Origin of the sequence: Flavobacterium calami (assembly GCF_038290035.1) — a bacterium.
In the GTDB taxonomy this organism is placed as follows: Bacteria; Bacteroidota; Bacteroidia; order Flavobacteriales; family Flavobacteriaceae; genus Flavobacterium; species Flavobacterium calami.
Window position 1 is genome coordinate 115,344 of sequence record NZ_JBBYHS010000015.1, and the last position, 54,800, is coordinate 170,143.

Genomic DNA, 54,800 nt, shown 5'->3' on the forward strand with positions numbered 1-54,800 from the left:
AAAAAGGTTCTGAATGTAAAGAAATAATTTTCTAATTTTTTTATAATGAAAACAGAAACTGTTGTAAATGCCGAAATCGAACTTCTGACTGCTGTAAAAAGGGCTGATGTTTCCGTTTTAGAAAAGATGCTCCATGACGATTTGCTTTTTAATTTGCCGGACGGAAATACAATCACAAAAGAATTTGATTTGAATTCGTATCGTTCTGGTAAAATGAAAATTGATTTACTGGAAGCTTCGGATCAGATTATAAATATAATTGGAGATACTGCTGTGGTTGCTGTGACTATTTCTTTAAAAGGAGCATTTGATAATAGTTCGATTAGTGGTGCTTTTCGTTACATCAGAGTCTGGAAACAATTTGATGAAAGTTTAAAAGTAATAGCAGGAAGCTGTATTGCTCTGCAATAAAATAATAAAGCAAAACATGAAAAATCTAATAAGAATAAGTTTTCTATTCGTTTTGATGACTTTTGTGATTTCTTGCGCATGTATGAAAGATAAAAATACAGTTTCGGGAAAAGTGGAATCTATTGAGAATGGTAAAGACGGTTATACCGCTAAAATTAATACCGCTAAAAATGAAGTTTATTTTGCAACAGTGAGTATTGTGAATGTTGGAGGGCCGGAAAACTTCAAAAGATTTAAAGAAGGAGATGAGGTTTCGATACAAGGGGATATCTGGAAAGCCGAAAATGAAAATCATATCAAGGTGACGAAAATTGTTTCGGTTAAATAAATTTTAGAAACCTGTACAAAAAAACAAACCATTAAGAAATTAGGTTTATTAAGCATTCCTGCTAAATTCTCTTGATTTCTTAATGGTTTATAATTTTATAAATAAACTTGTTTTTTAAATTTTATCGAATACTATCATGTGCATGAGTCTGCACACCATTATTCCATAAAGTAAGAATATCAGTTGCAACAGCAGCGCCGCTTCCGGCAGCAATAGCCAGCTGACTTCTCCAGCCTGCCAAAGTTCCAATAACATAAATGCCATCGGCAACTTTATGATCGTCATTTTTAAGCTGGATACGCTGTTTTTCGGGTAAAGCTTTCTTGTGAGGTTCAACATATTGCATTAAACCTTCGATGTCAAAAGTATTGGCAGAACCAATTCCAATAACGATATTTTTTGTCTGGTAAGAGTTTTTGTTTGTAATTACAGTAAATTCAGGATAAGTACCTTCAATTTTAATTACTTTCTCATTTGGAATCTGAGAAATGTGCGGATAACTTTGAGCTAAATCCTGAGTACTTTCAAATAATAATTCAGAACCTAATTTGCCTGGTTTTATTCCGTAAGCATTATAGAAAATGGCTTCCTGTAAAGAAGAATTTTTCTGATGTGTAAAAATTCCGATTTTTTTATCGGTAACAAAAGCTTTCTTTTTGGCAGATCCTAATACCAAAGCACAGGAAACGCCTGAAACGCCTCCGCCAATAATTAAAACATCAAACATATTATCTGCCGTTTGTTTTCTCTTCGATTTTTTTTGAAATCCTGAAAATCAAAAGAATCAAAACAGCACAAAATGAAGCAGCAATTCCAATAAGGGCAACAGCACTGTCGCCTTCAAAAGGGTTTTGAAAATCAAGCTGTGTAATGTTAAAGATGATTAAAGCTAATGCAAGAAGCACTAATATGGAAGTAAAGATTTTCATAAGCTGTTTGTTTGTCTAAAATAATAAAGCAGAGCTTTTTGGGCTGTATTTTAGAATTTTATGGAGCAAATTTATAAAAATATCCTTTAGACGAACAAACCTTTAACATTAGCTGCGAATAATTTAACAGCAATTGCTAAGAGAATTACTCCAAATGTTTTGCGTACTACGCCAAGACCATTTTCACCCAATAGATTTTCAATCTTTTTTGATGATTTTAAAACGATGTAAACCAAGATAATATTCAGTAAAATAGCTATGATAATATTTATAGTATGAAATTGAGATCGAAGAGATAATAACGTAGTCATTGTTCCTGCTCCGGCAATTAATGGAAAAGCTAACGGAACTATAGAAGCCGATCCTGGTTCTTCGTCACGATAAATTCGGATTCCTAAAATCATTTCTAAAGCAAGAAAAAATAGCACAAACGAACCTGCTACGGCAAACGAATGCACATCAATACCAATTAGATTCAACAAACCTTCTCCAACAAAAAGAAAAACAATCATGATCAATCCCGCTACAATAGAAGCTTTTTCCGATTCGATATGTCCCACTTTGGCTCTTAAATTGACAATAATCGGAATTGATCCTACAATATCAATTACTGCAAAAAGTACCATTCCAACCGTGATAATTTCTTTAAAGTCGATTTCTAACATTTCTAATTCATTTTAGGTTTAAAAAACTGCTGCAAAAGTAGTTAATAAAGTTAGGTTTTTTTACGCACAATGTATTTTTGTTATAAAAAAATGTTTTATGCATCAAATAAGTGATATTTGTAACATTGACAGCTTTCTTTTGTATTTACTAAAAGTTACAGCAGCTTTAACCGCAAAGCACGCAAAAATTAATTCGTAATCCCGATAGTGGTCGGGAGCAATGCTGTATAGGGAAATTAAAAAACAATCTTTGCTAACCTTGTGCAAATCCTTGCAAACTTTGCGGTTAAATTGAATATCTGCATTCTTTGACTATCTTTGCACTTTATAAATTTCAGTATTTTATTATCATGTTTCAATTAGGGAAAACCATTATTTCAGAAGATATTCTTGAAAAAGAATTTGTGTGCAACTTGTCAGCCTGTAAAGGAGCCTGCTGTGTTGACGGAGATGCCGGTGCGCCTTTGAGCGAAGCGGAAACTAAAATTCTGGAAGAGATATATCCTAAAGTAAAACCTTTTTTGCGTAAAGAAGGAATTGAAGCTATCGAAGTACAGGGAACCTGGGTAAAAGGAACCGACGGCGATCTTGAAACGCCGTTAATCGACAATAAAGATTGTGCGTATGTGATTTTTGACGGTAAAACCGCTCTTTGCGGAATTGAGCAAGCCTACAATCAGGGAATTGTAGACTGGAAAAAACCTGTTTCCTGTCATTTGTATCCAATCCGTGTGAAAGACTTTACGGAATTTGCTGCTGTAAATTACGATAAATGGGACATTTGTGATGATGCCTGTTCTTTAGGTAAAGAACTGGAAGTTCCGGTTTATAAATTCGTCAAAGAAGCACTTATTCGCCGATTTGGTGAAGACTGGTATATGGAGCTGGAAAAGGTGGCAGAAGAATATAAAAAACAGTAAAATCTGTTAACCCTTTGCCTGACTTTACTTTGATGTTTTTTGACTCAAAAAAATAAAATTTTAACTCAAAAAAAAGTTTTAAAAACAATCTTAAATTACTTGCTTAGTATTGTAAAAAGCCTATATTTTACGGTGCTTTCATGTCTTATTTTTAAATTTAAATAATTCATTTACAGTAAATTAATTAATTGCATGAAAAGTTCTTGTTTTTTAGGCTTTGTTAAAAACTACCTGCGATTGTGAATAAGTTTGACTTTTATTTTTGGCGATAAATGACAATCTTTGTAATCGTTCTGAATAAGGGGAAATTCATTATAAAAATTAAACAAAAATACAATGTCACAAGTTGAACCAATTTTACAAGAAAATAAGAATCGTTTTGTTATTTTTCCAATTAAACATCATGATATTTGGGAATGGTATAAGAAAATGGAAGCTAGTTTCTGGACTGCCGAAGAAATCGATTTGCATCAGGACTTGACAGATTGGAACAATAAATTGAGTGACGACGAAAGATATTTCATCAAACATATTTTAGCATTTTTTGCTGCTTCTGACGGAATCGTAAATGAAAATCTTGCTGAGAACTTTGTAAATGAAGTGCAATATGCAGAAGCTAAGTTTTTCTACGGTTTTCAGATCATGATGGAAAATATTCATAGTGAAACCTATTCTTTATTAATTGATACTTACGTTAAAGATGAAACCGAAAAAGCAGAATTGTTTAATGCTTTGGAAGTTTTTCCGGCAATTGCCAAAAAAGGAGAGTGGGCTTTAAAATGGATCGAATCAGATTCATTTGCAGAAAGACTTATTGCTTTTGCAGCAGTTGAAGGAATCTTTTTCTCAGGAGCTTTCTGTTCAATTTACTGGCTGAAAAAACGAGGTTTAATGCCAGGCTTGACTTTCTCTAACGAGTTGATTTCTCGTGACGAAGGCGTACATTGTGATTTTGCGGTTCACTTGCATAATCATCACCTGATTAACAAAGTGCCAAAAGAAAGAATCAAAGAAATTATTGTCGATGCCTTAGATATCGAAAGAGAGTTTGTAACTGAATCTCTTCCTGTAAGTTTGATTGGTATGAATGCAGCTTTAATGACGCAGTACTTAGAGTTCGTTGCCGATAGATTATTGGTTGAATTAGGTTGTGAACGTGTATATGGATCTGCGAATCCGTTCGATTTCATGGACATGATTTCTCTTCAGGGAAAAACCAATTTCTTTGAAAAACGTGTTGCAGAGTATCAAAAATCTGGTGTGATGAACACGGATAGTGATGCTCAGAAAATTTCATTTGATGCAGATTTTTAGACAACAAAGATACCTTTAGCGTTTACTTCTTCAAGAGACGCTGAAAAAAGATTAACAGAATATTTTAGGGTTGAATCTCTTTCCCAAATCGCAGATTCAATAGCAATTTTTGACGTATTTAAATTCGGTTTTCGGATTTGAAACAGGTAACTATTGAGAATTTGGTAATTCTCAAAAAATAATTTAAAAACACGCAATGTTTAAGTGCCGGAAAACGTTTTCCAGTGTCTTTCATTTTTTCAATAACTTAAATAGCAAGATTATGTATGTAGTAAAAAGAGATGGCCACAAAGAGCCTGTAATGTTTGATAAGATTACAGAACGAATCAAAAAATTGTGTTACGGCTTGAATGAGCTTGTAGATCCTGTTAAGGTAGCCATGAGAGTTATCGAAGGATTGTATGACGGTGTTTCTACATCTGAACTGGATAATCTTGCAGCAGAAACAGCAGCTTCTATGACTATTGCACACCCTGATTATGCACAATTGGCAGCTCGTGTGGCAATTTCAAACCTGCATTCAAATACTAAAAAATCGTTCTCAGAAACGATGAAAGATATGTATCACTATGTAAATCCAAGAAATGGTCAGGAAGCGCCATTAATTGCTGACGATGTTTATAAAGTGATTCAGGAAAATGCTGCATTTTTAGACTCTCATATTATTTATACAAGGGATTTCAATTACGATTACTTTGGTTTTAAAACTTTAGAGCGTTCTTATCTTCTTAAAATAAACGGAAAAATCGTAGAGCGTCCTCAGCACATGTTAATGCGTGTTTCTGTTGGAATTCATTTGGATGACTTAAAGGCAGTGATTGAAACTTACGAGTTGATGTCTAAAAAGTTCTTTACGCATGCGACGCCAACGCTGTTCAATGCCGGAACGCCAAAACCTCAGATGTCTTCCTGTTTCCTTTTGGCTATGCAGGATGATAGTATTGACGGAATTTACGATACCTTAAAACAAACGGCTAAAATCTCGCAGTCAGCGGGAGGAATTGGTCTTTCTATTCATAACGTTCGTGCAACCGGATCTTACATTCGTGGTACAAACGGGACTTCAAACGGAATTGTTCCGATGTTGAGAGTATTCAACGATACTGCCCGTTATGTGGATCAGGGTGGTGGAAAACGTAAAGGAAGTTTTGCGATTTATATCGAAACATGGCATGCTGATATCTTCGAGTTTTTGGATTTAAAGAAAAATACCGGAAAAGAAGAAATGCGTGCGAGAGATTTGTTCTTCGCCATGTGGACTTCGGATTTATTCATGAAACGTGTTCAGGAAGATGGTCCCTGGACGTTGATGTGTCCTAACGAATGCCCGGGATTATATGATGTTTACGGAGAAGAATTCGAAAAATTATACATGGATTACGAATTCAGAGGAAAAGGCAGAAAAACAATTCGTGCACGTGAATTATGGGAGAAAATCCTGGAATCTCAAATTGAGACCGGAACACCTTACATGTTGTACAAAGATGCGGCAAACCGTAAATCGAACCACAAAAACTTAGGAACAATTCGTTCTTCTAACTTGTGTACAGAGATTATGGAGTACACTTCTAAAGATGAAATCGCAGTTTGTAACCTGGCTTCTATTTCGTTACCAATGTTTATTGAAAACGGAAAATTCGATCACGAAGCACTTTACAATGTTACAAAACGTGTAACTCGTAACCTGAACAAAGTAATTGACAGAAATTACTATCCAGTAAAAGAAGCTGAAAACTCTAACATGCGTCACCGTCCGGTAGGATTGGGTGTGCAAGGTTTGGCTGATGCTTTCATTATGTTGCGTATGCCGTTTACAAGCGATGAAGCTAAAAAACTGAATCAGGAAATTTTTGAAACATTATATTTTGCAGCCGTAACCGCTTCTATGGAAATGGCTAAAGAAGAAGGACCATATTCAACATTTGAAGGTTCACCAATGTCTCAGGGAGAATTCCAACACAATATGTGGGGAATGAAAGATGAAGAGTTATCAGGCCGTTGGGACTGGGCTTCATTAAGGAAAGAAGTAATGGAGCATGGAGTTCGTAACTCATTGTTAGTGGCACCAATGCCAACAGCATCGACTTCGCAAATTCTTGGAAACAACGAAGCTTTTGAACCATATACATCAAATATTTACACACGTCGTGTATTGTCTGGAGAATTTATCGTAGTAAACAAACATTTACTTCATGACTTGGTTGAAAGAGGTTTATGGAATGAGACTTTGAAGCAGGAAATCATGCGTCATAACGGATCTGTTCAGAATATTGATGTGATTCCGCAAGACCTGAAAGAATTATACAAAACCGTTTGGGAAATGTCGATGAAAGATATTATCGATATGTCCCGTCAAAGAGGATATTTTATTGATCAGTCTCAATCACTGAACCTGTTCATGCAGGATGCCAACTATTCTAAACTTACGTCAATGCACTTCTACGCTTGGCAGTCGGGTTTAAAAACAGGAATGTATTACCTAAGAACGAAATCAGCAGTCGATGCGATTAAGTTCACGTTGAACAATGATAAAAAAGAAGAAACACCTTCTTTAGTTGCAGAAACTGAAGAAATCAATGTTGAGGAATACAAAGCGATGTTGCTAAAAGCACAAGCTGCAGGTCCTGAAGATTGTGAAATGTGTGGGTCTTAATTTTATAATTTTGAAATATATTAGAGCAGTTATCGAGAGGTAACTGCTTTTTTTAAATAAATGGAATTAGAAATGAATAAAGTACAAAAAATGATTGTTGATAGCATTCCAGTTTCTGTGTATACAAAGGATAATGAAGATTATATATGTCTTACAGATATGGTAAGTGCAAAAGAAGGAGATGCTAGAGCAGCTGATGTTATAAAAAATTGGCTTAGAAGTGTTTCTACTATAGAATATATGGGAACTTGGGAAACTCTTTATAATCCTAATTTTAAAGTGGTCGAATATGACCACTTTAGAAGAAGTGCTGGTGTTCCTTCTTTTACTTTAAGTATAAATGGTTGGGTAGAAGCTACTAATGCTATAGGTGTGTTTTCAAAGGCAGGGAAAAATGGTGGGACGTATGCTCACAGAGATATTGCAATGGAGTTTGGTTCGGCAATAAGTCCAATTTTTAAAATTTATCTTTATAAAGAATATCAAAGGCTAAAAGAAGTTGAAAGCAATCAATATAATTTAGAGTGGGATGTTAGGCGTATTATGACTAAAGTAAATTATGTTCTTCATACGGATGCAGTTCAAAAACATATTATTCCAAATAGTATTTTACCATTTGAAAAGCAGGGTATTGAATATGCAAATGAAGCTGATTTGCTGAATTTAGCACTATATGGATATACTGCTAAACAATGGAAAGAAGCTAATCCAGAGCATGCAAAAGAAGGTAAAAATATGAGAGATTTTTCAAGTATCAATGATTTGTTAGTAATGTCGAATTTAGAATCTCTTAGTTCTCAGTTAATAAAACTAGGAACACCTAAGAATCAAAGATTTGAATTTTTAAGAAAGATGGCTTTGGAGCAGCAAGAACAGTTTGCCAAAGTTGATATGGTAAAATCCATTAAAAAATCTAATCCAATGACGTATCTAAATGCAGAAAATTTTACACCAGATGAAATTGAGTCTGAATCAAAAAAAGATATTTTGCAAGCTAATAAAAAAAACTTGCTAGAGTTTAATAAAAGAAAGAAGAAGGATGAAAATGATCTTCAATAAGAGGTTGAAAATTATTTTTTTTCATTTATTAATAATTTGTAAAAAGCAACTATCATGAAGTAGTTGCTTTTTTGTATTATGAAGTTTAATAATATTCTTAAAAAATCTCGGGTTAAATATTATCCAAAAAGACTTTTTAACCTTAGCAACACGGAATCTTCATAAATTAAACCTTTTCAAAAAACAAAAGTCTTACTTTAAACTAACCTCTTTGTTATGAAAAAAAGCAATCTTTGGTCGTTACGATTGGGCTTCTCGGGAAAAGAAGCTGCGAAAATTGAAAAAATAGGATTAGAAAAATTTCTAAAGAAATCTTATGACTCAAAGTTCGATACTCAGTTTCCAGCTTTTTTACAGGACACTCCCAAAACAATTACTGAATACAAAGAATTACGCCAATCTGTAAAAAATCTGGATACTGAAGAGAAAAATAAGATTCAGAAAAAAGAAGCCCAGACGACTACAGAATTAAAAAAATGGTGGGTTGCCAAAATGCAAACCGATGAATTTCCGTTGCGCGAAAAAATGGTTTGTTTCTGGCACAATCATTTTGTTTCGACTTCACAAAAAGTAAAAATCAATTACTGGATCTATCAGCACAACATGATTTTGCGCAAAAATGCTTTTGGAAATTTCAAGGAATTAACGAAGCAAATCCTAAAATCAAACGCCATGATTAAATATCTGGATAACGCAGATAATAAAAAAGGTAAAATCAACGAAAACCTGAGCCGTGAGTTACTGGAGTTATTCACTATCGGAATCGGCAATTACACTGAAGAAGATATCAAAAACGGTGCAAGGGCTTTGTCGGGATTAAATCATGGTGATGAAGGTGGTGTTTATAAAGAAAAGGCAGAAGACAACAGCAATAAAACCTATTTTGGAAAAACGGGAAACTGGAAAGCAGATGATCTGGTTGATATTATTTTTGAACAAAAAAATATTCCATACCTCATTACACGAAAAATCCTGAAATGGTTTCTTTACGATAATCCCTCAGAAGAATCGGTTAAACATTATGGAGATTATTTTAGAAAAGTAAATTTTGAAATCGAGCCATTGCTTACTAAAATATTTACCGATGAATACGCCAAAGATGATTCCGGAAAAAAAATAAAAGATCCGTTAGTTTACATTTTACAGCTAATTGACGAACTGCAGTTGAAAGATTACGATGAAGCATTGATTGTGGCTTTTCTAAAACAACAAGGAATGGATTTGTACAATCAGGTCAATGTGAAAGGCTGGGACGGAGGGAATTCATGGCTAACTTCGCAGGTATATCTGCAGCGAAATAACACTTCAGATTTGTTGTGCAGCGGCAGAAGTCTTTCTAAAAAAATAATCAGTAACAAGATGAGTGAAGACAATCCGAAACCGAAAGGAGAATTGGAAAAAAGGGAGGTCAGGGTGCAATATGATTCTGACGGAAATAATAAAACCATCATTACCGAATTATCCAACAGATTATTATTTACTGTAAATGAATCGATGCAGAAGGACATGGAAAATTTACTCAAATATGATTTTGATCCTAAAAATCCTAATGCCAATTATGCCGTTGTTCGTTTGTTTAATTATATCACAAAGTTGCCGGAATATCAGTTGATTTAAAAATCTATTATTATGAACAGAAGAAATTTTCTAACCTTAACAGGAACTTTTACGGGCGGAATGCTGGTGCTTCCTAGTTTTTTGCATGCTTTTGGAACACAGGAGAATCTGGTTATCGGTGAGCAATGTTTGGTTTTTATTCAGCTGAATGGCGGGAACGACGGACTGAATACTTTTATTCCATACGAAGATCCTTTATATTATGATTTGAGACCCAAAATTGCCCTGAATAAAGATATAGTGGTAGGTAAAAATAAAGGAATGGCATTTCATCCGGCATTAAAAGATTTTGCTCAGATGCAGCAAAACGGAGATTTGACGGTAATTCAAAATGTAGGTTATCCGGAACCGGTGCGTTCGCATTTCCGAAGTCAGGAAATTTGGCAAACAGCAGCAGATTCAAACAAATACATCAACGAAGGCTGGTTAGGCAGATATTTGGATTTGCAATGTCACGATCATCAGCCCACCGCCGGAATCAATCTGGACTCAATAGATAATCTGGCTTTAAAAGGTTTGGAACCCAATTCGATTACGGTGAAAGATCCGGATCGATTTAAAGTAAAATCAAACAAGGAAAATGAAAAACTATCCGATAATCCGCAATTGGATTTTGTTCGTAAAATTGCCAATTCAGTTGTAGAAGGGTCTGATGATATTCAGAATGCGCTGAAGCAATCCAAAACAGAAATCAGTTATCCGAAAACCGGATTTTCTAAGAACCTGGAATGGATTGCCAGACTGGTAAAAGGAAATTTGAATTCAAAAGTGTATTATACCTCGCTTGGTGGTTTCGACACACACGATAATCAGCTTTCTATTCATGAAAGAAAACTAACAGAACTCAATGACGCCATATACAGTTTTTATCAGGATTTAAAACAGGCACAATTGCTTCAAAACGTAACCATTGTGGTGTTTTCAGAATTTGGAAGACGCGTTAAAGACAACGGACGCGGAACAGATCACGGCACCGCAGCACCAATGTTTGTAATTGGAGGAAGTAATAAAGGAACAATTTTAGGGAATAACCCTAATTTAGCAGATTTGGATAACGGCGATTTAAAACATCAAATTGATTTCAGGTCTGTTTACGCTTCGTTGTTGCAGCAAAAAATGAATTTTGATTATTCAAAAATCGGAATTAAGAATAATCCGGTTGCGGGATTGTTTTAGTTTTTCAGGAGCTGTTTCCCGCTGTACGTTACACACGAGCGATAGCGAACTGACGAAGTAATCTTTTGTGCCGAACACCGGCACAAAAGGATTTTCACTTCCATCGGGGCTAAAATATTCTCGTTTCAAAAATTGATTTATTATTTCAGTTTACTCGGAACGTAGCCAAAATACTTTTTAAACGCCACTGTAAAATGTTGTGGATTTTTATAGCCTACTTCATAAGCAATCTCCGAGATGTTCATGTTTTTTTGAGTAAGCATTGCTTTTGCTTTTTCCATTCGTAGACGCGTCAGATAGTGAAATATGGGTTCACCATAAACATGTTTAAAATTACGGTTAAGTTTGTAGCGGTTCATTCCTATTTTAAGAGCTAGCTCTTCTACAGTAATGGAGTTTTGAATGTTGTTTTGGAGTGTTTTTTCAACTTTTGCTATTTGTTCCTGTTCAGTTCCACTCAGATATACGAGCGAATTTATTTCCTTCCTGTCATTGATTTTAGAAAACATGTACAGAAATATCTTAATGATCTCAGATTCCCAATAAAGTAAATCAGTCTCTTTTTCTTGTGAGTTTTTAATTATCTTATCCAGAACGTTATTTAATACTTTAGGGATTTTTTCTCCCTTTTCCCACATTTTAAAAGCGGTCTTTTCTCTTAATGCATTACCAAATAAACCGCTTATTTTATAAAAATCATTTTTGAAAATCTTTCGTATAAAATTTTCACTGCATTCTATTTCTACTGATTTTCTGTTTCCGGATTGCCAGTTTAAAACCCCGTCTACTACCGGAAGATAAAAAAAATTGTATTGGCCGTCTTCAATGGTTATTGATATATCATTGCTGTTGCCAGGCTGAAAATCAATTTTTCCTTCAATTTCAAAATGCAGTTTGATAAAAGGCGAATCCTGTTTTATATCGAATATCAGGGGAGTATTAATATTGAAATCATTTATTATGATGACAACTCCATCCAGATAAACCCTCTTGTTTAGCATATGTTAGTAATGAGTAATAAACTAAATTAAATAAAATTGTTTCTGATAGTTTGTATTTGCCCAAATGCGTATGTAATAATGCGTATTGCGTTAGTTTTTATCGATTCGGAAAATATAATTTCGCACCATCAGCTTATTTAAACTAAATAAAAACAAATATATAAAAATGCAGTGTTTTGCTTTTATAAAATTTAATTTTTTGACACTGAATTTTAAACCAAAAGGGAGTCTTAACTTTTTTGCAATTGTCTTTTCGTTTCAATTCTTGTCTGCCCAATATAATATTCAAAATGATACACTTAAAAGTAATTTACTCCAGGAGGTTGAAATCTCTTCAGGCTCTAAAACTAAAACTAAAGAAACCATAAAAATAGATGTTCTCGATGTAAAGGATTTGAGAAATACATCAGTCACATTAGGGGATGCTATTAATAGGATGTCGGGAATAAGAATCCGTGAAACAGGAGGTTTGGGTTCATCCAGTACTATTTTTCTTAACGGATTTACGGGACGTTCGGTGAAGTATTTTAAGGATGATATTCCGATTGATTATCTGGGTGAATCTTTTAATGTTTTGACTTTGCCGACGACTTTTTTAAACAGGGTTGAGATTTATAAAGGGATTCTTCCAAGTAATCTGGGAGCTGATGCTTTGGGCGGAGCAATAAATTTCGTGACCCAGAATAATAATAAAAAGCACTTTAATTTAAGTTACGAATATGGTTCATTCAATACCAATAGATTCACAATGAATTTATTTTCGGTAAGCAATAGCAAAAAATATTTTGCAGGTATTGATGGGTTCTATAATCACTCGGATAATGATTATAGAGTGAATGTGAAAATTGTAGATCCGCAAACAGCCACTTTATCTGAAAAGAATGTAAGACGTTTTCATGATAAGTTTGCTAATGGCTTTGTTGAAGTTTACGGTGGAATTAAAGACAAATTTTATGCTGATGAGTTAAAAGTCGGAATTACTTTTACCAAAACCAGGAAAGATCAGCAGCACGGTGCCTTAATGACGAATCCGTATGGTCAGATTTATATAAAAGAATCCGTAATTGCCCCTACGATAAATTATAAAAAAGCCTTTTTAAACCATAAATTACTTTTTACAAATTTCAATACCTATTCGGTTATCAACAGTAAAGTTATTGATACTTGCGGATGTTCCTATGACTGGTACGGAAATAAAACTGTAGTTCCGGCCAGAGAAGGTGAAGCTGATGCAGACGGATCCTTATCGGATATCGATTTTAAGAATTTTATCAATCGCACATTTATAAATTACAGTATCAATGACTTCAATAAACTAACATTTAATCTGGTGTATTCAGACCAGAGCCGAAAAGGGACTGATCCTTATGGACCTGTTTATTTTTTCTCGGGAAGAGATATTCTGTCTGTTCCAGCAACTTATAAAAAACTAGTTATTTCTCTGGGTTGGGAGAGTAAGTATTTAAGAGATAAACTGACAAATAATTTGATTATAAAGAGTTATAATTTTGAAACCGATGGGGTAGATGGAGGGCTTTCTAATTATAAGGAAGAAACGGTTAAAAATAAAGGCACCCATTATGGTGCATCCGAATCCATAAAGTACGCTATAAACGAAAAATCATTTTTAAGGGCAGGTTTTGAAAACGCATACCGGTTGCCGGAACAGGGCGAATTATATGGTGATGGACAATTTCTTTTGTCTAATTTTAATTTAAAACCGGAACAAAGCCTGAATATCAATTTCGGTTATCGTTACGATTCGGGGAGTAAAAGTTATTTTGAAACCAGCATTTTCTATCGCAAAACAGAAAATTTAATTATTCTGGTTCCCGTTTTTTTACCCTTTTCACAATATAGCAACGTCAATAAAGTAAAGGGTTATGGTGTAGAAATAGACGGAGGCTGTGAAATAATTAAAAACCTGAACATTAATGGTAACCTTACGTATCAGGATTTACGTTTGTTTGGTATTTCAGATCCTGCACAAAAATTTCTGAATGACGCCAGACTAAGAAATACTCCTTTTTTATTTGGTAACCTTTCATTAGACTTTAATAAAAAGAATGTTATAACTGAAGATGACGCTTTTAGATCTTATTATAATTATTCTTACACTCTTAACTATTATCTGGCTAATGTACCCAAATCATCAGAGCCATCAAACATTTTTGGGAAGCCGAAAATTAATACTGATTTGGTAATCCCTACACAACATCTGCATTCAGTAGGTATAGTTTATTCTTTTAAAAACGAAAAAATAAACTTAGGCTTTGAAGTAAGGAATTTATTTGATGAAAAATTATATGACAACTTTAAGGTTCAAAAAGCCGGTAGAGGCTATTATCTTAAAATAAGGTATTTATTCTATTAACATTTTAAAAATTAAAAATTATGTATCAAAATTTTCAGAAAACAGTCGTTGCTTTAGGACTTGTTACTTCTTTATTTATTTCTTCCTGTTCAAATGATAATAATGATTCTGAGCAGTCCGGGGGCAACGAAAACTATGTTGTAATGTCAGGAGAATCAACGAATCCTTTTTCGGGTTATATTACCTCTTTTGGCGGAGAATTACCTATAGGTACTATTTCGAATATCAAAACTTCTTCAAAGCAATTATTAGGGAGTTTAGGAATGAGAACGGTTGGCAAATATTTCTACAAAATGGCAAACTTTCAATCTGAGAAAGGAGTTCAGAAATTTAGTATTTCAAGTACAGGAGAGGTTATCGACGAAGGTTTTATTGCTTGCGGAAATGCTATTCAGGGTTCGGGCCAATATACTATAGTGAATGAAACAACAGGTTTTTACTTTGATGGTGATAGGGGAACATTGAAAATACAAAAGTTCAATCCAAAGACTATGCAGCGAACAGGTGAGATTGATTTAACAGGTCAGATTACGGATAATTCCGTTGAATATATATCTGTTGGTCAAAACTGTCTGATGTCAAAAGAAGGAAAGCTGTTTGCAAATGTTCATTATGGAAAATCGGCTTCTAAAGGGTTTTTGGATGCAGTTGACGATAAAATCAGGTTTGCAGTAATAGATATTGCAAAAGGCACTTTAGACAAAATAACAACGTTCAATGCAGGAAGTCCGCAGCAAGTGTGCTGGTTTACAGATAATGCAATGTGGGATCTGGGCGACGACGGAGCTTTGTATTTCTGTGCTTTAGGAAAAGTAGCCGGAGGTGCTTCTAAAATATTGCGTTTTAAGGCAGGTCAGATTGATATTGATACTGCCTGGAAATTAGAAATGGACGATTATAAAGTTAATGGATGTTTTGTAAACGTCATTGCGAAAGAAGGTAAAATTTATACCAGAATCCCATCAGAAGGAATAAATGCTAATTTTTCTAATTTGTATGGTGACATCTGGCAACCTGCAATTATTGATATTAACACTAAGGTTGCCACAACAATTTCAGGAATTCCATTGTGCGAGTTTAAAGGAAACGAAGAAGCAGTTGTAGAAGTAGATGATAAAATACATTTTTTAATTTCTAATTCTTCCTTAGATGTAAATGGTGTTTATAAAGTAGAAGGGACTAAAGGAACCAGATTGTTTAATTTGACTCAGGGCGGAAGAATCGTTGGTTTTGGAAAATCAAAACAATAGAATATGAATACAATAACTAAAATCGCTTTTTGCTGGATTCTGATCATAATCGGATTAGCTTATCATACACAATATGAATTATCAGGATTGTTTTTTGGAGAAGATATTAAGATTCCGGAAGCTAATGGAAAAATGCCTTATACTGTACACTATTTTAATATAGCCATTACTATTATTCCTTTATTTTTTTCTTTACTGATTTTATTTTTAAAAAATATGGTATTTAAGTGGATTTCATTCACTTACGCTGTTTTATTGTTATTATTGAATGTTTTTCATGTAGTAACTACTGCGGTAGAAGATATTTCAAATCTAACACAAATAGTTTTGCTGACTTTTGTGGCATTAGCGAATGCTTTGCTGGTGTTGGAACTCAACAGATGGAGAAAGGAAGTGAGTTGAGACATTTGTAGAATTTTATACGATACAAAAAAGTATTTTAAATCTACCTCAAAACCAATTGTACAAATCTCATTTTAAGCCTGATTTATTAAAATATCATACAAATCTGCTTTAATTTGTTAAGAAATCCTTTTTTGTTTCATAAAATGCATTATTTTTTTTGGTGCAGTTAAAATAATTTATACATTCGCACAGAATTTAAAAAATAACACAAACAAAATGGCAACTAACCGTTTTTATTTTAGCAACAACTTTTATTTCTTCTTTAGTAGAAGTTAGGATTGTGCTATGGTTATTTGAGAAAAGTTAAGACAAATAAAACTAATATACAATCCTGATGAAAATCAGGATTTTTTTTTGACTATATGACAGCTAAGATTGCAATACAAGGTATCAAAGGTTCTTTTCATCATCAGGTTGTGAAAGAGTATTTTTCTGAAAACGTAGATATTGATGAATGCCTGTCTTTTGAAGAATTGGTTGACAGCCTTCTTGCCGGAAAATCAGATCAGGCCGTAATGGCAATTGAAAATTCGATTGCAGGGCCAATTATTCCGAATTATGCTTTGATTGACAAGAATAATTTACACATAATAGGAGAACATTATTTAAGCATTCACCAAAATTTAATGGCTTTGAAAGGTCAGAAGATTGAAGATATCAAAGAAGTTCATTCACACCCAATGGCATTGTTGCAATGTATGGATTTCCTGAAGCAATATCCAAATATCAAATTGGTGGAGGATAAAGATACAGCCGAAACAGCAAGAAGAATTCAGGAAAAACAATTAACCGGAATTGCTGCAATAGGGAGTAAGGTAGCTTCTGAAATGTATGATTTGGAAATAATAGCACCGGAAATTCAGACGATCAAAAACAATATGACTCGTTTTGTGATTATTAAAAAACAGAATTCATTTTTACCGGAAAGCGAAATCAACAGGGCTTCCATCAAATTTGAGTTGGATCATAAAAGAGGAAGTCTGGCAGCAGTTCTAAATGTAATGAGTGACTGCAAACTGAATTTGACAAAAATCCAGTCGCTTCCAAAAATTGAAACGCCATGGAAATATTCGTTTTTCGTAGATGTGACATTCGAGAATTACGAAGATTATTCTAAAGCCAAATCGTTATTAAATATTATGGCTGAATATTTTAAGGTGTTGGGAGAATATAAAAATACGAAACCTTTGGCTCAGTCATAAAGTCCAAAGTCGAAAGTGAAAAAGCATAAAGCTTACGGCGTAAAGCCTAAAGCCAAAAAACAAAAGAAATGATTACAACAGCAAAAAGATTAGATACAGTTGAAGAATACTACTTCTCCTCAAAATTGAGAGAAGTGCGTCAACTCATGTCTGAAGGAAAATCGATCATCAACATGGGAATTGGAAGCCCTGATTTGAGTCCGTCAAAAGCAGTAATTGAGGCAGTCGCTGCAGCAATTCAGGACGAAAACGGACATGGTTATCAAAGCTATCAGGGATTACCAGAAATGAGGCAGGCAATGGCAGATTTTTATCGTGATCAGTTTGGTGTTGAAGTGAATCCGAATAATGAGATTTTGCCTTTGATGGGTTCAAAAGAAGGAATTATGCATATTTCGCTTGCATTTTTAAACGAAGGCGACCATGTTTTGATTCCGAATCCAGGTTATCCAACTTATACTTCGGTAACCAATTTGGTTCAGGCAGTTCCTGTTTATTATGATTTGAAAGAAGAAAATGGATGGGAACCTGATTTTGAAGCTTTAGAAAAACTGGATCTTTCGAAAGTAAAAATTATGTGGCTTGGATATCCACACATGCCAACAGGAGCGAGAGGAAGTTTAGCGTTATTTGAAAAATTGGTAGCATTTGCTAAAAAACACAACATATTATTGATCAACGACAATCCGTATAGTTTTGTTTTGAATGATAATCCAATGAGTTTATTGCAGGTTGAAGGCGCGAAGGATGTGGCTTTAGAATTGAACTCTTTAAGTAAAACCTTCAACATGGCAGGTTGGAGAGTCGGAATGGTTTTAGGAAATCCTGAAATTATCGATGCGGTTCTAAAAGTAAAAAGCAATATGGACAGCGGAATGTATTACGGAATTCAAAAAGGTGCTATCGCAGCTTTAAAATGTGATAAATCGTGGTTCGAAGATCAAAACAAAATTTACAGACGTCGCAGACAATTAACTGAAAAACTGGCTGAGAAACTAGGTTGCAAAGTATATAAAGAAGGAGTTGGCTTATTCGTCTGGGCAAAACTTCCGGAAGGAATTGAATCAGCTGAGAAGTTCATTGACGAAATATTATATGAGAAACATATTTTCATTACACCGGGAACCATTTTCGGTAGCAATGGTGAAGGATATATCAGATTCTCATTGTGTGTGAAAGAAGAAAAAGTACAGGAAGCGATTGATAGATTTTAGAAGCAAGAGCCAAGACTTTTTTTGATACAGATTGTCAGGGTGAGCGGAGTCGAAGCCTTGCCAATTGGAACGCCCTTCGACTTCGCTCAGGGTGACAGAGTTTTAAAATTGAAAAAGTGTCTTGAAGAAACTAGAAGCCCTAGCCCTGATAGAAGCGGCATCCTTTTATGGCGGGGTTCGCCATAAAAGATACAGCGGATAGCAGGAAACAGCTTCTAATAAAAAAGAATATGAAAGTATACGTAATAGGAATAGGATTAATAGGCGGTTCGATGGTATTAGATATCAAGGGGCGTTATCCTGAAGCGACTATTTTCGGGATTGATAATAACGAAAAGCATGTACGGGAAGCGATAGACTTGGGTGTTGTCGATCAGGAAGGAAAAATGGAAGATTTGAAAGAAGCAGATTTCGTAATCGTTTCGGTTCCAGTGGATGTGGCGCTTACTGTTTTACCTAAAGTATTGGATTTGGTTGGTGATAAAACAATTGTTTTTGAAGTTGGTTCGACCAAAAAACCAATTTGCGAAGCAGTAGCCAATCATCCGAAAAGAAGAAATTTTATAGCTACGCATCCGATAGCAGGGACTGAGTTTTCTGGACCTTCGGCGGCGATAAGAGGATTGTTTCAGGGGAAAACGAACATCATTTGTGAGGTGGAAAAAACCACTTTTAAACTGCAGGAAAAAGCATTGAATCTTTTTACCGCTATCGGCATGAGGATTCGATATATGGATCCGACATCGCATGACAAACACATTGCTTACGTTTCGCATTTGTCGCACATCAGTTCGTTTATGCTCGGGAAAACGGTAATGAACAAAGAAAAAGACGAGCAGGATATTTTTGACATGGCGGGAAGCGGTTTTGAAAGTACGGTTCGTTTAGCAAAAAGCTCACCGGCGATGTGGACTCCGATTTTTAAACAAAACAAGGAACACGTTCTGGAAACATTAGAAGAATACATTTCAAATCTCAGTCGGTTTAGGGATTTGTTGAAAGAGGAAAATTACAACGCCATTTTTGAAGAAATGGAAAGTACAAATAAAATAAAGGAAATATTAAACGGATTAACAATTAAAAAGTAAACTATAATAAAGATGGAAAATAAGAAAGAAATGAGAAAGTGGTTAGAGGATTTCAATTTAGATCACCCACTTGTGATAGCTGGACCTTGTAGTGCAGAAACTGAAGATCAGGTTTTGAAAATCGCTCACGAATTGAAAGATTCAAAAGTTAGTGTATTCAGAGCAGGAATCTGGAAACCAAGAACACGTCCGGGAGGATTTGAGGGTGTTGGTGAAATTGGATTAAAATGGTTGCAAAAAGCAAAAGCTGAAACTGGTTTATTGATGGGTACTGAGGTTGCGACTGCAGCTCACTGTAAATTGGCTTTAGAGCATGATATTGACGTTTTATGGGTTGGTGCACGTACAACTGCAAACCCTTTCGCAGTTCAGGAAATTGCTGATACATTGAAAGGAACTGACAAAATCGTTTTGGTTAAAAATCCAGTAAACCCGGATTTGGCTTTGTGGTTAGGTGGTGTTGAGCGTTTACACATGGCTGGAATCGAGAAATTAGGAGTTATCCACAGAGGTTTCTCTACTTACGAAAAAACAAAATACAGAAACATTCCGGAATGGCAGATTGCTATCGAATTGCAAAATAAATTCCCTGATTTACCATTAATCATTGACCCATCTCACATTACTGGAGATCGTAAAATGATTTTCGAAGTAACTCAGGAGGCTTTAGATTTGAACTACGATGGTATGATTATCGAAACACATATCGATCCAGATAACGCTTGGTCTGATGCTGCTCAGCAAGTTACTCCAGATACTTTGAAACAAATCATCAAAGATTTGACTATCAGAAAAACAGATGATACTACAGATGAGTACAGCCAAAAAATGACTAAACTAAGAGCTAACATCGATGTTTTGGATGCTAACTTATTAGAGTTGTTAGGAAAACGTATGAAAGTGGCTGACGAAATTGGTCAGGTGAAAAAAGATGCAAACGTAGCGATTCTTCAAAACAACCGTTGGAACGAAATCTTAGGAAAAATGATTTTGGAAGGTGAGAAAAAAGGACTTACTGAAGAGTTTGTTTTGAAACTATTCAAAGCAATTCACCAGGAAAGTATTGGTCACCAGGAGAAAATTTTCAACGCATAATTTTTCTTAAACTATATAAGTGATATAAGCCAATTTAAGTTTCTTTGAAATTTGTTGTTTATTTTAATTATGTCACACATTTAAAATTATATTGTTTTTTAAAGATCCCTGTTACTTTTGAAAAAAGTGATGGGGATTTTTTTGTTATAAAAGCGGCTATTTATATTCACTTACATAACTTATATGGTTTAAATTATTCATTTATCTTTGCAAAGAATTTAGGTTTAATCTAAAATCAGCAATCTAAAATTAAAGAATGACAGGAACCGTATACAAATCTACAGGAAGCTGGTACACCGTAAAATCTGAAAAAGGAGATTTTGTGGAATGCCGTATGAAAGGGAAATTCAGAATAAAAGGTATAAAAAGTACCAACCCAATTGCTGTAGGCGATATTGTTGATTATGAATTAGAGGAAACTTCAGATGCAGTTACCGGTACAATTCATAATATTCACGAACGAAAAAATTATATTGTTCGTAAATCGGTTAACCTGTCAAAACAGATTCATATCATTGCATCCAATATTGATCAGGTTTTTTTATTGGTAACGATAGATAATCCGCCAACAACAACGAGTTTTATAGATCGTTTTTTAGTCACTGCCGAAGCCTATGGAATTGAAGCTATACTAATTTTTAATAAAATTGATACTTTAAATGATCAGACTTTAGACGATCAGCTTTATTTGCAACATATTTATACTGAAATTGGATATAAATGTCTCCGAATTTCATCTACAGAAAATAAAGGTGTTGACAAGCTTAAAGAAATGATGATTGGCAAAGTAAGTATGTTTTCAGGACACTCAGGAGTTGGAAAATCAACTTTAGTCAATGCCATGGAACCAAGTCTTCATTTGAAAACTTCAGTAATTTCGGAACAGAGTAAACAAGGTCAGCATACGACAACTTTTGCCGAAATGTATGATTTGTCTTTTGATGCCAGAATTATCGATACGCCTGGAATAAAAGGTTTCGGAATTGTTGATATGGAACCATCAGAAATCAGCGGTTATTTTCCGGAGTTTTTCAAATTAAAAGATCAGTGTAAGTTTAACAACTGCCTGCATAAAGAAGAGCCTCATTGTGCCATTAAAGCGGCTTTAGAAAAGGATCAAATTGCATGGTCACGCTACAACAGCTATCTTAAAATCCTTGAAGGTGACGAAGAACATTATCGCACGGATACTTACGGCGAAGATCGTGCAGCGAGTGATGAAACGAGAAAGTAATTGTGAATTGTGAATGGTAAATTGTGAATTATGGCTGATAACATAATTAAAACTAAGTCTTTTAATTTTGCACTTAGAATTATTAAACTTTTTCAATTTTTAAAAGATGATAAAAAGGAATATGTTCTGAGTAAACAATTACTTCGCAGTGGAACAGCAATAGGTGCATTAATTAGAGAATCTGAGCAAGCAGAGAGTAAAAAGGACTTTATTCATAAACTTGCAATTGCACAAAAAGAGGCAAACGAAACAGATTATTGGTTAGAATTGCTTTTTCAATCGAATTACTTAAATGAGAATCAATTTCAATCTATAAAGTCTGATATTGTAGAAATAAATAAAATTTTAGCTTCAATTATTATAACCTCGAAACAAAAGCTAAACACTACATAATTCACAATTTACCATTCACAATTCACAACTAATTATGAGAGTAGTTATTCAAAGAGTTTCAGAAGCATCTGTAACAGTTGATGGTCAAAAAACAGCAGATATTCAAAAAGGTTTACTGGTTTTAGTGGGAATTGAAGATGCCGATACGCAGGAAGATATCGATTGGCTTGCAGGTAAAATCATTAAAATGAGAATTTTTGGAGACGAGAATGATGTTATGAACTATTCTGTTCAGGATGTTGACGGTGATATCATTGTGGTAAGCCAGTTTACTCTTCATGCATCAACTAAAAAAGGAAATCGCCCTTCGTATATAAAAGCTTCAAAGCCTGAATTTGCAATTCCGATGTATGAGAACTTCGTTAAAGCAGTAGAAAAGGAATTTCAGAAAAAAGTTCAAACCGGAATTTTCGGTGCTGATATGAAAGTCAGTCTGTTAAATGATGGTCCCGTAACTATCACAATAGACAGTAAAAATAAGGAATAAAAAACAAGTAAACATTTGTTAAGGATTTCTAAAAATATCTATATTTGGCGAAAAAACTTACTAATGAAAAAAGCTTCTTGCGGATTAATTTTCTTGTTGTTTACCCTCATTTCTTCAGCCCAAAAAGGCAACTACCTTATCTCTGCAATTAAAGATAGTCTCAAAGAAAATGCCAATGCTGTTGTTCGTTTAGATCAGATGGACATTACAATTGCTTCACAGCGAAGTATGAACATCAAAATACAAAGGGCGGTATCGGTTTTAAATGAAAAAGGATTAAACGATATTGATGCGTATCAGCATTATGATAAAACTACCGCAATAAAAAATATCGAAGCTATTGTATACGATGCGTTTGGTAATGAAATAAAGAAAATTAAGCGAAAAGATTTCAGGGATCAGAGCGCAGCGAGTGGCAGTACACTTTTTTCAGATAATCGTGTTGTTTATTTAGATTATACACCAGTTTCATATCCTTTTACAATTGTTTACACCAGTGAAACAGAAACTTCAAATACCGCTTTTATTCCACAATGGTACTTTTTGGGCGGATATTATCTGAGTATCGAAAAATGTATTTTAAATGTTACTTTTCCTGGTGATTTAGGATTTAAAAAGAAAGAATTTCAGTTTGCAGGATATAATATTAAAAAGACAGTCGATACTGATACCAGATTAAGTTATGAGGCTGTTAATATTTCAGCTCAGAAAGCAGAAGATTTGAGTCCGTCTTCCAGAGATCTTTTTCCGAGGGTTATGATGGGTTTAGAGCGTTTTCATCTGGAAGGTGTTGACGGAGCCGCTACAAACTGGACTGATTTTGGGAAATGGTATTCGGATAAGATATTAGCGGGAACGACTGATTTACCTGAAAGTACAAAACTCAAAATCAAAGAAGTTGTTGGTAATGAAAAAGATCCGGTAAAAAAAGCGAAACTGGTTTACGATTTTGTTCAGAAAAAATCACGATATGTTAGTATTCAGGTTGGTATAGGAGGTTGGAAACCTATGCTGGCAACTGATGTTGATCGGTTAGGCTATGGAGATTGTAAGGCATTGTCAAATTACACAAAAGCACTTTTGCAGGCAGTAGACGTTCCGTCTTATAACACTGTTTTGTATGGAGACCGTTACAAATCAGATATTCAGTCTGATTTTGTTTCAATGCAGGGGAATCATATGATATTGGCAATTCCAACCGGAAATAATTATACTTTTTTAGAATGTACAAGTCAGGACGATCCGTTTGGATATCAGGGTACTTTTACAGATGACAGGAATGTTTTGGTTGTTAAGCCTGAAGGAGGAGAAATTGTCAGAACAAAGATTTATGAAGATAAAGGGAATATTCAGAAAGATAAAGGCGTATACACAATAGATGAAAATGGTCATTTTTCAGGTACTGTGTCTATAATTTCAGAAGGCTCTGTGTATAGTAAAAAAATGCAGCTTGAACATTTACAGCCTACCGAAAAAGAAGCACATTATAAAGAATACTGGGACAATATCAATAATCTGAAACTAGGTAAAATCACTTTTACGAATGATAAGGAAAATATTCGTTTTACTGAAGATATTCATGTTACAGCAGCAAATTATGGAGCAATCTCTGCCAATAAAATGATTTTTGTAATAGATGCTTTTAACCAATATACCGGAAATGTAAAGCGTATCAGAAATCGTAAGAATCCATTTCAAATCCAGCGAGGTTACTTAGATACAGATGAAATAGAAATTAATCTTCCAACAGGTTTTTCTATCGAATTCCTGCCTTCAAACTTCGAACTAAAAAATAAATTTGGAGAATATAAGACCGAAATCATTAAAAAAGAAAATAATAAACTTACTTACAAACGGTCGATGTTTTTAAACCAGGGAAAATATTCAAATAAAGAGTATGATGAGTATCGTCTTTTTATGGAGCAGGTTTCCAGAAATGACAATGCCAAAATGATATTAACCAAAAACTAAACAGAAATCAATCAAAATCAATCCAATGAAATCTATCAAATTTTTAAGAATCCTATTTTTATTCTTTGTTTTTTTTAAAACGACAGCACAGGAATTTAAACTAGGTAAAGTATCTATTGCAGAATTAGAGCAAAAAGCGCATCCAAAAGATTCGTCTGCCGCAGCAGCCATATTGTATAAAAAAGGAACGGCAAGAATTGAATATGATAGTAATGATGGATTTGTTTTGGTAACAAAAGTAGATACACGTATCAAAATTTATAAAAAAGAAGGGTATGACTGGGCAAATCAAGGCGTGGTCTACTACATTGGAAATAATGAGTCAAGAGAAAAAGTGGACTTTTCTGATGTAAATACGTTTAATTTAGTAAATGGAAAGATTGAAAAAACAAAGCTGAAAAGTGACGGGATTTTTAATGAAGAAGTAAACAAATACAGATCGAGAAAAAAAATCACAATGCCTAATGTAAAAGAAGGTTCTGTATTAGAGTTTAGTTATACAGTAAGATCTCCTAATATCGGTATGATAAGAGACTGGGCTTTTCAGACTAGTATTCCTGTAAATTATTCTGAATATACTACTTACATACCCGAATATTATACTTTTAATATAAGACAGAAAGGGTATATTTTTCCAAAAGTAACTTCTGTCAAGAGTAATCAGTCAATTCTAATAAATTCTAAAGAGAGATCTACATCAGGAGGTTTTGCAGGTGCTACAAGAACAGAATTTTATCAGAATAAAATAGATTATCTCGAAATACAGACAACTTACACGGCACAGGATTTACCTGCTATGAAAGAGGAGTCTTTCGTAAATAATATTGACAATTATACCTCGAGTTTAGAGCAGGAATTGTCAATGATAAAATATCCTAACAGTCCGTTAAAAACTTTATCTACAGACTGGAATTCTGTCGCAAAGACAATTTATGAATACGATGATTTCGGTCCGGAATTAAATAAAACGGGTTACTTTGAAAATGATTTGAAAACATTACTGGCAGGAGTAAATACACCTCAGGAAAAAATATTGATTATTTTCAATCACGTGAAATCAAATGTGAAATGGGATAAATATTATGGTTATTCGTGTGAAAAAGGAGTGCGAAAAGCATATCAGGAGAAATCCGGAAATGTAGCCGAAATCAATCTAATGCTGACAGCAATGTTACGTTATGCAGGATTGACTGCTAATCCGGTTTTGGTGAGTACAAGATCTAATGGTATTTCTTTATTTCCAAACAGAACTGCTTATAATTATGTTATAGCAGCAGTTGAAACTCCAGAAGGAAACATATTATTAGATGCGACAGACAATTATTCTGTTCCGAATGTTTTGCCGATGCGTGCTTTAAACTGGTACGGTCGCTTAATTAGAAAAGATGGTTCTTCAGATGAAGTAGAATTAATGCCTAAAAAAGCATCAAGCGATATTGTTTTTATGAGTTATAGCATTGAGGCTGATGGTAAAATATCTGGAAAAGCAAAAAGACAATGTTCAGATTATAATGCTATGCTTTTTAGGGAAAAGATAAGTGGACAAAAAGAAGAGGCTTATCTGGAAAAACTGGAAAACGATAATAAAAAAATCGAAATAAATGAATATAGCCGAACGAACGAAAAAGAACTGCTTTTGCCGGTTTCAGAAACTTACTCTTTTACGGGAGCTGATTTAAGCGAAAAAATAGGGGATAAAATTTATATATCCCCAATGTTGTTTTTTACCAATGAAAAAAATCCTTTTAATCAGGAAACGAGAGAATATCCGGTCGATTTCGGTTTTCCTTTTATGGATAAATATAACATAACAATTAAAATTCCGGATGGATTTGCTGTCGAAACTTTGCCAGTACCGGCGGCTATGAATATGGAAGGGAATTTAGGAACTTTCAAATTTAATATTGCTGCTAATGAAAATACACTTCAAATGAGTATTTTACATCAAATTAATGAAGCTATTGTTTCAACACAGCAATACGAAATGCTTAAAGAATATTATAAAGCAATGATTGCAAAGGAAAGCGAGAAAATTGTTTTAAAGAGAATCTAAAAATGAAATTACGAACCATATTCATTTCAATAGTTTTAATTCTTACTGCTGTCAAAACCAAAGCTCAAAATTATGAGTTAGGAAAAGTTACGATTGCAGAGTTAGAAGAAAAAGTTCATCCAGTAGATACTACTGCTTCGGCTGCAATTTTGTTTAAAAAAGGAAAAACTTTTTTTACTTACAATCAGAAAAATGGTTTTTCAGTACACAATGTGTATGAATTCAAAATTAAAATTTATAAAAAAGAGGGACTTAAATGGGCAGACCAAAAAGTGCGTTTTTATGTAGGATATGAAAATCTTGATAAGGATCAGGTAGAATTTTCTAATGCAGTAACGTACAATCTGGAAAACGGATCGATTGTCAAAACAAAACTTAATAATCAGGGTGAGTTTAAGCAAAATGTAAATAAATACTGGAAGGAAAAAATTATTACACTTCCAAATGTTAAAGTGGGATCTGTTATAGAGTATAAATACACTCTAAAATCCGACAACATTGTTAAACTTCCTGATTTTGATATTCAATACAGAATTCCGGTAAATTATTTTGAGTACAAAACAGAAATTCCGGAGTTTTATATTTACAAACCAATTTTAATTGGAAATCTGCCTGTGAAATTTGATTCTAAATTGGCCAGAGGTAGTCAAAATTATGCTAATGAATACGGTCAAAGCAGGACATTGACTTATAATCAGATTAATTCATCTTATTCATGCAGGGATATTCCCGCGTTGATAGATGAGCCGTATGTAAATAATGTCGAGAACTACAAAGGATCTATTAATCAGGAACTGGAGAGAGTACGAATGCCCGAACAGCCTGTCAAAGATTATTCAATTACCTGGGAAGGTGTTGCTACAACAATTTTTAAGGAAGAAAAATTTGGTAAAGAACTTAATGAACGGAGTTTTGTAATAGAAGATGTAAAGCGTTTGTTGACCAATGTCGAATCGCAAAATGAGAAATTGAATATCATTTTTCAGTTTGTTCAAAATAAAATGAACTGGAATGATGAAAATGGTTATTATGTCGATTCAGGTGTTGTAAAGGCTTATGCAGCACAGACAGGAAATGTAGCTGAAATCAATTTTATTTTAATTAATATGTTGAAACTGGCCGGAATAGAAGCCAATCCGGTTTTGGTAAGTACGTTGGAAAATGGAGTGCCTGTTTACCCAACAAGGACTGGTTTTAATTATGTCATTGCCGCTGCTGAAATCGATGGCAAACAAATCCTGTTGGATGCAACTCATAAATTTACATCACCTGGCATATTGCCTTTGAACGTTTTAAACTGGAAAGGGAGGCTTATTAAAAAAGACGGGACATCTGAAGAAATAGATTTAAATCCTCACACTGCATCAATAGAAGCTTCAATTGTAATGGCCAAAATAGATAGTTCCGGGAAAATGGAAGGAATAATCAGAGCACAGAAAACAAATTATGAGGCATATAATTTCAGGATTCGCAATGCGGGGAAAAGTACTGAAAATTATCTCGAAACATTAGAAGGGAAATTAGGAGAACTGAAAATTTCAAATTATAAAGTTGAAAATAAAAGTACAAATTTATCAGATCCGGTTTTAGAAACTTTTAATTTTGCAACAGATAATCAGTCTGAAACTATAGGAGGTAAGATTTTCATTAATCCTTTATTGTTTTTTACAAGGTCTAAAAATCCTTTTATACAGGAAAAAAGGCAGATGGCAATTTATTTTGGGTATCCTTCACAGGAAAAAATCAATTTGAGTCTGGAAATTCCGGAAGGTTATGTGGTCGAATCTATGCCTAAACCAGTGCGTATTTCATCAGAAGACAAGAAAATAGTTTTTGTGCTGAATATTTTTAATGATCAAAATAAAATTCAGATTACCAGCTCAAGAGAAATAAACAAAAGTACTTTTGGTGCAGATGAATATGAAGTCTTAAAAAATCTTTTTCAGAAAGCGATTATCAGCCAAAATGAAAAAATCGTCCTTAAAAAAATATAACAATGGATTTAAAAAATGCACAATTAGCTGTTGATACTTGGATAAAAGAACACGGCGTTCGTTATTTTAATGAATTAACTAATATGGCTCAGCTTACAGAAGAAGTGGGGGAAGTTGCCAGAATCATTGCACGCCGTTATGGAGAACAATCAGAAAAAGAAAGCGATAAAAACAAAGATTTAGGCGAAGAATTAGCAGATGTTGTTTTTGTAGTTTTATGTTTGGCAAATCAAACCGGAATTGATTTACAGGCCGCTTTTGATAAAAAAATGGATTTAAAATCGGTTAGAGATAAAGATCGTCACAAAAACAATGATAAATTGAAATAATTGTGAAATATCACTCATAAGTTTTGAATTATGAGTTTTGAATTTTGAATTATGAATGGGGAGTGGTAAATTGCGGGGCTGAATTATGTTTCTAATCATTCATAATTCATAATTCACAACTTACAATAAAAAAAATGAATTTAAAATTAAGCACGAATTCACCATTCACCATTGATGATTCGCAACTGAATATTACCGGTTCTAAAAGTGAAACGAACCGTTTATTGTTATTAAAAGCATTATTTCCAAATATCACTTTAGCTAATACTTCAAATTCAGACGATAGCGAAGTAATGCAGAAAGCATTAGCTGGAAATGACGAAATTGTAGACATACACCACGCAGGAACTGCAATGCGTTTCTTAACTGCTTATTTTTCGGTTAACGAAGGAAGAGAAGTGGTTTTGACGGGTTCAAGCAGAATGCAGGAACGTCCGATAAAAATTTTGGTTGAAGCTTTGGCTCAATTAGGTGTAGAGATTTCATATCAAAAAAATGAAGGATATCCGCCAATTAGAATTAAAGGGAAAAAAGTTACAGCTTCAAAAGTAACTTTGGCAGCCAATGTAAGCAGCCAATATATTTCAGCACTTTTATTGGTGGCTTCAAAATTAGATAATGGTTTAGAGTTGACTTTAGAAGGAGAAATTACTTCAATTCCGTATATCAAAATGACTTTGGCTTTGTTAGCTGATTTAGATATTAAAACAAGCTTTGAAGGAAATGTAATTAAAGTTTACCCGAAAGAAGCAGTTGAAACAAAAGAAATGGTTGTAGAATCTGATTGGAGTTCAGCTTCTTATTTCTTCAGCCTTGTCGCTTTATCTGATGTTGCAAAAATTACTTTGAGCAGTTATAAAGAAAATAGCCTTCAGGGAGATTCAGAATTAGTTTCTCTTTACCAAAAAATGGGCGTGAAAACGACTTTCCAAAACAATAAAATGACTTTGGAAAAGGTGGCAGAGTTTAATTATCAAGATGTAAACTTTGAATTAAATAATACTCCGGATATTGCTCAAACGATTGTTGTAACATGCCTAGGTTTAGGAATTGGATGTCATTTAACAGGTCTTCATACTTTAAAAATCAAAGAAACCGACAGATTAGAAGCTTTAAGAATCGAGCTTACGAAACTTGGTGCTAACATTTCGGTAACCAATGACAGCTTGACTTTAGAGCGTTCAGGAGCTATTAATCATGATGTGCATATTGCAACATACAACGATCACCGTATGGCAATGGCATTTGCACCATTGGCAATTAAAGTTCCAATTATTATTGACGATGCAGAAGTAGTTTCAAAATCCTACCCGGATTTCTGGAACGACTTAAAAGCCTTAAACTTCCAAGTTTCAGAATTGTAAAGATTTTTGAACCATATAAGTTATATAAGTTCATTTAAATAAAGGCTCGATACAAAGCTTAAGAAAAACATAGCCTCTGGTTTCAACCAGAGGTTTTTTTATGCGTACTTGAAAGCAAATCCGACAGGTTTTTATCACGAGGCTTCTGGACTGTCAGGTTTAAACAGTATGTGAAAACTCCAATTAAATGAACTTATATAACTTATATGGTTAAAAAAACATTTTTATGGTCATCAAACCACCACTAAATCAAGGACTTTTGAAAATAAACGTCAAAACACTTGACAACGCCTATTTCACAATCGTATATTTGCAGGCGATTTAAAATTTTAGATAAAAAAATCTAAGATTGATATTTTAAAATCTAACTTCAAATATGAAATTATCACACTTCAATTTCAATTTACCGAAAGAACTTTTGGCTGAATTTCCAGCAGAAAACAGAGATGAATCTCGTTTAATGGTAATTGACCGTAAAAAAAACACTATCGAGCATAAAATGTTTAAAGACGTGATCAACTATTTTGATGACGGAGACGTTTTAATTCTAAACAATACAAAAGTTTTTCCTGCACGTTTGTACGGAAACAAAGAAAAAACCGGAGCTAGAATTGAAGTTTTCTTATTAAGAGAATTAAATTCTGAGCAACGTTTATGGGACGTTTTAGTAGATCCGGCTAGAAAAATCCGTATTGGAAACAAACTTTATTTTGGTGACGACGATTCGTTAGTTGCTGAGGTAATTGATAATACAACTTCTCGTGGTAGAACTTTACGTTTCTTATACGACGGATCTTACGAAGAATTCAGAAACAAATTGACAGAACTGGGAGAAACTCCAATTCCTAAATACATCAACAGAGAAGTTACTGCTGAAGATGCGGAAAGATACCAGACAATCTACGCAAAAGAAGAAGGAGCTGTAGCGGCACCAACTGCTGGTTTACACTTCTCTAAACACCTTTTGAAAAAATTAGAAATCAAAGGAGTGAACTTTGCTGAGGTAACTTTACACGTTGGTTTAGGAACTTTCAATCCAGTTGAGGTTGAGGATTTATCGAAACACAAAATGGATTCTGAGGAATTAATTATCAATCAAAAAGCTTGTGATATCGTAAACGAAGGGAAAGCAAAGAAAAAACGTATCTGTGCTGTAGGAACAACTTCTATGCGTGCAATCGAAAGTTCTGTTTCTTCTGCAAATACTTTGAATCCGTATGAAGGATGGACAAATAAATTTATTTTCCCTCCTCACGATTTTAGTATTGCAAACTGTATGATCACAAACTTCCACACTCCAAAATCAACATTATTGATGATGATTTCTGCTTTCTGTGGACATGATTTAATGAAAAAAGCATACGACGAAGCGATCAAAGAAGGATACAAATTTTATTCTTACGGAGATGCGATGTTAATATTATAATCTGAAATTATTTCAGAATTTGAAAAAACCTGTCAGTAATGGCGGGTTTTTTTATAGTTTTTAGTCTCAGTCTCAGTTTGCAGTGGACTGTGAGTGTAAACTGAGACTGTGACTAAAAAGTAAACTTGTTAAATTTAATCGAAATACTTCAAAAGTTGTTATTTTAGCAGGCAAAACAAAAACACAATGACTTTTCAAAATACACGCGAATTTGCGAAACAACTTGATGCTCAAGATGCATTAAATCACTACCAGGACCAATTTATTTTTCCTAAAGTAAACGACAAAAGAGTAATTTATTTTACTGGAAATTCATTGGGATTACAGCCAAAACGTACCAAAGCTTATATTGACGAAGTAATGAACGATTGGGCGGAATTGGCTGTCGAAGGTCACTTTTATGCTGAAAAACCATGGTGGGATTATCAGGAAAGATTTGCCGAACCGTTGAGTAAAATTGTAGGTGCGCTTCCATCAGAAGTGACGGTGATGAATACTTTGACTGTGAATCTTCATTTATTGATGGTTTCTTTTTATCAGCCCAAAGGCAAACGTTATAAGATTATTTGCGAAGAAAAAGCTTTTCCGTCAGATCAATATATGTTTCAAAGTCAGGTCAATTTTCACGGTTATAAACCAGAAGATGCAATTGTAGAAATTAAACGTCGAGAAGGAGAACACAATATTCGTCTTGAAGATGTTTTGGCAAAAATTGAAGAAGTTGGCGATGAACTGGCTTTGGTTTTAATCGGCGGAGTGAATTATTACACAGGACAAGTTTTCGATATTAAAACTATTACGGAAGCTGGACAAAAAGTTGGAGCAAAAGTAGGCTGGGATCTGGCTCACGCTGCTGGAAATATCAAATTAGAACTTCACGACTGGAACGTAGATTTCGCCGCCTGGTGCAGTTATAAATATATGAATTCAGGACCAGGAAATGCTTCTGGTTGTTTTGTTCACGAAAGACATCATAATTCAGATTTGCCAAGATTTGCCGGATGGTGGGGACACAACAAAGAACGTCGTTTTAAAATGGAGCCAAACTTTGATCCAGTTCACGGAGCAGACGGATGGCAGATTAGTAATCTTCCAGTTTTATCTTTAGCACCATATTTGGCTTCGGTAGAAATGTTCGCTGAGGTTGGAATGGAGGCTTTAATCGCAAAACGTGATCATATCACTTCTTATTTAGAATTTATCCTTCATGAAATTGATAAAGAGGTAGAAAGTACTTTTGAAATTATTACACCTTCAAATCCGGAAGAAAGAGCTTCGCAATTGTCTGTTTTCCTTCACGGAGAAGGAAGAGCATTGTTTGATTATTTAATGAAAAACGGTGTAATTACAGATTGGCGCGAACCAAATGTAATTCGTCTGGCGCCAGTTCCATTATATTGTTCTTATGAAGATATGTATGACTTTGGACAAATTCTGAAAAAAGGAATTTTAGGGAAATAAAAAAATAATCTCGCAAAGTCACGAAGGCGCAAAGTTTTTTTTAGCCACAGATTAAAAGGATTAAAAAGATTTTTTTTTAATAGTCTCCAGCTTCAGCGGGAGGTATTAAACATGAAGTTAAGAGGGCTTTAGCCAAATGAGTTCAGTTTGGCTAAAGCCTTTTCTTTTGATCCATTTTTCATCCAGTTAAACCTGGACGGTATTAAACTTAAAAGTATTTTATTTAAAAGAAATGAGAAAAAACTTTGCGTATTCGTGACTTTGCGAGATTAATTTCATTCAGATTTAAAAATAAAACACAGCACGGAACATCAAGAACTTCAAATCTTATAAACTTTCAAAAAAATTCTGTAACAACAGTTATAACAGATCTTTCGTAATTTGTAATGTATAATTCTAAAATTACAACATCATGAAAGGCTTATATATTTTATTAACCGTATTATTTTTAACTTCTTGCCAGCAACAAAGCAAAGAAGATATAAATAAAGCCAAACAAGCCAGCATTGATTCAATGAAAGTTGAGATTAATAAACAGCGTGTTATCGATTCGATGAAGACAGAAATGGCAAAATTAAACGAGGAAAAAATCGAAGCTCAAGAAGAGAAAGTTGTGGTAGTGCATCAGCAAGATGCCACAACTACACCTGCACCAGCCAAAAAGAAAGGCTGGAGTGCAACTGCTAAAGGTGCTGTAATTGGTGCTGGAGTCGGTGCAGCTACAGGTGCAATTGTCAGTAAGAAAAAAGGTGAAGGTGCTATTATTGGTGGTCTTGCCGGAGCTGCGGTTGGAACCGGTACAGGAGCGGTTATTGATAGTAAAAACAAAAACGAATAATTGTACTCACATAAAAAAATCAAACCCCAAGTTAGATGATAATTTGGGGTTTGTTTTTTAAACCAATTCTGAAACGGAAATTTTAATACCAACTAATTCTGATTTACAAGAATTGAGTTGATTTAAATCAGCTTTAAAGACTGACGTCGATTCAAATAAATTTTTATAATACTCAATTCCATCTAACAGATTAGATTTAAAAGTAGTCCATTTTTTAAACTGAGCTGTTGTAAGTTCTCCAGAAACAGATTGAATTTCATTTCTAAAATACGTAACATACATTTTAAGCTCTTTTATAAATAAGTTTGGACGCTCAGTTCTAATAATCGATTTTCCTTGATAAATATGCTGAATCATATCTTTTAAGGAAACTTCCTGATCAAAATAAGCTAAGTTTGGTCCAGGGCAAATCACTACGCCTTGTGCCTGACCTTTTATTTTAATGTCATTTTCTAGATAAGAAGCATTTGCCAAACCCACACACAGACACGATTTTTCAGTGATTTTGGTTTTGTTTTTCTCAAATTCATCAGGAGACAGAGAATCTTTTTGTGCTTCTAATGCTGAGAGTTTAATATCCTGATATTTTTTTGAAGCCGTACAAATTCCGTGCGGATCATATTCTTTGCTTAATGCTAAAAATTTCTTCGGGCAGGAACTTCCGGCTTTATTCTCCTGAATTCGTTTTTGCTTTAAAAATTCATTTGTAGTTCCTTTCAAAGTATTAAAAGGAACTCCCAAAGGCGAAATATTACTCAGATAAAAATCATCTTCTTTGGCATTCATCAATAAATTTCGGGTTTCCTTATCTACAGATGTCGCTTCGGGAACCAATAAAAAAGGTGAACCCCATCCAACAGAGTCAACATTATATTCCTCTAATAAAAATTCATGTTCCTGAGAAGTTCCAACACCGCCTTGAACAGTAATTTTTAAGTCTAAAGGATTTCGTGGAATTGGCTGATTTTTTGCCTGTAAAGCTTTAATCATTAAGTCGTGGGACGATTGTACTAATTGCTCTTTTTTCTGCTTGAATTCTTCTAAAATAGTACCCAATAAGAGTCCGTCGGTTGCAAAAGCGTGGCCACCGCAGTTTAATCCCGATTCTATTCGGTATTCTGAAACCCAAAGCCCTTTTTTGGCTAAAAAGTTTCCTTGAATCATGGCCGATCTAAAATCGCTCACTTTTAAGATAATTTTCTTCTTCAATTCGTTATTCGCATTCGGAAAAAAATCTTTGAAGTTTTCGAAGTAACCAAACAATCTCGGATTCATTCCAGCAGAAAGCACCACAGAAGATTCCAGATTGCTATTGGCAAAACCTCTTAAAGCAGCATGTGCATCGTTAAATTCAATTGGAAGCTGTTCATTTTTGATAAAATTATCTTTGTCCAATTTGGTCATAATGTTCACATCGATTTCGCCTGGGAAAAGATTGGTTTCGATATAATTTTGGATGTTCTCTTTAAAAGCAATTCCGTCATCCAATAAATTCTGAAATCCTTTTTTGATGTCAGAAGTATTGGGTAGCATCGACATGAAGTTTTCGAGTGCCGTTTTGCTTTCCGCCAATTCTGTTTTGAAATTTTCGAATTTCTCTTTTACAATTTTATCGACTAAATTTAGGTAAGAAGTGATTCTTTCAGCGCGGTAATCATGAAATTTTTGAGTGATTTCTTCGTAAGGGATATTGAATTTTGTGCTGTAAAAATTACGCATCTTCTCAATCAGATCATCGTCGGCTAAAGCTATAACAGATGAAATTCCATACTGCGCCACTCGAATCGGGCTGTCTATTGTGTAAGCCAATCCCATTACCGGAATATGAAAAGTATGCAGATTGTTTTTTGTCATTTGTATTCGGATTAAAATAGAGACAAATGAAAAAAAATAAATTTTTCTAAAACCTGATAATTGTCAGGTTTGGGGGCGAAAAAAGAACTAAATCAAAATCTTCTTTAAAGATTCAGCAATGCTTCTCCACAAAAGGTTGTAGAACGATCTGTCTTGAAGCCGCTCGACTTCGACTTCTGCGGTTTTGGCTTCGTCTTTCGAGTCGTTTTTGACCAATAAATTGGCAACTGCTGTTTTGAGTTTGGCTTCTTTTTCAGGATTTTTCTTTTTGTATAATTTGACTTTGAGATCATCATAATCTAAAGACGCATTTCCCTTAGAACCATTGTCATTCCCGTAGAAGTTAAAACGGTATTTGTTGAAAGTTCCGGTAAAAGTTGTGTTGATATACGGTTTTGTGAATCGTGTCATGCCTTGAACATTAAAATTCGAAATCACACCCTGAATATGAAATCCGTCACTTTTGTCCAAAACATTAAAACGCCAATCAACATCAAGAGGAGAATTTTTCATAAAAACACATTTGACTTTTATTTTTACGTCGTCTGTTTTTTTTAAGCCAAAACCGCTTCTCAGATTGGTTGCCTGCAAATTAAAACGGTCGAAAGTCAATATTCCAGGACCGTCAGCTAAATCAAGTTCTTCTTCGTAAACCAATTTAGATTTTAAAACTTGCAAGGTGTCAACTTGAAGAGGAAATTTTAGATTTCGTAATAAATGGTTGTAAAGATATTTTTTGGTTAAATCGTCTTTTAACATTTTTCCGCGGTAAATATTGGCATCAAAATGATGAATTACCATCGAATTGGCTTTCAGATAAAAACGTTCATTTTTAAATCCCCAATCCATTTTTTCAATTTGTGCGGAGTCAAATTTTAAATTATAAATATCTTTTTCCTTTTCCAGACGGTTTAAAAAAACTTTTCGGTTAAATTGTGGAAGATTGGAGAAATTGTTGATTTTTAAAAAATTCTTTTCGGTACTTATTTTTCCAATATTAATAAAATAAAACCCATTTGGTCTGTAAAACAAGCTATCACAAACCAGCGTATAGTTTTTATAATGAAGAGGTATTTTTTCTTTTAATGTAGCATCGGTAATTAAGATTCCTTCGAGTTTTAAAAGGATTTTTTTTACGCTTAAAATAGGTTTTTTAGAATCCAGTGAAACAACATCGACCGTTCCTTCGTTGAGGTAAATATTAGAAACTGCTATAATTTTACGAAAAGGATCAACAATTTCAGATTGAATACTTTTGCTGTTGTTGATCAGTTTTTCTCCTTTTTTATATAAGATGACCTGAGGTTTGTTGATTATGATACTTTCAGCCTGTATTATATCTCTAAAAGCCAAATCCCAAATATTAAAATGTTTAATAGTAATGGATTCTATTTTGGTAAAAAGCCCGTTTTTGCTGTCTTTGGGTGCGTTTTTCGGACTTACCAGTAAGGTTTGTGCATGGATGTTTCGGGAAAAAAGCGAAACATCAATTTTCTCATAATTGATATTGTACGCAGTTTTGTTTTTCTCTTTAATAATATAAGGAAGCTGTTTTCTGATCCAGTAATTCAGACCAATATTGGTCAAAACAACAAGGATAAAGAGACAAATTACACCGACTGCTATTTTTTTATAGATTGACATTTATAGTATTGGTTTTAAATACATAAATTTAGAATTTAAAAAAGGAATGAGTTTTACATCATTCTGTAATTTCGTTATATCATTTTAAAATTCATTCTTTATACTTATTGCCTGATATGAGAATACTTAAAAAAATCCTGCTGGCTTTATTGGTTTTAGTTATTTTGCTTGCAATTGGTTTGTGCGCTTATATTTTTCATTTAAAACCGCAATACGAAGGCGAACTTCAATTGGAAAATCTTGAAAAAGAAACTACAGTTTATTTTGATGATTTTGGAGTACCGCATATTTATGCAGATTCTGAAAAAGATGCCATGACTACACTTGGTTACGTACATGCGCAGGAAAGATTATGGCAGATGGAATTATTACGCAGAATTGCTCCAGGGCACCTTTCTGAAATATTTGGAGGCGTTGCGCTTAAAAATGACATTTTTTTTGCAGGAATTGGAATCGAGGAGGCTTCCGCAAAAGCAATCGCAAAATTGGATAAAAACAGCGAAAGCTATAAACTGACACAGGCATATTTAGACGGAATTAATCAATATTTGGAAGAAGGAGTAACGCCAATAGAATTTACTTTGGTTGGCGTAAAAAAGCAAAAGTTTACCATAAAAGACGTGTATAATATTTTCGGCTATATGTCTTTTAGTTTCGCGATGGCACAGAAAACAGATCCATTGTTGACAGAAATCAAAAATAAATACGGTGCTGCTTATTTGAAAGATTTAGGAATTGAAGGTGAATTTAATACTACCAGAATTAAAATATCAAAAGAGAAAGCAGAAGAGTATACCGAGATTTCAAAATCTATAACTGCCATGTTGGATCAATCTCCAATTCCTCCATTTGTTGGAAGCAATAGCTGGGTTGTTGGGCCACATAAATCAAAAACAGGAAAAGTTATTTTTGCTAATGATCCGCATATTGGATTTTCGCAGCCTGCAACCTGGTATGAAGCGCATATTGTAACACCAAAACATGAATTGTACGGATGTTATCTGGCCGGAACTCCGTTTCCGCTTTTGGCACATAATAGGGATTACGCCTATGGTTTAACGATGTTTGAAAATGATGATATCGATTTTTACCAGGAAAAAAATAAAGCAGATGATGCTTCTCAATATAAAACACCAACAGGTTTTAGTAAATATGAAATCAGAAAAAAGACGATAAAAGTAAAAGATTCTTCAGATGTTGTATTGACAGTTAAGATTACACGTCATGGTCCAGTAATGAATGATTTTATAGATCATTTAGAAAAGAAAAATCCGATTGCAATGTCTTGGACTTATACAAGAGAACCAATCCAAATTCTGGATGCGGCTTATGGTCTTTCGCATGCTAAAAATACGACTGATTTTAAAAAATCGGTCAGTCTAATTGCAGCGCCAGGATTGAATGTAATGTACGGCGACGCAAAAGGAAATGTGGCCTGGTGGGCGAGTGGCAAATTATACCGACACAATGAAGGTGTTAATACACATTTGATTTTAGATGGCGCAAGCGGAAAAGATGATATCACCAGATTTTTAGATTTTGAAAAAAATCCATCAGCAGAAAATCCGGAATGGGGATATGTGTACTCGGCGAATAATCAGCCAGAAGCTATAGACAATTGTTATTTATATCCGGGATATTATTTGCCGGAAGATCGCGCTAAAAGAATTTCAGGAATCCTAGATGCCAAATCAGATTGGGATAAGGAAGCCATCAGTAAAATGATTTTTGATAATACTTCGGATGTTGCGGTAGAGGTTTCGAAAAATTTAGTAGCAAGTTTAGATAATAAGCTTTCTGACAAAGAAAAAGAAGTATTGAAAGTTTTAAAATCCTGGAAAGGAACAACTAATTTAGAAAATGTTGCTCCAACGATTTACAACAAATGGATTTATTTATATCTGAAAAATACATTTGAAGACGAAATGGGTAAAGACAATTTCAATTTGTTTTTAGGGATTTCTCTTGGAAAACAAGTAATTGCTAATCAGATAAAAAATGAAAATTCCGTTTGGTGGGATAACATCAAAACCAAAAATGTGAAAGAAACGAGAGCAGAAATTGTCTCAAAAGCATTCCACGATGCTGTTATTGCCTTACAGAATCAGTTAGGAGAAAATGTTGCAGATTGGAATTGGGGGAAAGTACATACTGTGGAACACGAACATCCATTGGGAAAGATCAAAGCGCTTCGCAGATTGTTTAATGTTGGTCCTTTCAATTCTCCGGGATCAAATGAAGTAATCAATAATTTATTTTTCGGATACAATGACGAAGGAAAGTATTATACAAAAGGTGGTCCCTCAACCAGAAGAATTGTCGATTTTGCCGATGTAGAAAACAGCTGGAGTATTTTGCCAACTGGGCAATCCGGAAATCCTTTTAGTAAACATTACGACGATCAGGCAGAAATGTACAATGCCGGAAAGTTCAGGAAAATGAAACTGAATAAAGAAGAAATTATCAGAACTTCAACAAAATTGGTTTTTAAACCAAAGAAGTAAATTTTGTTTGTTTCGCCTGTTCGAGCTGAAGCTCTTGAGTCAGGTTTGAGGTTTTTGCATTGACTTCAAAAACATAAAAAGGTTCAAAGCTATCAGTTTTAAAAACCTTTGAACCTTTGTTTCTTTGCATCTCTGAGCCTTACTTCAAAATATATTTTCCCTTCACAATATCCCTGGCATATATATCAAGGTTGAAATTAAGTGCCTTGTTGGTTGTCATGATATTGGTAGTCTGGTATATCTTGTCTTTTTGATACGTTTTTAAAAGCGTTTCCAATTCTATTTCATCATGAAAAGCAAATAAATTATAAACAGCATCACGAAAATTTCTGAAATTGATAGTTTCTGTAATTTCCAAAGTTTTTTGCTCATTCCATTTTTCCTTGTTAGCAGTTTCATTTATTTTATTGAGGCAATAATCAACAAAATAAGTTTTGTAGTTGGTGGCTTCGATAATTTTATTGACAATAATTGTATTTTGCTGAGTAGGCATTTGTACAGCATTCCTGTATTGTTGGCAAATGCCGGAATAAGGAATAAGTGTCAAAAGTAATAGAATGAAAAAGGATTGCTTTTTAAAATTTTTCATAGGTTATTCAGTTGTTTTTGAGACAGGGCTAAAATAGTATTTTTTGTAAATATTCAATTGAGAATGGGATTAAAAAACAAAGAAGATTTTCAATTGTAATGCAGTCCTCATTTTTTTAGTATATACTCCTCGGAAATAATTGTGATTGTATTTTTTAACCGATTTTGTTATGAAAAATAGGTTAGCATGAGGGATAGGAGCGATATCCTTTTGTGCCGGGGTTCAGCACAAAAGATATAGCGGATAGCCCGACCCGCTTTTTCTGCGGGTCATGCCCATGTAAATATTAGACGTTCGGGGCAAATAATTGTTTTATTTTAAAGCTCATGTGTAATTATTACTTATTTTTACGCCCCAATATATTAGATTTTCCCTTTGATGCAAACTTCACTAAAAATTGCTGTTGTTGGTTCCGGACTTGTAGGATCGCTTTTGGCAATTTATCTTAAAAAAGCTGGTCACACCGTTCATGTTTATGATCGCAGTCCGGATATTCGCAAAATAAATTTCTCTGGTCGTTCTATAAATCTGGCGATGTCAAATCGTGGCTGGAAAGCACTTGATGCTGTTGGTGTTGGCGATTCGGTCCGTGAAATTGCAATTCCGATGGACAAACGTGCGATTCATTTGGTTGATAAACTAAATTTTCAGAATTACGGTCAGGAAGGAGAATCAATTTATTCGATTTCAAGAGGAAAACTGAACCGAAAAATGATTGATCTGGCTGAAGAAGCCGGAGCGGAATTCCATTTTGAACAGAAAGTTTGGGATGTTACATTAAGCGAGGCTACTTTGCATATTGGTGAAAGTGAAAGAGGAGAGTGGGAAGAACGAAAGTTTGATATGGTTTTTGGAGCCGATGGGGCTTTTTCGAGAATCCGTCACAGAATGCAGCGTCAGAGCATGTTCAATTATTCGCAGGAATTTTTGAATATGGGTTATAAGGAATTGAATATTCCGGCAAATGCAGATGGGACTCATAAATTAGATAAGAATTCGTTCCATATTTGGCCAAGAGGCGAATATATGTTAATTGCGCTTCCGAATCTGGATGGAAGTTTTACCTGTACTTTGTTTATGCCTTTTGAAGGACAAAATTCTTTTGAATCATTAACTGACCGAAAAATGGTGGAAGATTTCTTTGAGAAAAATTTTCCCGATTCTATTGAGGTAATTCCGGAACTCGCCAATGATTTTTTTAAAAATCCAACAAGTACCCTGGTTACAATGAAATGTTTTCCGTGGACCTATGAAGATAAAATTGCTTTAATAGGAGATGCTTGTCATGCGATTGTTCCTTTTTATGGGCAAGGGATGAATGCTGGTTTTGAAGATATTACCGTTTTGAATGAAATGATGGAAAAATTTGGTAATGACTGGAAAAAAATATTTTCAGAATATCAGATTTCAAGAAAGCCAAATGCGGATGCAATTGCAGAGCTTTCGTATCGAAATTTTATGGAAATGAGTACAAAAACGGCAGATGAAAAATTCTTGCTGCAAAAGAAAATAGAAAAGGTTTTTTCAGATAAACATCCCGACAAATGGATTCCGCTTTATAGTCGTGTGACTTTTAGTGACCGGCCTTATGCCGAAGCTTTGGCGATTGGAGATTTTCAAAATGAAATCATGGAAGAAGTTCTCCGACTAGACAATATCGAGAATATTTGGAATACAGAACAAGTAGAAAATAAAATTCTGGAACTGCTTTCCAAATGATGAATAACAATTTCAAGATTCAATAGCAATGACAATTAGCGTTTTTCATTGAGATTGCTATTGAATTTGAATTTTGAAATTGTTATTTCTTTAAGAATTTTGATAAAACGCCAAAAACACCTCTTATAAAGGTCGCACTAGTAACGACTTTAAGAACAGATTTTGTAACTACTTCTGCAGTGCTGGGTTCTGTTTTTGAAGATTTTGCTGAAGTTTGTTCTTCTTGTACGGCCTGAGTTGCTTCTTCAATTTTTTTGTTTAGAATTTCGTAGGCGCTTTCACGGTTAATTTCCTCACTGTATTTTTTAACGAGTTTAGATTTACCGTTTATTTCTTCAATTTCTTCAGGGGTTAAAATATCCATGCGACTTTGTGGGGCACGCATCATAGTAGCCACAAGCGGAGTCGGAATCCCTTTTTCGTTCAGAGCTGTCACTAAGGCTTCACCGATTCCTAAACTGGTTAGTAATTCATCAGTTTTATAATATTCAGAAGTTGGATAATTATCTGCTGTTTTTTTGATTGCCTGGCGGTCATTTGCCGTAAAAGCTCTGAGAGCATGCTGAATTTTTAATCCTAATTGTGCCAAAACACCACTAGGAACATCCATTGGGTTCTGTGTTATAAAATAAATTCCAATTCCTTTTGAACGGATTAGTTTTACAATAGTTTCAATTTGTTCCAGTAAGACTTTACTGGCTTCATTGAAAATCAAATGTGCTTCATCAATAAAAATTACCAGTTCAGGCTGTGAGGCATCTCCCTTTTCAGGCATTTGCTGATAGATCTCGGCCAAGAGGCTTAGCATAAACGTAGAAAATAATTTAGGCTTGTCCTGAATATCCGTCAGTCGAATAATGTTAACGTATCCTTTTCCATTTTCATCAATTCGCATCAAATCGTCAATTTCAAAAGACAATTCGCCAAAAAATAAATCGCCTCCCTGTTGTTCCAGTTCGATTATTTTTCTTAAAATCGTTCCCGTTGTAGAGGTCGAAATTTTGCCATAACTCTCTTCAATTTCGGCTTTGCCTTCCTCTGTAATATAATTGATTACTTTTTTAATGTCTTTTAAATCCAGCAAAGGCATCTTATTGTCGTCACAGTATTTAAAGATAATAGCAATCACTCCAGCCTGAGTGTCGTTCAGATCCAGAATTCTTGAAAATAATACCGGTCCGAATTCAGAAACTGTAGCACGAAGACGAACGCCGCTTTGTTTAGAGAGCGACATTAGTTCAACAGGAAAAGAAGATACATTATAAGGTATGTTAATTTTGGTATGCCTTTCTGTAATAAAATCTTCTTCTTTTCCTTCTTTTGCAATTCCGCTAAAGTCTCCTTTTATGTCCATCATCAGGACTGGGATTCCAGCATTTGAAAGCTGTTCAGAAAAAACCTGAATCGTTTTTGTTTTCCCTGTACCTGTTGCGCCGGCAATCAGTCCGTGTCGGTTTATTGTTTTCAAAGGAATTTTTACATGGCTTTCAGCTATTGCTTCTCCGTCAAGAATAGCGCCGCCTAATGTAATACTTTCGCCTTTTGTGGAATATCCATTGTTTATATCTTGAATGAAGTTGTCTTTTTTATTCATTGTTTTATTTGTAATTTAGATGATTATAAGAGTATTGTTAGTGTTTTAACTGTTTTTTATTGGTTTTTTTTTAATAAGAAAAGCACTTTCTTTAAGTAAAAATAACATAAAAAAAAATTTCGCAACTTTTTAAGAACATAACAAAGGAATATTTGAATATTTACTAAAACGTTGTAATTTTTACATAAATTGACCTTTTTTTTGGTTTATCGAAAAAATGATATCGGCAATTTAATGAGATGTTTTTTAAAATCAAGTTAAATTTCCTTCAATTAAATTAAAAAAAGTTTTTTTATTTAAACTAAACGTATAAATTTGCTACCCTACAAGTTAAATATAACTAAAAATAAAAATTATTTAAAACTATTAAAATTAAAAAAAATGGCAAACGTTAAAGTTAAAAAAGAAAGCACTTCGAATGGAGGAGGAATGGTTTCAGGAATCATTATTGCAGCATGTGTTTTTGTTGGTTGGTTAATCTGGAAATTCGTTATGGGGGATTCAGCTAACTTTGAAGGAGGTAATCCAGAAACAGGTCACCCAATCAATACTTTAGGAATGGTGTATAAAGGAGGTTTCATTGTACCGATATTATTAGGTATGTTTTTAATGGTTGTTGTTTTTTCTATTGAAAGATATTTCGTGATTTCAAAAGCTGCAGGTAAAGCTAACCTAGATGCATTTATGAGAAATGTACAAGGAAGTATTAAAGAAGGAAACATTGAGGCTGCTATCGCTTCATGTGACAAACAACAAGGTTCTGTTGCAAATGCAATTAAATCTGCTTTGATTAAATATCAGGACGTTAAAAAAGAAGGATTCAATAGCGAAGAAGCTTCAGAAGTAATCCATAAAGAAATCGAGGAGGCAACTTCATTAGAAATGCCAATGTTAGAGAAAAACATGACTATCATTTCTACTTTAGTATCATTAGGAACTTTAGGAGGGTTATTAGGAACTGTATCAGGTATGATTAAAGCGTTTGGTGCGTTAGCTTCTGCTGGTACTCCAGACCAGGCTGCTCTTGCAACAGGTATCTCTGAAGCACTTATCAATACTGCAACAGGTATCTCTACTTCTGTATTGGCAATTATTTCTTATAACTTCTTTACTGCTAAGATTGATGATTTAACTTACTCTATTGATGAGGCAGGTACTACAATTGTAAATACTTACAGAAAATTCAGAGGAAGCTTAAGACAATAATTAATTTTTGATATTAATATTTTAGAATTAATTATCAAAATAAAACAAAAAGAGAATGGCTAAAATAAAAATGAAAAAAAAGTCAACATCGACAGATATGACTGCCATGTGTGATGTTGCGTTCCTTTTGCTTACGTTCTTTATTTTGACCGCTACTGCTAAGGTGCCGGAGGCACTTCCTGTTGATACTCCATCATCTACTGTACAGACTAAATTGCCGGATTCAGATTTGGCTATTATCTCAATAGGTAAAGGAAAAGACGGAAAAAGTAAAGTATTTTTTGATCTAAAAGGAAGAGAGTTGCGTAAAAAAACTCTTGAAGGAATGGGGACGAAATTAGGCGTTGCTTTTTCAGAGGAAGATAAAGCAAAATTTGCTCTAATGGATGACTTTGGTGTGCCACTTGCAAGTTTAAAGCAAATCATTGACATGAAAGCTGCAGACAGAAGTAAAGCTAATCAGCCTGGTATTCCAATAGATTCTTTAAATAATCAGTTAAAAGAGTGGCTTTTGGTTTCAAGAAGAGCAGCGATTGACTTAGATGATAAAGAATTGCAGATTGCAATAAAAGGAGATGCTAAAGAGGATTATCCACAAATCAAAAAGATTATGGATATCTTGCAAGATCAAAAAGTCAATACCTTTAACTTAGTTACAGGTATGAGAGGGAAAGATTTTTAATTAAAAAAGATACACTAAAATGGCTGAATTAAATACCGGCGACGGTGGCGGCGGGAAAGGTGGCAAAGTAAGAAGTAAAAAGCAAAACTCGAAAGTCGATTTAACGGCGATGGTAGATTTGGCGTTCTTATTGATCACATTCTTTATGTTGACCACGACGTTGTCAAAACCTCAATCGATGAATTTAGGTTTGCCAGATAAAGACGATAAAAATCCGGAAAATAAGGACATGAAGGTTGATGAAAAACGTACCATGACTATTATGATGGGAGAGAATGATAAGCTTATTTATTATATGGGATTATTAGATTCTCCTATAGCTGGACCGAAAGACATCGCTTATGGTAAAGGAGGTATTCGTAAAGAATTACTGGCTCGTAAAAAGTCTGTAATCGAATATACTGGAGATAAAGAAAAAGGGATTATTGTAATTATCAAGCCAGGTAAAAAATCTAAGTATAAAAACTTAGTGGACATTTTGGATGAGATGGCAATTACAGGTGTTGGTACTTATGCAATAGTTAACGACTTTTTGCCTAAAGAAAAAGAATTGTTAGAGAAAAAATAAAAGAAATTTTTATTTTGTCAATAACCTAATAATTAAGAAATATGAAATTAGATATTATTAAAAATCAGTGGCTTGATATCGTATTCGAAGGACGTAATAAGATATATGGAGCATACGAGCTGAGAAAATCAAATACAAAAACCACGGTAAGAGCACTTATTATTGGTTCTGTTATTTTTAGCTTAGCTGTTGCTGCCCCTCTTATCGCTAGCCTTATACCTAATTCTGAGGAAGAAGTAGTGGATAACGATATTAAAATTATTACGGCAAAATTGCCTCCTAAGAAAAAAGAGGAAGTAAAGCCGAATTTACCACCGCCACCGCCACCGCCACCGAAAGTGGATCAGGTGAAGTTTGTGAAGCCAGTTGTGGCTAAAACGGAAGAGATTACTGAGGAGCCACCGAAAATTGTGGATCTTAAGGAAAAGAAAATCGGTTCTGAAACTATCAAAGGAGATCCAGATGCAGTTTTAACTGTAGATGAGCCTGTAGGTAAAGGTCCGGTTGCTGAAATTGTACAGGAAGACAACCAAGTATATAACACTGCTGGTATCGAAGTAAAACCAGATTTCCCTGGAGGAATGGAGAAATTCTACAAATTCGTAGGGAACAATTATAAAACTCCGGAAGAAGAAGGTTTAAAAGGTAAAGTATACGTGACGTTCGTTGTTGAAAAAGATGGTTCATTAACAGATATTAAAGTTTTAAGAGATATCGGTTACGGAACTGGAGCAGAAGCTATAAGGGTTCTTAAAAAATGCCCAAAGTGGACTCCTGGCGAACAAAACGGTAAAAAAGTAAGGGTTCTTTACTCTCTGCCTATTACAATACAATCTGCAGAATAATGTTGAAGAATTTGCTTAATAACATTCAGAAGAAATCGCTCAAAGAGCGATTTCTTCTCGTTTTAGGAATATTGTTTTTTTTGATTTATCTTGTGCTGGGTTTAATGATAATGTTTTGGAAAAGTCTGCCATTGAACATGGATCCGATATATAGATACGCATTTGGTATTTTATTGATAGTATATTCAGGGATACGATTTTTAAGATTAATAAATTCTAACACAGAGTAAAGACATGTTAAAGTATGTTAAAGTTTCGGTATTAATCGTTTTTATTTTTTTGTTTGCAATGTGTAATCAAAAAAGCAAAAATGATTTAAACAAGGAAACGATTTTAAAAGGAACAATAGATATTGCAGTTGATGAAACTGTTAAGCCAATTGTAGATGATCAGGTTGCTGTTTTTGAAGGTACATATTATGATGCGAAAGTTAATGTTAAAGCTAAATCTGAAGCTGAGTTAATTAATGACCTGTTAAATGAGAAAACAAAGGTTGTAATTACAGCGAGAGATTTAACTGAGGTAGAAAAAGATAAATTTGCAAAACTGAAAATTAATCCGAGAGTTACTCCGTTTGCAGTTGATGCAATTGCTTTTATTTCAAACAAGAGCAATAAAGACACACTGATTGCGTTGAAGACTGTAATTGATTTTATAAAAGGAGCTTCAAACACCGGAATAAAAGGTTTAGTGTTTGATAATCCAAATTCAAGTACAGTACGTTACATGAAGGATTTGGCTAAAGTTAAAGATATTCCAACTGAGAACGTTTTTTCATTTAAAACTAATGATGAAGTAATAAAGTTTGTCTCAGAAAATGACGGAATGATTGGTGTGGTAGGGGTTAATTGGTTATCGCAGCCTGCTCCTGAAATGCAGGATATAGTTCATAATATAAATGTTTTGAGTGTTAAAGGATTAAGTGATAATAAATATTACAGTCCTACACAAAATGACATCGCTGAAGAGAAATATGCTTTGGTACGTGAATTGTATATCATTAATTGTCAGGGTTACACAGGATTAGGAATGGGCTTCGCTTCATTTATTGCCGGAGACATAGGGCAAAGGATTGTTTTAAAATCAGGTCTAATGCCGGTTAAAACTCCTGGTAGAAAGCTGCAAATTAGAAATCAAATTACAAACGATAAAGAAAATAATTAATTACAATAAAGATGAACAAATTTAAAATTTTAAGTCTTGCCTTAGTTGCTTCAGCTTCTGTTGTAAAAGCGCAAGATATCAAAGAAGCTAAAAAAGCAATTGATGCAGAACAGTTTCAGAAAGCTAAGTCTTTGCTGAAATCAATCATAAAAGCCAAACCTTCTGACGGCGAAGCTAATTTTGTTTTAGGGAACATATATTTGAATGAAAGTGTTGTTGACTCTGCTAAAATTTATTATTTAAATGGATTAGAGGCTTCAGATAAGAAAAATTTAAACTATATTGGATTAGGTCAACTTGATCTGGATCAGAAAAATACTGCTGCTGCACAGGCTAACTTCGCTTTGGCCACCAAAGATATGAAACGTAAGGATGTGGATGAGTTTATCTACATCGGTAGAGCATATATAAATTCTGAAAACCCTGATTACACTAGTGCTGTTGCTGTTTTACAACGTGCTTTAGCTTTAGAGCCACAAAATGCTACTGCTCTTTTAGCTATAGGGGATGCGTATTATGGAGCAAATAATCAAAACGATGCTTATAAAGCCTATCGAGATGCATTTACTGCTGATCCAACACTTTTAAGAGCAAAAATGCAATTAGGAGTTTTATTGAAAGGTGCTAAATCTTACGATGAAGCAATCAAATCTTTCAATGAAGTTATCGCTTTGAATGCTAATTATGGACCTGTTTACAGAGAGTTGGCTGAAACCTACTATAAATGGGCAAGAAATAAACCTTCTACAGCTAAAGTAAATCTACAAAATGCAATTACCAATTATGAGAAATATTTGAGTCTTACAGATTATTCTTTAGATTCTAAAATGCGTCATGCTGATTTCTTAATCTTGGTTAAGGATTATAAAAAACTTGAAGAAGTTGCGAATAAAATGATTGCTGAAGATAAAGTAAATCCTAGAATTTTTAGATATTTAGGATATGCGGCTTACGAAAACGGCAATGCTGATGTTGCAATCAAATCTATAGAGGATTTCATTAAAGTTCCAACAAATAAGGTAATTGGTAGAGATTATTTATATTTAGGTCTTTCTAAAATTAAAAAAGGTACAAATGCAGAAGGAGTTGTTGATCAGGCAGCTTTTGATGCAGGATTAGCAGATATCAAAAAAGCGATTGAGTTGGAGCCATTGGTTGTAGAAGAACTTGCTGATTTTGGAAAAGCTTTGTTTGGTAAAAAACAATATGCACAGGCAGCTTCAATCTTTCAGTTAGGAGCAAGCAATGCTGAATCTAAAAATTATTTGGATGATGCTGTATATTATGGTATCTCTGTTTATTATGGTAATGCTGGAAAGCCGGCTGAAAGCCGTGATAAAGAAGCTTTATCTAATGCTGATGCTACTTTTGATAAAATTTTGACAGCTTCACCTTCTTACACTGAAGCATATTTGTACAAGGGAAGAATCAATAGTTTGTTGGATAAAGATGATATGATTATTAAAAATTACGAGCAATATGTTTCTGCGACAACAGCAAAAGGTGCTGAGGAATTAGCAAAACCTGCAACTGTAAAGAAAGTAGTGGAATCATATAATGCAATTGGTGCTGCTTATGCTAATACTGATAAAGCTAAAGCTGTTGAATATTTCAATAAAACTTTAGTTCTAGATCCTGCAAATACTTACGCTTCTCAATCAGTGAAAGCTTTGAAATAATAAATTTCAATTATTAAAATATAAAACCGATAGTTTTCAAAAGCTATCGGTTTTTTTGTTCCGTATTTAATTGACTATCTTTGCACTTTAAAATATAATAATGTTATCAAAAGAAATACAATTAGAAGTAAATAAAGGAGCGATGTTGCCCTTGATGGAAGAATTTTACACCATTCAGGGGGAAGGTTTTCATACTGGTACTGCTGCTTACTTCATAAGAATTGGGGGTTGTGATGTAGGATGTCATTGGTGTGATGTGAAAGAAAGCTGGAATGCAGAATTGCACCCGCCAACAAGTATTGATTTAATTGTGAAGAATGCATCGGTTTATGCTGATACGGTTGTTGTTACGGGTGGAGAGCCTTTAAGTTGGGATATGAGTTTGCTTACAAGTAAACTGAAAGACAAAAAATTAAAAGTACATATTGAAACATCGGGGGCCTATCCTTTGTCTGGATCCTGGGACTGGATTTGTCTTTCTCCTAAAAAAAATAAACTGCCAACTCAAACGGTTTACGATAATGCAGACGAGCTAAAAGTAATCATTCATAATAAACATGACTTTATTTTCGCTGAAGAGCAGGCGGAGTTGGTAAATAAGAATGCAATTTTATTTCTACAACCCGAATGGAGTAAAAAGGAAGAAATGACTCCCTTGATTGTTGATTATGTAATGAATAATCCAAAATGGAGAGTTTCACTACAAACTCATAAGTATTTGAATATACCATAAAACAAAAAAATCTCTTTGTCTGAAGAGATTTTTTTTGTTTTTAGATTAAATAATGTTTATTTCCAGTTTTTATATTTTTTTAAAGATGTAATGTGTGCTAAATGATGATTTCCATGCCAAGAATATAATCCAATGATTTGTTTTAGGCTGATTTCTGAATTGCTCTCAGGATGAATAAAAGACTTTTTTAAATCGGATTCAGATAAACTTTTCAGGAGATAAGCTATTCTAAAATGCAATCCACTTAATAAATTCAGCGTAGGCTCGATTGGCATTTGTAGATTATCAGGGAGTTCACTCCATAAAGTCTCATCATAAGCTTTTATTATTGGATTATTTTCAGTCAAAGCCCATTTAATTCTGATAAAACAATTCATATGGCTTTCAGCGCAATGATGAATTACTTGACGAATAGTCCAGCCTCCAGGACGGTATGGAGTATTCAGTTGTTCATTGGTTAAATGAATGGTTTCTTTTTTAAGTCTTTCAGGAAAAGTTGCTATTTCTTCAATTTTACATGAAATGTATCCCGAGGTATATTCTGCAGGAATTTCAAATTTCCCTAAAGGATATTTTAGTTTTTCCAAATCTAATTCTTCCATAAAGTATTTTTTTAAATTGTTAAATAGATAGTCTGGCTAAATAATCATAATGGTCACCTTCTAGAATCAGTTCACATTTAAGCCCATTTGCAGTCGCAGCATTCTGAAGTGTATTGTAATCTAAATAAAGCCAGTCAAAAGATTCTTCTTTTTCTCCTTTGTAAGATATATTAAAGACAAGTTCGCCATAATAATCATTGTCTGATGGAATCCATTTTCCGCCATCTTCATCTTCGTCAAACATATAAATAATATCTGAACTGTCTATTAAAATTTGACCGTCTTTGTTTAAAAGAGTCTTTAATTTAGATAAATATTTATTACAGTTATGTAACTTTTCAAAAATTCCGGTACCGTTCATCAATAAAAGAATTGTATCAAATTTTTCTCCTTCAAAATCTAATATATTTTGAACCAGGGCTTTTTTCACACCTCTCAACTTACAAGTTTCAATTGCTTTTTCTGAAATGTCAATCGAAGTCACATCCAAATTGCGGTCTTTTTGAAGCGAAAGGCTATGGCTTCCCGCTCCGCAACCAACATCCAGCGTTTTTCCGAAAGCCAATTGTAAAGCTTTTTGCTCCAGTTTTGGCATCTCATCATAAGAGCGAAATAGATATTCGACACTCATTTCATCTTCTTCAGTAATTGAAGTTTCAGTAATAATATCTTCTGGCGAATTATTGGTTTGAAAATCAAACATCGCTTTTCCGAAAAGATCTTTCATCGTAATTTAGTTCAAAGTTTAAGGTTTCGAATTCAAAGTTGCTTAATTTTGCAGATCAATTTAATTAAAAGACTTGAAACAAATTTTAAACAACTTAAATAAGTTAGCCAAAGATAAGCATATCGAAAACAAAAAGTATTTTGATAAGCTGAAAAAGAAACAGCCTAAGAATTTGGATTATGTTATGCAGGATTTGCATGATGCCGAATTTAAAAAAACCGATTGTTTGCAATGTGCTAATTGTTGTAAAACTACCGGTCCATTATTTACTTTGGCAGATATTGAGAGAATATCCAAATCTTTCAGGCAAAAGCCTCAACAATTTATTGAGCAGTATCTTCGAATTGACGAAGATAAAGATTATGTTTTAAAAAGTGTTCCGTGTACTTTTCTGGATAATGAAAATTACTGCATGATTTATGACGTCCGTCCAAAGGCATGTAGAGAGTTTCCGCATACGGATAGAAAGAAGTTTCATCAAATAGCAGATCTTACTTTGAAAAATGTGGCGATTTGCCCGGCAGCATATAACATAGTCGAAGAGATGAAAAAGAAAATTCCTTTATAAAGTGACTTAAATAATTTGTAATTGTTTTTAGTTGCAATTCGTTTTTGCTTTTTTAAATGTATTTTTGACTTGTGACAAATAAACCGACTTAATAAATTAATAAGTATACATAAATTGAATCTGGAATATTTTATAGCTAAAAGACTCATTACTGCCAAAGATTATAAAAGCAGTATTTCGGCTCCTATTATTAAAATTGCGATTTCTGCGATTGCAATTGGTATTATTATGATGTTGGTTTCAGTTGCTACCGGAATTGGTCTTCAGAAAAAAATTCGTGAAAAAGTTTCAGCTTTCAACGGTCAGATTATTATTTCGAATTATGATAACAATAATTCTGATGTAACATTGATTCCAATATCAAAAAAGCAGGATTTCTATCCTAATTTTAAATCGGTTCCAGAGGTAAGCCATATTCAGGCAGTAGCAAGTAAAGCCGGAATTATTAGAACTGAAAATGCTTTTGAAGGAATTATTTTTAAAGGAGTTGGAGCAGATTATAAGTGGGATAATATTGGTGAATATTTAGCAGAGGGTAAATTGCCTGATTTTTCTAAAACCTTAAATGAAGAAGTGATAATTTCTAAATTTCTTGCAGATAGGCTTAATTTAAAAGTGGGTGACAATTTCAATACCTTTTTTATTAAAGAAGAACAGGGTAAATTACCAAATAGCCGTCGTTTTAAGATTGTGGGGCTTTTTAACTCGGGCTTCCAGAATTTTGATGCAACTTATATAATAGGGGATATTCGTCATATTCAAAGAATAAATAAATGGGCACCAGATCAGGTTGGTGCTTTTGAAGTTTTTGTAAAAGATTTCAAAAACATAAAAATAACAGGAGATCAAATCTATGAACAAACTTCATCAAGTTTAGATACTAAAACCATAATTGAAAAATATGGTTATATCTTTGATTGGTTACAGCTTTTTGATTTTAATATCATTATTATTTTAGCAGTGATGATTTTAGTAGCAACAATAAATATGGTAGTTGCTTTGTTGGTTCTTATTTTAGAGCGCACTCAAATGATTGGAATTCTGAAATCATTAGGGGCTAATAATTGGACAGTTCGCAAAGTATTTCTCTACAATGCTTTTTATCTAATTATCCGCGGGTTGTTTTGGGGAAATCTAATCGGGATTTCAATATTAATTATTCAGCAGCAATTTGGAGTGGTACAGCTCAATCCTGAGAATTATTACGTCAATGAGGCGCCGGTTTATTTAAACTGGGGTTATGTTGTATTGTTAAATTTATTAACCATTACGGTTTGTTTCTTGGTTTTGTTAATTCCTTCATATATAATAACAAAAATTTCTCCAGTAAAAGCGATTCGTTTCGACTAAATAGAAATTGTAATTCATATTTAACCCGACAGTTTTTTTTAACCTGTCGGGTTTTGTTTTTTTGGAGATACCAATATTGTATTGAAGAGTATTTGAGTTTAGTTAAAAAGGAAACTTTTAGGTGTTCTGTAGAATCTTTAGGAGGTTAAATTATGTTTTGAAAAGGATTTTGGTTTGTATTGTTGTATTGTGATCTGTATTCGGAACGTGAATAAAGGAAATAAAAGGAGTGTTAGAGTTGAAAATTCATCAAAATGATTAAGGTATTAGGGGTAAGAACTATGAAAAGCGCAGTGCTGTTAAGAAATACCTTACAAAGATTCAAAAAAAGTTAGAATATAATGATTGTGTTATCAGTGAGTTAAGAAAAAGTTTTAAAAAAGCTTAAAAAAACCTTGTAAAAAAGCTTGCGCAACTGGAATTGTTGTGTACTTTTGCACCCGCAACAGCGAAGGCGTTCATCGAAATACTGGCAAGATAATAAGTAATCAATCAGAAAAGAAATTCTGAAAAAAAGATTG

Annotated in this window: 49 protein-coding genes (1 of these 49 only partly in view); 39 read left to right on the top strand and 10 right to left on the bottom strand. The window is 33.9% G+C overall.

Annotated features, from left to right (window positions below):
- The 3 genes in view from AAEO57_RS15005 to AAEO57_RS15015 are tightly spaced (at most 18 nt apart) and all read left to right on the top strand, a layout consistent with a single transcriptional unit that may run on beyond the window.
- Positions 1–27: the final stretch of a S41 family peptidase gene (locus AAEO57_RS15005; RefSeq protein ID WP_341693839.1), read on the top strand. It extends 1,551 nt beyond the left edge of the window; only the last 27 of its 1,578 coding nucleotides appear in the window; the start codon falls outside the window, past its left edge; the stop codon is at positions 25–27.
- Positions 28–45: 18 nt separating this feature from the next.
- Positions 46–411 carry a nuclear transport factor 2 family protein gene (locus AAEO57_RS15010; protein WP_341693840.1) on the top strand — a complete coding sequence of 122 codons (366 nt, stop codon included), beginning with the start codon at positions 46–48 and terminating at the stop codon, positions 409–411.
- A 16-nt stretch (positions 412–427) separates the two neighbouring features.
- Positions 428–739, top strand: a complete 312-nt coding sequence (locus AAEO57_RS15015) for a hypothetical protein (protein ID WP_341693841.1) — start codon at positions 428–430, stop codon at positions 737–739.
- 121 nt (positions 740–860) lie between these two features.
- Here AAEO57_RS15015 and AAEO57_RS15020 read toward each other — a convergent pair whose 3' ends face one another.
- The 3 genes from AAEO57_RS15020 to AAEO57_RS15030 form a co-directional block, all read right to left on the bottom strand.
- The gene (locus tag AAEO57_RS15020) at positions 861–1,466 is read right to left on the bottom strand and encodes an FAD-dependent oxidoreductase (RefSeq protein WP_341693842.1); all 606 of its coding nucleotides are present in this window, start codon (positions 1,464–1,466) and stop codon (positions 861–863) included.
- A 1-nt stretch (position 1,467) separates the two neighbouring features.
- Positions 1,468–1,668, bottom strand: coding sequence for a hypothetical protein (locus AAEO57_RS15025; RefSeq protein WP_341693843.1), 201 nt, complete (start codon positions 1,666–1,668; stop codon positions 1,468–1,470).
- Between the two features lie 86 nt (positions 1,669–1,754).
- A complete protein-coding gene (locus tag AAEO57_RS15030; RefSeq protein ID WP_056187324.1) occupies positions 1,755–2,333 on the bottom strand; it encodes a MarC family protein in 579 nt (192 codons plus the stop codon).
- Positions 2,334–2,683: 350 nt separating this feature from the next.
- On the opposite strand from AAEO57_RS15030, the gene AAEO57_RS15035 reads away from it, so the two are divergent.
- The 6 genes from AAEO57_RS15035 to AAEO57_RS15060 all read left to right on the top strand — a co-directional run bounded on the left by AAEO57_RS15035 (position 2,684) and on the right by AAEO57_RS15060 (position 11,072).
- Positions 2,684–3,253, top strand: coding sequence for a DUF3109 family protein (locus AAEO57_RS15035; protein WP_341693844.1), 570 nt, complete (start codon positions 2,684–2,686; stop codon positions 3,251–3,253).
- A 336-nt stretch (positions 3,254–3,589) separates the two neighbouring features.
- Positions 3,590–4,567, top strand: coding sequence for a ribonucleotide-diphosphate reductase subunit beta (locus AAEO57_RS15040; RefSeq protein ID WP_163395281.1), 978 nt, complete (start codon positions 3,590–3,592; stop codon positions 4,565–4,567).
- 262 nt (positions 4,568–4,829) lie between these two features.
- Positions 4,830–7,220: a ribonucleoside-diphosphate reductase subunit alpha gene (locus AAEO57_RS15045; RefSeq protein ID WP_341693845.1), complete on the top strand. Its 2,391-nt coding sequence runs from the start codon at positions 4,830–4,832 to the stop codon at positions 7,218–7,220.
- A gap of 60 nt (positions 7,221–7,280) precedes the next feature.
- Entirely contained in the window at positions 7,281–8,279 is a 999-nt protein-coding gene (locus tag AAEO57_RS15050; RefSeq protein ID WP_341693846.1) for a KilA-N domain-containing protein, read from the top strand.
- 216 nt (positions 8,280–8,495) lie between these two features.
- Positions 8,496–9,896, top strand: a complete 1,401-nt coding sequence (locus AAEO57_RS15055; protein WP_341693847.1) for a DUF1800 domain-containing protein — start codon at positions 8,496–8,498, stop codon at positions 9,894–9,896.
- Between the two features lie 12 nt (positions 9,897–9,908).
- Positions 9,909–11,072 carry a DUF1501 domain-containing protein gene (locus tag AAEO57_RS15060; protein ID WP_341693848.1) on the top strand — a complete coding sequence of 388 codons (1,164 nt, stop codon included), beginning with the start codon at positions 9,909–9,911 and terminating at the stop codon, positions 11,070–11,072.
- 140 nt (positions 11,073–11,212) lie between these two features.
- On the opposite strand, the gene AAEO57_RS15065 is transcribed toward AAEO57_RS15060, so the two are convergent.
- Positions 11,213–12,073 carry a helix-turn-helix domain-containing protein gene (locus tag AAEO57_RS15065; RefSeq protein ID WP_341693849.1) on the bottom strand — a complete coding sequence of 287 codons (861 nt, stop codon included), beginning with the start codon at positions 12,071–12,073 and terminating at the stop codon, positions 11,213–11,215.
- A gap of 199 nt (positions 12,074–12,272) precedes the next feature.
- On the opposite strand from AAEO57_RS15065, the gene AAEO57_RS15070 reads away from it, so the two are divergent.
- The 18 genes from AAEO57_RS15070 (at position 12,273) to AAEO57_RS15155 (ending at position 34,251) form a co-directional block, all read left to right on the top strand.
- Positions 12,273–14,447 carry a TonB-dependent receptor plug domain-containing protein gene (locus AAEO57_RS15070; RefSeq protein ID WP_341693850.1) on the top strand — a complete coding sequence of 725 codons (2,175 nt, stop codon included), beginning with the start codon at positions 12,273–12,275 and terminating at the stop codon, positions 14,445–14,447.
- Positions 14,448–14,467: 20 nt separating this feature from the next.
- Positions 14,468–15,697, top strand: a complete 1,230-nt coding sequence (locus tag AAEO57_RS15075; protein WP_341693851.1) for a hypothetical protein — start codon at positions 14,468–14,470, stop codon at positions 15,695–15,697.
- A gap of 3 nt (positions 15,698–15,700) precedes the next feature.
- Complete coding sequence (locus AAEO57_RS15080) at positions 15,701–16,099, top strand: hypothetical protein (RefSeq protein ID WP_341693852.1); 399 nt, start codon at positions 15,701–15,703, stop codon at positions 16,097–16,099.
- Positions 16,100–16,464: 365 nt separating this feature from the next.
- Positions 16,465–17,304: a prephenate dehydratase gene (locus AAEO57_RS15085; protein ID WP_341693853.1), complete on the top strand. Its 840-nt coding sequence runs from the start codon at positions 16,465–16,467 to the stop codon at positions 17,302–17,304.
- A gap of 68 nt (positions 17,305–17,372) precedes the next feature.
- Positions 17,373–18,518: a pyridoxal phosphate-dependent aminotransferase gene (locus tag AAEO57_RS15090; RefSeq protein ID WP_341693854.1), complete on the top strand. Its 1,146-nt coding sequence runs from the start codon at positions 17,373–17,375 to the stop codon at positions 18,516–18,518.
- Between the two features lie 230 nt (positions 18,519–18,748).
- On the top strand, positions 18,749–19,606 hold the full coding sequence (locus AAEO57_RS15095; RefSeq protein WP_341693855.1) for a prephenate dehydrogenase: 858 nt from the start codon (positions 18,749–18,751) through the stop codon (positions 19,604–19,606).
- Between the two features lie 12 nt (positions 19,607–19,618).
- Positions 19,619–20,701 carry a chorismate mutase gene (locus AAEO57_RS15100; RefSeq protein WP_341693856.1) on the top strand — a complete coding sequence of 361 codons (1,083 nt, stop codon included), beginning with the start codon at positions 19,619–19,621 and terminating at the stop codon, positions 20,699–20,701.
- Positions 20,702–20,957: 256 nt separating this feature from the next.
- A complete protein-coding gene (gene rsgA / locus AAEO57_RS15105; RefSeq protein WP_341693857.1) occupies positions 20,958–21,935 on the top strand; it encodes a ribosome small subunit-dependent GTPase A in 978 nt (325 codons plus the stop codon).
- A 30-nt stretch (positions 21,936–21,965) separates the two neighbouring features.
- Positions 21,966–22,328, top strand: a complete 363-nt coding sequence (locus AAEO57_RS15110) for a four helix bundle protein (protein WP_341693858.1) — start codon at positions 21,966–21,968, stop codon at positions 22,326–22,328.
- 34 nt (positions 22,329–22,362) lie between these two features.
- A complete protein-coding gene (dtd, locus tag AAEO57_RS15115) occupies positions 22,363–22,815 on the top strand; it encodes a D-aminoacyl-tRNA deacylase (RefSeq protein WP_341693859.1) in 453 nt (150 codons plus the stop codon).
- Positions 22,816–22,878: 63 nt separating this feature from the next.
- The gene (locus tag AAEO57_RS15120) at positions 22,879–24,786 is read left to right on the top strand and encodes a DUF3857 domain-containing protein (RefSeq protein WP_341693860.1); all 1,908 of its coding nucleotides are present in this window, start codon (positions 22,879–22,881) and stop codon (positions 24,784–24,786) included.
- A gap of 25 nt (positions 24,787–24,811) precedes the next feature.
- Positions 24,812–26,839, top strand: coding sequence for a DUF3857 domain-containing protein (locus AAEO57_RS15125; RefSeq protein ID WP_341693861.1), 2,028 nt, complete (start codon positions 24,812–24,814; stop codon positions 26,837–26,839).
- 2 nt (positions 26,840–26,841) lie between these two features.
- Positions 26,842–28,833 (top strand): DUF3857 domain-containing protein, encoded by a 1,992-nt coding sequence (locus AAEO57_RS15130; protein WP_341693862.1) that lies wholly within the window; start codon positions 26,842–26,844, stop codon positions 28,831–28,833.
- A 2-nt stretch (positions 28,834–28,835) separates the two neighbouring features.
- Entirely contained in the window at positions 28,836–29,162 is a 327-nt protein-coding gene (locus tag AAEO57_RS15135) for a nucleotide pyrophosphohydrolase (RefSeq protein ID WP_008465007.1), read from the top strand.
- Positions 29,163–29,296: 134 nt separating this feature from the next.
- Positions 29,297–30,526 (top strand): 3-phosphoshikimate 1-carboxyvinyltransferase, encoded by a 1,230-nt coding sequence (locus AAEO57_RS15140; RefSeq protein ID WP_341693863.1) that lies wholly within the window; start codon positions 29,297–29,299, stop codon positions 30,524–30,526.
- 376 nt (positions 30,527–30,902) lie between these two features.
- Positions 30,903–31,952 (top strand): tRNA preQ1(34) S-adenosylmethionine ribosyltransferase-isomerase QueA, encoded by a 1,050-nt coding sequence (gene queA, locus AAEO57_RS15145; RefSeq protein WP_341693864.1) that lies wholly within the window; start codon positions 30,903–30,905, stop codon positions 31,950–31,952.
- 186 nt (positions 31,953–32,138) lie between these two features.
- A complete protein-coding gene (gene kynU / locus AAEO57_RS15150) occupies positions 32,139–33,413 on the top strand; it encodes a kynureninase (RefSeq protein WP_341693865.1) in 1,275 nt (424 codons plus the stop codon).
- 412 nt (positions 33,414–33,825) lie between these two features.
- Complete coding sequence (locus tag AAEO57_RS15155; protein ID WP_341693866.1) at positions 33,826–34,251, top strand: YMGG-like glycine zipper-containing protein; 426 nt, start codon at positions 33,826–33,828, stop codon at positions 34,249–34,251.
- A 57-nt stretch (positions 34,252–34,308) separates the two neighbouring features.
- On the opposite strand, the gene AAEO57_RS15160 is transcribed toward AAEO57_RS15155, so the two are convergent.
- Positions 34,309–36,105, bottom strand: coding sequence for a hypothetical protein (locus AAEO57_RS15160; RefSeq protein WP_341693867.1), 1,797 nt, complete (start codon positions 36,103–36,105; stop codon positions 34,309–34,311).
- An 87-nt stretch (positions 36,106–36,192) separates the two neighbouring features.
- A complete protein-coding gene (locus tag AAEO57_RS15165; protein WP_341693868.1) occupies positions 36,193–37,749 on the bottom strand; it encodes a hypothetical protein in 1,557 nt (518 codons plus the stop codon).
- Positions 37,750–37,865: 116 nt separating this feature from the next.
- Here AAEO57_RS15165 and AAEO57_RS15170 point away from each other — a divergent pair, with 116 nt between their 5' ends.
- A complete protein-coding gene (locus AAEO57_RS15170) occupies positions 37,866–40,253 on the top strand; it encodes a penicillin acylase family protein (protein ID WP_341693869.1) in 2,388 nt (795 codons plus the stop codon).
- A 139-nt stretch (positions 40,254–40,392) separates the two neighbouring features.
- Here the strand turns inward: AAEO57_RS15170 and AAEO57_RS15175 are convergent, their stop codons facing one another.
- Entirely contained in the window at positions 40,393–40,842 is a 450-nt protein-coding gene (locus AAEO57_RS15175) for a hypothetical protein (RefSeq protein WP_341693870.1), read from the bottom strand.
- A 378-nt stretch (positions 40,843–41,220) separates the two neighbouring features.
- Here AAEO57_RS15175 and AAEO57_RS15180 point away from each other — a divergent pair, with 378 nt between their 5' ends.
- Complete coding sequence (locus tag AAEO57_RS15180) at positions 41,221–42,561, top strand: FAD-dependent oxidoreductase (protein ID WP_341693871.1); 1,341 nt, start codon at positions 41,221–41,223, stop codon at positions 42,559–42,561.
- Between the two features lie 82 nt (positions 42,562–42,643).
- Here AAEO57_RS15180 and AAEO57_RS15185 read toward each other — a convergent pair whose 3' ends face one another.
- Positions 42,644–44,155 (bottom strand): helicase HerA-like domain-containing protein, encoded by a 1,512-nt coding sequence (locus tag AAEO57_RS15185; RefSeq protein WP_341693872.1) that lies wholly within the window; start codon positions 44,153–44,155, stop codon positions 42,644–42,646.
- A 381-nt stretch (positions 44,156–44,536) separates the two neighbouring features.
- Here AAEO57_RS15185 and AAEO57_RS15190 point away from each other — a divergent pair, with 381 nt between their 5' ends.
- The 8 genes from AAEO57_RS15190 to AAEO57_RS15225 all read left to right on the top strand — a co-directional run bounded on the left by AAEO57_RS15190 (position 44,537) and on the right by AAEO57_RS15225 (position 51,032).
- Positions 44,537–45,361, top strand: a complete 825-nt coding sequence (locus AAEO57_RS15190; protein WP_341693873.1) for a MotA/TolQ/ExbB proton channel family protein — start codon at positions 44,537–44,539, stop codon at positions 45,359–45,361.
- Positions 45,362–45,416: 55 nt separating this feature from the next.
- Complete coding sequence (locus tag AAEO57_RS15195; protein ID WP_341693874.1) at positions 45,417–46,043, top strand: ExbD/TolR family protein; 627 nt, start codon at positions 45,417–45,419, stop codon at positions 46,041–46,043.
- 19 nt (positions 46,044–46,062) lie between these two features.
- On the top strand, positions 46,063–46,611 hold the full coding sequence (locus AAEO57_RS15200) for an ExbD/TolR family protein (protein ID WP_341693875.1): 549 nt from the start codon (positions 46,063–46,065) through the stop codon (positions 46,609–46,611).
- Positions 46,612–46,652: 41 nt separating this feature from the next.
- A complete protein-coding gene (locus AAEO57_RS15205; RefSeq protein ID WP_341693876.1) occupies positions 46,653–47,456 on the top strand; it encodes an energy transducer TonB in 804 nt (267 codons plus the stop codon).
- Positions 47,456–47,686 carry a hypothetical protein gene (locus AAEO57_RS15210; protein WP_341693877.1) on the top strand — a complete coding sequence of 77 codons (231 nt, stop codon included), beginning with the start codon at positions 47,456–47,458 and terminating at the stop codon, positions 47,684–47,686. Before AAEO57_RS15205 ends, AAEO57_RS15210 begins: the two co-directional genes overlap by 1 nt.
- 4 nt (positions 47,687–47,690) lie before the next feature.
- Positions 47,691–48,620, top strand: coding sequence for a PstS family phosphate ABC transporter substrate-binding protein (locus tag AAEO57_RS15215; RefSeq protein ID WP_341693878.1), 930 nt, complete (start codon positions 47,691–47,693; stop codon positions 48,618–48,620).
- Between the two features lie 11 nt (positions 48,621–48,631).
- Complete coding sequence (locus AAEO57_RS15220; protein ID WP_341693879.1) at positions 48,632–50,299, top strand: tetratricopeptide repeat protein; 1,668 nt, start codon at positions 48,632–48,634, stop codon at positions 50,297–50,299.
- 100 nt (positions 50,300–50,399) lie between these two features.
- Positions 50,400–51,032, top strand: coding sequence for a 7-carboxy-7-deazaguanine synthase QueE (locus tag AAEO57_RS15225; RefSeq protein ID WP_341693880.1), 633 nt, complete (start codon positions 50,400–50,402; stop codon positions 51,030–51,032).
- 56 nt (positions 51,033–51,088) lie between these two features.
- On the opposite strand, the gene AAEO57_RS15230 is transcribed toward AAEO57_RS15225, so the two are convergent.
- Both AAEO57_RS15230 and AAEO57_RS15235 read right to left on the bottom strand, forming a co-directional pair.
- Positions 51,089–51,634, bottom strand: a complete 546-nt coding sequence (locus AAEO57_RS15230; RefSeq protein WP_341693881.1) for a YfiT family bacillithiol transferase — start codon at positions 51,632–51,634, stop codon at positions 51,089–51,091.
- 19 nt (positions 51,635–51,653) lie between these two features.
- Positions 51,654–52,361, bottom strand: a complete 708-nt coding sequence (locus AAEO57_RS15235; protein WP_341693882.1) for a class I SAM-dependent methyltransferase — start codon at positions 52,359–52,361, stop codon at positions 51,654–51,656.
- A gap of 73 nt (positions 52,362–52,434) precedes the next feature.
- Between AAEO57_RS15235 and AAEO57_RS15240 the strand changes: the two genes are divergently transcribed.
- Both AAEO57_RS15240 and AAEO57_RS15245 read left to right on the top strand, forming a co-directional pair.
- Positions 52,435–52,929 carry a YkgJ family cysteine cluster protein gene (locus AAEO57_RS15240; protein ID WP_341693883.1) on the top strand — a complete coding sequence of 165 codons (495 nt, stop codon included), beginning with the start codon at positions 52,435–52,437 and terminating at the stop codon, positions 52,927–52,929.
- A gap of 114 nt (positions 52,930–53,043) precedes the next feature.
- Positions 53,044–54,279 carry an ABC transporter permease gene (locus AAEO57_RS15245; RefSeq protein WP_341693884.1) on the top strand — a complete coding sequence of 412 codons (1,236 nt, stop codon included), beginning with the start codon at positions 53,044–53,046 and terminating at the stop codon, positions 54,277–54,279.
- Positions 54,280–54,800 lie beyond the last annotated feature (521 nt).

Excerpts from the sequence above, each read along its gene's own strand:
- rsgA (WP_341693857.1), top strand. The coding sequence starts at position 20,958 with ATGACAGGAACCGTATACAAATCTACAGGAAGCTGGTACACCGTAAAA.
- AAEO57_RS15030 (WP_056187324.1), bottom strand. The coding sequence starts at position 2,333 with ATGTTAGAAATCGACTTTAAAGAAATTATCACGGTTGGAATGGTACTT.
- AAEO57_RS15060 (WP_341693848.1), top strand. The coding sequence starts at position 9,909 with ATGAACAGAAGAAATTTTCTAACCTTAACAGGAACTTTTACGGGCGGA.
- AAEO57_RS15185 (WP_341693872.1), bottom strand. The coding sequence starts at position 44,155 with ATGAATAAAAAAGACAACTTCATTCAAGATATAAACAATGGATATTCC.
- AAEO57_RS15170 (WP_341693869.1), top strand. The coding sequence starts at position 37,866 with ATGAGAATACTTAAAAAAATCCTGCTGGCTTTATTGGTTTTAGTTATT.
- queA (WP_341693864.1), top strand. The coding sequence starts at position 30,903 with ATGAAATTATCACACTTCAATTTCAATTTACCGAAAGAACTTTTGGCT.
- dtd (WP_341693859.1), top strand. The coding sequence starts at position 22,363 with ATGAGAGTAGTTATTCAAAGAGTTTCAGAAGCATCTGTAACAGTTGAT.
- AAEO57_RS15075 (WP_341693851.1), top strand. The coding sequence starts at position 14,468 with ATGTATCAAAATTTTCAGAAAACAGTCGTTGCTTTAGGACTTGTTACT.
- AAEO57_RS15120 (WP_341693860.1), top strand. The coding sequence starts at position 22,879 with ATGAAAAAAGCTTCTTGCGGATTAATTTTCTTGTTGTTTACCCTCATT.
- AAEO57_RS15155 (WP_341693866.1), top strand. The coding sequence starts at position 33,826 with ATGAAAGGCTTATATATTTTATTAACCGTATTATTTTTAACTTCTTGC.
- AAEO57_RS15140 (WP_341693863.1), top strand. The coding sequence starts at position 29,297 with ATGAATTTAAAATTAAGCACGAATTCACCATTCACCATTGATGATTCG.
- AAEO57_RS15210 (WP_341693877.1), top strand. The coding sequence starts at position 47,456 with ATGTTGAAGAATTTGCTTAATAACATTCAGAAGAAATCGCTCAAAGAG.
- AAEO57_RS15205 (WP_341693876.1), top strand. The coding sequence starts at position 46,653 with ATGAAATTAGATATTATTAAAAATCAGTGGCTTGATATCGTATTCGAA.
- AAEO57_RS15135 (WP_008465007.1), top strand. The coding sequence starts at position 28,836 with ATGGATTTAAAAAATGCACAATTAGCTGTTGATACTTGGATAAAAGAA.
- AAEO57_RS15160 (WP_341693867.1), bottom strand. The coding sequence starts at position 36,105 with ATGACAAAAAACAATCTGCATACTTTTCATATTCCGGTAATGGGATTG.
- AAEO57_RS15175 (WP_341693870.1), bottom strand. The coding sequence starts at position 40,842 with ATGAAAAATTTTAAAAAGCAATCCTTTTTCATTCTATTACTTTTGACA.
- kynU (WP_341693865.1), top strand. The coding sequence starts at position 32,139 with ATGACTTTTCAAAATACACGCGAATTTGCGAAACAACTTGATGCTCAA.
- AAEO57_RS15215 (WP_341693878.1), top strand. The coding sequence starts at position 47,691 with ATGTTAAAGTATGTTAAAGTTTCGGTATTAATCGTTTTTATTTTTTTG.
- AAEO57_RS15065 (WP_341693849.1), bottom strand. The coding sequence starts at position 12,073 with ATGCTAAACAAGAGGGTTTATCTGGATGGAGTTGTCATCATAATAAAT.
- AAEO57_RS15090 (WP_341693854.1), top strand. The coding sequence starts at position 17,373 with ATGATTACAACAGCAAAAAGATTAGATACAGTTGAAGAATACTACTTC.
- AAEO57_RS15200 (WP_341693875.1), top strand. The coding sequence starts at position 46,063 with ATGGCTGAATTAAATACCGGCGACGGTGGCGGCGGGAAAGGTGGCAAA.
- AAEO57_RS15100 (WP_341693856.1), top strand. The coding sequence starts at position 19,619 with ATGGAAAATAAGAAAGAAATGAGAAAGTGGTTAGAGGATTTCAATTTA.
- AAEO57_RS15095 (WP_341693855.1), top strand. The coding sequence starts at position 18,749 with ATGAAAGTATACGTAATAGGAATAGGATTAATAGGCGGTTCGATGGTA.
- AAEO57_RS15180 (WP_341693871.1), top strand. The coding sequence starts at position 41,221 with ATGCAAACTTCACTAAAAATTGCTGTTGTTGGTTCCGGACTTGTAGGA.
- AAEO57_RS15130 (WP_341693862.1), top strand. The coding sequence starts at position 26,842 with ATGAAATTACGAACCATATTCATTTCAATAGTTTTAATTCTTACTGCT.
- AAEO57_RS15055 (WP_341693847.1), top strand. The coding sequence starts at position 8,496 with ATGAAAAAAAGCAATCTTTGGTCGTTACGATTGGGCTTCTCGGGAAAA.
- AAEO57_RS15050 (WP_341693846.1), top strand. The coding sequence starts at position 7,281 with ATGGAATTAGAAATGAATAAAGTACAAAAAATGATTGTTGATAGCATT.
- AAEO57_RS15230 (WP_341693881.1), bottom strand. The coding sequence starts at position 51,634 with ATGGAAGAATTAGATTTGGAAAAACTAAAATATCCTTTAGGGAAATTT.
- AAEO57_RS15080 (WP_341693852.1), top strand. The coding sequence starts at position 15,701 with ATGAATACAATAACTAAAATCGCTTTTTGCTGGATTCTGATCATAATC.
- AAEO57_RS15225 (WP_341693880.1), top strand. The coding sequence starts at position 50,400 with ATGTTATCAAAAGAAATACAATTAGAAGTAAATAAAGGAGCGATGTTG.
- AAEO57_RS15015 (WP_341693841.1), top strand. The coding sequence starts at position 428 with ATGAAAAATCTAATAAGAATAAGTTTTCTATTCGTTTTGATGACTTTT.
- AAEO57_RS15020 (WP_341693842.1), bottom strand. The coding sequence starts at position 1,466 with ATGTTTGATGTTTTAATTATTGGCGGAGGCGTTTCAGGCGTTTCCTGT.
- AAEO57_RS15035 (WP_341693844.1), top strand. The coding sequence starts at position 2,684 with ATGTTTCAATTAGGGAAAACCATTATTTCAGAAGATATTCTTGAAAAA.
- AAEO57_RS15040 (WP_163395281.1), top strand. The coding sequence starts at position 3,590 with ATGTCACAAGTTGAACCAATTTTACAAGAAAATAAGAATCGTTTTGTT.
- AAEO57_RS15165 (WP_341693868.1), bottom strand. The coding sequence starts at position 37,749 with ATGTCAATCTATAAAAAAATAGCAGTCGGTGTAATTTGTCTCTTTATC.
- AAEO57_RS15085 (WP_341693853.1), top strand. The coding sequence starts at position 16,465 with ATGACAGCTAAGATTGCAATACAAGGTATCAAAGGTTCTTTTCATCAT.
- AAEO57_RS15220 (WP_341693879.1), top strand. The coding sequence starts at position 48,632 with ATGAACAAATTTAAAATTTTAAGTCTTGCCTTAGTTGCTTCAGCTTCT.
- AAEO57_RS15110 (WP_341693858.1), top strand. The coding sequence starts at position 21,966 with ATGGCTGATAACATAATTAAAACTAAGTCTTTTAATTTTGCACTTAGA.
- AAEO57_RS15195 (WP_341693874.1), top strand. The coding sequence starts at position 45,417 with ATGGCTAAAATAAAAATGAAAAAAAAGTCAACATCGACAGATATGACT.
- AAEO57_RS15025 (WP_341693843.1), bottom strand. The coding sequence starts at position 1,668 with ATGAAAATCTTTACTTCCATATTAGTGCTTCTTGCATTAGCTTTAATC.
- AAEO57_RS15190 (WP_341693873.1), top strand. The coding sequence starts at position 44,537 with ATGGCAAACGTTAAAGTTAAAAAAGAAAGCACTTCGAATGGAGGAGGA.
- AAEO57_RS15235 (WP_341693882.1), bottom strand. The coding sequence starts at position 52,361 with ATGAAAGATCTTTTCGGAAAAGCGATGTTTGATTTTCAAACCAATAAT.
- AAEO57_RS15045 (WP_341693845.1), top strand. The coding sequence starts at position 4,830 with ATGTATGTAGTAAAAAGAGATGGCCACAAAGAGCCTGTAATGTTTGAT.
- AAEO57_RS15010 (WP_341693840.1), top strand. The coding sequence starts at position 46 with ATGAAAACAGAAACTGTTGTAAATGCCGAAATCGAACTTCTGACTGCT.
- AAEO57_RS15125 (WP_341693861.1), top strand. The coding sequence starts at position 24,812 with ATGAAATCTATCAAATTTTTAAGAATCCTATTTTTATTCTTTGTTTTT.